At 42.1% G+C, this 57,671-nt stretch carries 60 protein-coding genes and 1 tRNA gene (1 of these 61 running past the window's edge); 20 read left to right on the top strand and 41 right to left on the bottom strand.

The window, feature by feature from the left end; genetic code table 11:
- The 10 genes from FE810_RS05630 to FE810_RS05585 form a co-directional block, all read left to right on the top strand.
- Positions 1-20: the 3' end of a hypothetical protein gene (locus FE810_RS05630; protein ID WP_138319073.1), read on the top strand. 406 nt of this gene lie to the left of the window's left edge; only the last 20 of its 426 coding nucleotides appear in the window; its start codon lies off the left edge, out of view; it ends in the stop codon at positions 18-20.
- Positions 21-252: 232 nt separating this feature from the next.
- On the top strand, positions 253-1,437 hold the full coding sequence (locus tag FE810_RS05625) for a tetratricopeptide repeat protein (RefSeq protein WP_138319072.1): 1,185 nt from the start codon (positions 253-255) through the stop codon (positions 1,435-1,437).
- A 10-nt stretch (positions 1,438-1,447) separates the two neighbouring features.
- Complete coding sequence (locus tag FE810_RS05620; RefSeq protein WP_138319071.1) at positions 1,448-2,380, top strand: M28 family peptidase; 933 nt, start codon at positions 1,448-1,450, stop codon at positions 2,378-2,380.
- Between the two features lie 260 nt (positions 2,381-2,640).
- Positions 2,641-3,207: a phosphoribosyltransferase gene (locus FE810_RS05615; RefSeq protein ID WP_138319070.1), complete on the top strand. Its 567-nt coding sequence runs from the start codon at positions 2,641-2,643 to the stop codon at positions 3,205-3,207.
- Positions 3,208-3,268: 61 nt separating this feature from the next.
- Positions 3,269-3,751 carry a hypothetical protein gene (locus FE810_RS05610; RefSeq protein ID WP_138319069.1) on the top strand — a complete coding sequence of 161 codons (483 nt, stop codon included), beginning with the start codon at positions 3,269-3,271 and terminating at the stop codon, positions 3,749-3,751.
- The gene (locus tag FE810_RS05605) at positions 3,744-4,394 is read left to right on the top strand and encodes a class I SAM-dependent methyltransferase (RefSeq protein WP_138319068.1); all 651 of its coding nucleotides are present in this window, start codon (positions 3,744-3,746) and stop codon (positions 4,392-4,394) included. The genes FE810_RS05610 and FE810_RS05605 overlap by 8 nt, the downstream gene beginning before the upstream one ends.
- A gap of 227 nt (positions 4,395-4,621) precedes the next feature.
- A complete protein-coding gene (locus FE810_RS05600; protein ID WP_171022274.1) occupies positions 4,622-5,188 on the top strand; it encodes a paraquat-inducible protein A in 567 nt (188 codons plus the stop codon).
- Positions 5,181-5,825 carry a paraquat-inducible protein A gene (locus tag FE810_RS05595; RefSeq protein WP_138319066.1) on the top strand — a complete coding sequence of 215 codons (645 nt, stop codon included), beginning with the start codon at positions 5,181-5,183 and terminating at the stop codon, positions 5,823-5,825. The genes FE810_RS05600 and FE810_RS05595 overlap by 8 nt, the downstream gene beginning before the upstream one ends.
- Positions 5,815-8,820 carry a PqiB family protein gene (locus tag FE810_RS05590; RefSeq protein WP_171022273.1) on the top strand — a complete coding sequence of 1,002 codons (3,006 nt, stop codon included), beginning with the start codon at positions 5,815-5,817 and terminating at the stop codon, positions 8,818-8,820. Before FE810_RS05595 ends, FE810_RS05590 begins: the two co-directional genes overlap by 11 nt.
- A 667-nt stretch (positions 8,821-9,487) precedes the next feature.
- On the top strand, positions 9,488-10,774 hold the full coding sequence (locus FE810_RS05585) for a tyrosine-type recombinase/integrase (protein WP_212744476.1): 1,287 nt from the start codon (positions 9,488-9,490) through the stop codon (positions 10,772-10,774).
- A gap of 182 nt (positions 10,775-10,956) precedes the next feature.
- On the opposite strand, the gene FE810_RS05580 is transcribed toward FE810_RS05585, so the two are convergent.
- The 4 genes from FE810_RS05580 to yejK form a co-directional block, all read right to left on the bottom strand.
- Positions 10,957-11,877, bottom strand: coding sequence for a M23 family metallopeptidase (locus FE810_RS05580; protein WP_246036921.1), 921 nt, complete (start codon positions 11,875-11,877; stop codon positions 10,957-10,959).
- Positions 11,870-12,748, bottom strand: coding sequence for a 6-pyruvoyl trahydropterin synthase family protein (locus FE810_RS05575; protein WP_138319296.1), 879 nt, complete (start codon positions 12,746-12,748; stop codon positions 11,870-11,872). The genes FE810_RS05580 and FE810_RS05575 overlap by 8 nt, the downstream gene beginning before the upstream one ends.
- A gap of 51 nt (positions 12,749-12,799) precedes the next feature.
- Entirely contained in the window at positions 12,800-13,831 is a 1,032-nt protein-coding gene (gene pyrC, locus FE810_RS05570; RefSeq protein ID WP_138319064.1) for a dihydroorotase, read from the bottom strand.
- Positions 13,832-13,977: 146 nt separating this feature from the next.
- Positions 13,978-15,015, bottom strand: a complete 1,038-nt coding sequence (gene yejK, locus FE810_RS05565) for a nucleoid-associated protein YejK (protein ID WP_138319063.1) — start codon at positions 15,013-15,015, stop codon at positions 13,978-13,980.
- 76 nt (positions 15,016-15,091) lie between these two features.
- Between yejK and FE810_RS05560 the strand changes: the two genes are divergently transcribed.
- From FE810_RS05560 to FE810_RS05550, 3 genes are all read left to right on the top strand, one after another.
- A complete protein-coding gene (locus FE810_RS05560; RefSeq protein ID WP_138319062.1) occupies positions 15,092-15,313 on the top strand; it encodes a YejL family protein in 222 nt (73 codons plus the stop codon).
- A gap of 21 nt (positions 15,314-15,334) precedes the next feature.
- On the top strand, positions 15,335-17,011 hold the full coding sequence (locus FE810_RS05555) for a DUF3413 domain-containing protein (protein WP_138319061.1): 1,677 nt from the start codon (positions 15,335-15,337) through the stop codon (positions 17,009-17,011).
- 149 nt (positions 17,012-17,160) lie between these two features.
- Positions 17,161-17,237, top strand: a tRNA-Pro gene (locus tag FE810_RS05550).
- A gap of 224 nt (positions 17,238-17,461) precedes the next feature.
- On the opposite strand, the gene FE810_RS05545 is transcribed toward FE810_RS05550, so the two are convergent.
- Positions 17,462-18,394, bottom strand: coding sequence for an alpha/beta hydrolase (locus FE810_RS05545; protein WP_138319060.1), 933 nt, complete (start codon positions 18,392-18,394; stop codon positions 17,462-17,464).
- Complete coding sequence (locus FE810_RS05540) at positions 18,391-19,341, bottom strand: alpha/beta fold hydrolase (RefSeq protein ID WP_171022272.1); 951 nt, start codon at positions 19,339-19,341, stop codon at positions 18,391-18,393. Before FE810_RS05540 ends, FE810_RS05545 begins: the two co-directional genes overlap by 4 nt.
- A 335-nt stretch (positions 19,342-19,676) precedes the next feature.
- Here FE810_RS05540 and FE810_RS05535 point away from each other — a divergent pair, with 335 nt between their 5' ends.
- Both FE810_RS05535 and pepE read left to right on the top strand, forming a co-directional pair.
- The gene (locus FE810_RS05535; protein WP_138319058.1) at positions 19,677-20,084 is read left to right on the top strand and encodes a type II toxin-antitoxin system HicB family antitoxin; all 408 of its coding nucleotides are present in this window, start codon (positions 19,677-19,679) and stop codon (positions 20,082-20,084) included.
- A gap of 8 nt (positions 20,085-20,092) precedes the next feature.
- Entirely contained in the window at positions 20,093-20,794 is a 702-nt protein-coding gene (gene pepE, locus FE810_RS05530; protein ID WP_138319057.1) for a dipeptidase PepE, read from the top strand.
- Positions 20,795-20,908: 114 nt separating this feature from the next.
- On the opposite strand, the gene FE810_RS05525 is transcribed toward pepE, so the two are convergent.
- The 5 genes from FE810_RS05525 to bioB all read right to left on the bottom strand — a co-directional run bounded on the left by FE810_RS05525 (position 20,909) and on the right by bioB (position 25,286).
- A complete protein-coding gene (locus FE810_RS05525) occupies positions 20,909-21,328 on the bottom strand; it encodes a hypothetical protein (RefSeq protein WP_138319056.1) in 420 nt (139 codons plus the stop codon).
- Between the two features lie 147 nt (positions 21,329-21,475).
- The gene (gene bioD / locus FE810_RS05520; protein WP_138319055.1) at positions 21,476-22,183 is read right to left on the bottom strand and encodes a dethiobiotin synthase; all 708 of its coding nucleotides are present in this window, start codon (positions 22,181-22,183) and stop codon (positions 21,476-21,478) included.
- Between the two features lie 6 nt (positions 22,184-22,189).
- Positions 22,190-23,023, bottom strand: a complete 834-nt coding sequence (gene bioC / locus FE810_RS05515) for a malonyl-ACP O-methyltransferase BioC (RefSeq protein ID WP_138319054.1) — start codon at positions 23,021-23,023, stop codon at positions 22,190-22,192.
- Positions 23,017-24,192 carry an aminotransferase class I/II-fold pyridoxal phosphate-dependent enzyme gene (locus FE810_RS05510; RefSeq protein ID WP_138319053.1) on the bottom strand — a complete coding sequence of 392 codons (1,176 nt, stop codon included), beginning with the start codon at positions 24,190-24,192 and terminating at the stop codon, positions 23,017-23,019. The genes bioC and FE810_RS05510 overlap by 7 nt, the downstream gene beginning before the upstream one ends.
- Positions 24,193-24,206: 14 nt before the next feature.
- Positions 24,207-25,286 (bottom strand): biotin synthase BioB, encoded by a 1,080-nt coding sequence (bioB, locus tag FE810_RS05505; protein WP_138319052.1) that lies wholly within the window; start codon positions 25,284-25,286, stop codon positions 24,207-24,209.
- Between the two features lie 126 nt (positions 25,287-25,412).
- Here bioB and bioA point away from each other — a divergent pair, with 126 nt between their 5' ends.
- Positions 25,413-26,708, top strand: coding sequence for an adenosylmethionine--8-amino-7-oxononanoate transaminase (gene bioA / locus FE810_RS05500; protein ID WP_138319051.1), 1,296 nt, complete (start codon positions 25,413-25,415; stop codon positions 26,706-26,708).
- A gap of 289 nt (positions 26,709-26,997) precedes the next feature.
- Positions 26,998-28,398, top strand: a complete 1,401-nt coding sequence (gene asnS / locus FE810_RS05495; protein WP_138319050.1) for an asparagine--tRNA ligase — start codon at positions 26,998-27,000, stop codon at positions 28,396-28,398.
- 99 nt (positions 28,399-28,497) lie between these two features.
- Here the strand turns inward: asnS and FE810_RS05490 are convergent, their stop codons facing one another.
- Complete coding sequence (locus FE810_RS05490; protein WP_138319049.1) at positions 28,498-29,049, bottom strand: NAD(P)H nitroreductase; 552 nt, start codon at positions 29,047-29,049, stop codon at positions 28,498-28,500.
- A gap of 223 nt (positions 29,050-29,272) precedes the next feature.
- Between FE810_RS05490 and FE810_RS05485 the strand changes: the two genes are divergently transcribed.
- Positions 29,273-29,554, top strand: coding sequence for a hypothetical protein (locus FE810_RS05485; RefSeq protein ID WP_138319048.1), 282 nt, complete (start codon positions 29,273-29,275; stop codon positions 29,552-29,554).
- An 83-nt stretch (positions 29,555-29,637) separates the two neighbouring features.
- On the opposite strand, the gene FE810_RS05480 is transcribed toward FE810_RS05485, so the two are convergent.
- Both FE810_RS05480 and FE810_RS05475 read right to left on the bottom strand, forming a co-directional pair.
- Positions 29,638-30,429, bottom strand: a complete 792-nt coding sequence (locus tag FE810_RS05480; RefSeq protein WP_138319047.1) for a PhzF family phenazine biosynthesis protein — start codon at positions 30,427-30,429, stop codon at positions 29,638-29,640.
- A 246-nt stretch (positions 30,430-30,675) separates the two neighbouring features.
- Positions 30,676-31,365: an HvfX family Cu-binding RiPP maturation protein gene (locus FE810_RS05475; RefSeq protein WP_138319046.1), complete on the bottom strand. Its 690-nt coding sequence runs from the start codon at positions 31,363-31,365 to the stop codon at positions 30,676-30,678.
- A gap of 287 nt (positions 31,366-31,652) precedes the next feature.
- Between FE810_RS05475 and sppA the strand changes: the two genes are divergently transcribed.
- A complete protein-coding gene (gene sppA, locus FE810_RS05470; protein ID WP_138319045.1) occupies positions 31,653-33,524 on the top strand; it encodes a signal peptide peptidase SppA in 1,872 nt (623 codons plus the stop codon).
- Between the two features lie 35 nt (positions 33,525-33,559).
- Positions 33,560-34,597: an asparaginase gene (ansA, locus tag FE810_RS05465; protein ID WP_246036919.1), complete on the top strand. Its 1,038-nt coding sequence runs from the start codon at positions 33,560-33,562 to the stop codon at positions 34,595-34,597.
- Here ansA and FE810_RS05460 read toward each other — a convergent pair.
- The 27 genes from FE810_RS05460 to FE810_RS05325 form a co-directional block, all read right to left on the bottom strand.
- Positions 34,594-35,250, bottom strand: coding sequence for a biosynthetic peptidoglycan transglycosylase (locus FE810_RS05460; protein WP_138319044.1), 657 nt, complete (start codon positions 35,248-35,250; stop codon positions 34,594-34,596). The genes ansA and FE810_RS05460 overlap by 4 nt on opposite strands.
- 3 nt (positions 35,251-35,253) lie before the next feature.
- The gene (locus tag FE810_RS05455) at positions 35,254-35,691 is read right to left on the bottom strand and encodes a nuclear transport factor 2 family protein (protein ID WP_138319043.1); all 438 of its coding nucleotides are present in this window, start codon (positions 35,689-35,691) and stop codon (positions 35,254-35,256) included.
- On the bottom strand, positions 35,688-37,106 hold the full coding sequence (locus FE810_RS05450; RefSeq protein ID WP_138319042.1) for an amidohydrolase family protein: 1,419 nt from the start codon (positions 37,104-37,106) through the stop codon (positions 35,688-35,690). Before FE810_RS05450 ends, FE810_RS05455 begins: the two co-directional genes overlap by 4 nt.
- A gap of 498 nt (positions 37,107-37,604) precedes the next feature.
- Entirely contained in the window at positions 37,605-37,940 is a 336-nt protein-coding gene (locus FE810_RS05445) for a zinc ribbon domain-containing protein YjdM (protein ID WP_138319041.1), read from the bottom strand.
- A gap of 365 nt (positions 37,941-38,305) precedes the next feature.
- The gene (locus FE810_RS05440; RefSeq protein WP_138319040.1) at positions 38,306-38,734 is read right to left on the bottom strand and encodes a hypothetical protein; all 429 of its coding nucleotides are present in this window, start codon (positions 38,732-38,734) and stop codon (positions 38,306-38,308) included.
- A 221-nt stretch (positions 38,735-38,955) separates the two neighbouring features.
- On the bottom strand, positions 38,956-40,035 hold the full coding sequence (locus FE810_RS05435; protein ID WP_138319039.1) for a transporter family protein: 1,080 nt from the start codon (positions 40,033-40,035) through the stop codon (positions 38,956-38,958).
- Positions 40,036-40,196: 161 nt separating this feature from the next.
- Positions 40,197-40,601: a hypothetical protein gene (locus tag FE810_RS05430; RefSeq protein WP_138319038.1), complete on the bottom strand. Its 405-nt coding sequence runs from the start codon at positions 40,599-40,601 to the stop codon at positions 40,197-40,199.
- 74 nt (positions 40,602-40,675) lie between these two features.
- A complete protein-coding gene (locus FE810_RS05425) occupies positions 40,676-41,290 on the bottom strand; it encodes a hypothetical protein (protein WP_138319037.1) in 615 nt (204 codons plus the stop codon).
- Between the two features lie 122 nt (positions 41,291-41,412).
- A complete protein-coding gene (locus FE810_RS05420) occupies positions 41,413-43,122 on the bottom strand; it encodes a WG repeat-containing protein (protein WP_138319036.1) in 1,710 nt (569 codons plus the stop codon).
- On the bottom strand, positions 43,122-44,057 hold the full coding sequence (locus tag FE810_RS05415; RefSeq protein ID WP_138319035.1) for a tetratricopeptide repeat protein: 936 nt from the start codon (positions 44,055-44,057) through the stop codon (positions 43,122-43,124). Before FE810_RS05415 ends, FE810_RS05420 begins: the two co-directional genes overlap by 1 nt.
- Before the next feature lie 258 nt (positions 44,058-44,315).
- Positions 44,316-44,975: a hypothetical protein gene (locus FE810_RS05410; protein ID WP_138319034.1), complete on the bottom strand. Its 660-nt coding sequence runs from the start codon at positions 44,973-44,975 to the stop codon at positions 44,316-44,318.
- Between the two features lie 596 nt (positions 44,976-45,571).
- Positions 45,572-45,925: a hypothetical protein gene (locus FE810_RS05405; protein WP_138319033.1), complete on the bottom strand. Its 354-nt coding sequence runs from the start codon at positions 45,923-45,925 to the stop codon at positions 45,572-45,574.
- A 68-nt stretch (positions 45,926-45,993) separates the two neighbouring features.
- The gene (locus tag FE810_RS05400; protein WP_138319032.1) at positions 45,994-47,031 is read right to left on the bottom strand and encodes a serine hydrolase domain-containing protein; all 1,038 of its coding nucleotides are present in this window, start codon (positions 47,029-47,031) and stop codon (positions 45,994-45,996) included.
- 142 nt (positions 47,032-47,173) lie between these two features.
- Entirely contained in the window at positions 47,174-47,653 is a 480-nt protein-coding gene (locus tag FE810_RS05395) for an energy transducer TonB (RefSeq protein WP_138319031.1), read from the bottom strand.
- 115 nt (positions 47,654-47,768) lie between these two features.
- Positions 47,769-48,200, bottom strand: coding sequence for a RidA family protein (locus FE810_RS05390; protein ID WP_171022271.1), 432 nt, complete (start codon positions 48,198-48,200; stop codon positions 47,769-47,771).
- Positions 48,201-48,250: 50 nt separating this feature from the next.
- Complete coding sequence (locus FE810_RS05385; protein WP_138319029.1) at positions 48,251-48,919, bottom strand: DUF4386 family protein; 669 nt, start codon at positions 48,917-48,919, stop codon at positions 48,251-48,253.
- 61 nt (positions 48,920-48,980) lie between these two features.
- Complete coding sequence (locus FE810_RS05380; RefSeq protein ID WP_138319028.1) at positions 48,981-49,580, bottom strand: DUF1287 domain-containing protein; 600 nt, start codon at positions 49,578-49,580, stop codon at positions 48,981-48,983.
- A gap of 147 nt (positions 49,581-49,727) precedes the next feature.
- Positions 49,728-50,036: a hypothetical protein gene (locus FE810_RS05375; RefSeq protein ID WP_212744475.1), complete on the bottom strand. Its 309-nt coding sequence runs from the start codon at positions 50,034-50,036 to the stop codon at positions 49,728-49,730.
- Between the two features lie 120 nt (positions 50,037-50,156).
- Positions 50,157-50,480 (bottom strand): low molecular weight protein tyrosine phosphatase family protein, encoded by a 324-nt coding sequence (locus FE810_RS05370; RefSeq protein ID WP_138319027.1) that lies wholly within the window; start codon positions 50,478-50,480, stop codon positions 50,157-50,159.
- Between the two features lie 528 nt (positions 50,481-51,008).
- Positions 51,009-51,653: a hypothetical protein gene (locus tag FE810_RS05365; RefSeq protein WP_138319026.1), complete on the bottom strand. Its 645-nt coding sequence runs from the start codon at positions 51,651-51,653 to the stop codon at positions 51,009-51,011.
- Positions 51,654-51,764: 111 nt separating this feature from the next.
- A complete protein-coding gene (locus FE810_RS05360) occupies positions 51,765-52,055 on the bottom strand; it encodes a DUF1963 domain-containing protein (RefSeq protein WP_138319025.1) in 291 nt (96 codons plus the stop codon).
- Between the two features lie 189 nt (positions 52,056-52,244).
- Positions 52,245-52,715, bottom strand: coding sequence for a hypothetical protein (locus FE810_RS05355; protein WP_138319024.1), 471 nt, complete (start codon positions 52,713-52,715; stop codon positions 52,245-52,247).
- Between the two features lie 360 nt (positions 52,716-53,075).
- Complete coding sequence (locus FE810_RS05350) at positions 53,076-54,152, bottom strand: MBL fold metallo-hydrolase (RefSeq protein WP_138319023.1); 1,077 nt, start codon at positions 54,150-54,152, stop codon at positions 53,076-53,078.
- Positions 54,153-54,614: 462 nt separating this feature from the next.
- Positions 54,615-55,466, bottom strand: a complete 852-nt coding sequence (locus tag FE810_RS05345; protein WP_138319022.1) for a hypothetical protein — start codon at positions 55,464-55,466, stop codon at positions 54,615-54,617.
- A 243-nt stretch (positions 55,467-55,709) separates the two neighbouring features.
- A complete protein-coding gene (locus FE810_RS05340) occupies positions 55,710-56,177 on the bottom strand; it encodes a hypothetical protein (protein WP_138319021.1) in 468 nt (155 codons plus the stop codon).
- Between the two features lie 432 nt (positions 56,178-56,609).
- Positions 56,610-57,164 (bottom strand): TFIIB-type zinc ribbon-containing protein, encoded by a 555-nt coding sequence (locus FE810_RS05330; protein WP_246036917.1) that lies wholly within the window; start codon positions 57,162-57,164, stop codon positions 56,610-56,612.
- Between the two features lie 81 nt (positions 57,165-57,245).
- Positions 57,246-57,590 (bottom strand): hypothetical protein, encoded by a 345-nt coding sequence (locus FE810_RS05325; RefSeq protein WP_138319019.1) that lies wholly within the window; start codon positions 57,588-57,590, stop codon positions 57,246-57,248.
- Between the last annotated feature and the right edge of the window lie 81 nt (positions 57,591-57,671).

Below are 57,671 nucleotides of genomic sequence, written 5' to 3'. Positions count from 1 at the left end.
CCAATGACTGTTGTGAGTAGTCGTCAATATTAAGTACTGCATTTATGGAGGAACATCGGATAGGTAATGGTTGTTTATTACCGCGAGACTATCCTCCATTTTCCTTAACCTAACACCCCGAAAAGACAATTTGTTTACATGTGAAAGCCGGTAATTACGATTTATCTGTAAGCATTTATGAAGGAAGGCGCTAGATAGAGGTAAATAAAGTAAAAATTGCTTATGCTTAAGTAATGATAGGCAGGAGGCATTATGAGAAAGTGTTTTTATGCATGTATTGTACGTTTCGTTTTATTGAGCTTGGCATTACTGGTGAGTGCCTGCAATACGGTTCCTAAGGTCGAATCGAATAAAATGCCAACGTCTCTTCTCATTCATCAGGACTCATTTCCAGGTCACAAATCCATTAACGTAGAAAGCGAACGAGAAATCTACGCCCTTAATCAAGAAATGCAGGAGTTTGTGCATTACAACTTATTGCGTATCGAAGATCCAAAACAACGTGCTGAAGCACTATTATCCAAGTTATTTAAACGTTCAGCGACAGGCTTGCTCTACAATCAGGGCGCAAACTTAACGGCTCAGCAAACCTTTGAACAACAATCGGCAAATTGCCTGTCTTTAACCATTCTTGCCTATGCACTGGCAAAAGAAGCAAACTTAAAAATCAATTTTCAGGAAGTGATGATCCCTGAGTACTGGGTACGGCAGGGCAGTTTTAATATGTTGAGTCGTCATGTGAACTTAGTCGTTGTTGGAGATGATAGAAGCCGTTTTCAAACCATTTGGGGGCAACAAGCAACAACCATTGACTTTGACCCTTTTATCGTGAAAAAGCATTTTGCCAGAAACGTGATCAGTAAAAAGCGCGTCACTTCAATGTTTTATAACAACCTAGGCGCTACAGCACTAACCCAGGCTGACTTTCCTAGAGCTTATGCCTATTTTAAAGCCGCGCTAAAATCCGACCCTCAATACAGTGCAGTCTGGGGGAATTTAGGGTATTTATATAAAATTCATAAGTATGAAAACCTCGCCCGCGAGAGTTATTTAAGGGCGATTACGATGGATCAGGCTAACTACAATGCCTGGAATAACTTAGGCATTTTGCTGCGCGAAATTGGCAATACCGAAAAGTCAGAAGAAATCAGTGAATTTATCACCAACATAAGATCTACCAACCCATACTATCACGCCGTGCTAGCCGACGAAGCGTATCACAATGGGATGTACAAAAAAGCCATAAGTCACTACATCACAGCCAGTGAAATGCAACCAAAAGAAGATGAGTTTTATTTTGGACTGGCAAAAGCGTATTTGAAACTAGGCGAATATGAACTGAGTGAACGGTATCTCAACAAAGCTAAAAACAACGCTGAATTTCCCGATGTTGAAGAAAAATATGCACAAAAATTGCGCCTGCTAAGTAAGCTTTAGCGAAATCGCAATGTTAAATCGACTGCTAATTGGTTTCCTTTTACTTTTTTCAACGTTCACAGTGCTAGCCTGCACCAATATAGGTTCGGTTGCCTGGAATCATCTCAATCAGCTTGCCTCTGAAGAGATGGCTGGCCGAGGACCAGGTCAGAAAGGTCATAAACTCGCCCAAAATTACATCGAAAAAACCTTCGTTAGCTTAAGCTCATATCGGTTAACACGTCAGGAATTTATTTACCAAAGTCACTTCAATGAAAAAACCGGGGTCAACTGGTATGTCAGTCGCAAAGGATTGCAGCCAAATCTTGGTTTTATTGCAATAACCGCGCATTATGACCATCTTGGCACAAATTCCAATAAAACCTATTATGGGGCCGATGACAATGCATCAGGAACGGCGGCAATTTTAGCTTTAGCTCAATGTTTAGATAAAGTGCAACTACGTCATAGCGTCATCATTATTGCCATCGACAGAGAGGAACATGGCTTATATGGGGCGAAAAGTTTTATTCACGACAATCCTCACCTTATTGAACAATTTCGAGTTAATGTGAACTTAGACATGGTTGGTCATGGAAATAACAACCGTCATTACTGGTTAACTGGAACCCGGCGCTGGCCTGATTTCGCCGCTATTGTTGAACGAACCAATGCCAACGTGATGGTTCCTTTTAAACCCCGTAGAACCTTATTTACGGATAAAAGAAGTGTCTCACGCGGCAAAATTGATTTGCATCGAGCAAGTGACCACTATGAATTTTTCAAAGTTGGGGTGCCGTATTTATTTATTACCGGTGAAAACCACAAAGACTATCATCAGCAAACAGACACCTTGGCCTCGATTAATGCAGATTTTTACCAGTTTGGGATCCGCTCGATCGCGCAATTAATTATGCAGTTAGATCAAAACCTACAACCAAAGAAACAAGTAGCAGCCAATTGATAAGTTTTTATCTAAGCGGATACTTTTGCTTTTAAAATCCGTTATAATTGTCAGTTAACTCGACGTCGCATCGTTTATCGCATCTGGTTTTATTCATTTGATATTCGGTTTATAAGTTTGGGGTAGGTTCTACATTGTTAGAGGTTGTCTTCAAATTATCACGTTTATTACTCAATGACTGGCGGCGGCTCAGAGCCAAACAAATCTAATTTCTTTCATTGACACCTAATTTATTCAGGTTGTTATCCAAGAGGCATAGAATGGATAAAAAATTTATTAGTGCTCAAGAACTTCTCGAAGATTCTTTCCGCGTTGCCGCTCAAGTTTTTGATGACGGTTTCCGTCCGCAGTTTATTGTCGGCATCTGGCGCGGTGGTGCCCCAATTGGGATTGCCGTTCAGGAGTATTTTGATTTCAAGCAAGTCGAAACGGATCATATTGCGGTACGCACATCGTCCTATTACGGCATTAACCAACAATCTAAAGAAATTAAAGTTCATGGTTTGCATTATTTGATTGAAAATGCCAATGCTGATGACGGATTGCTTATTGTTGATGATGTTTTCGATTCGGGTCGCAGTATCGATGCACTGATCAAGCAAATACAAGAGCTGATGAGGCTAAATACGCCAAAAGATATTCGCGTTGCCTGCCCTTGGTACAAACCTCAAAATTCGAAAGTGGATATCAAGCCGGACTATTATGTACATGACTCCGATGAATGGCTTGTTTTCCCCCATGAACTATCCGGGTTGACCCCAGATGAAATCATTAACGGCAAAAAAGATTTATCAAATATCATGGACTTGCTGGTCGACAAAAAATAGAGCGAGCCGCAAAATCGACAATCTCGGTTAAAATAAAGGGAAACTCAGGTTTCCCTTTATTATGCACGATCATCAAATTAGTCATCCAAAAAACCCAAAATGGTATCCCGCGAAAGTCGTCCGTGGTTATCAAATCGCATCGGGGCTTTCTGCGGACAATCCCTATGGCGCCGGCAGTCTTGAGTTGCAACTCCCCATTTTTTGTCAACAGGGCTTACCGTTTCAAAATTGCTATGCCGGTACACTGAATCTGGAGTTAAGTCCTAATATATTGACCTGGGTATCATACTGGCATTGTCTGCACGACATAAAGTGGCACCCACAATTCGCTGCAGAATCCTTTGCGTTTTGTCCCTGCCTACTCAAAATTTCAGATAAAACGGTTAAAGCTTTTGTCTACTATCCACTACCAGCAACGAAAATAGGGCACTTCCAGGTTCCCTCTGTGGTTGAAGTTATCGCTGAGTTTATCCCCGATGTCCATTATCGTGATACCATTCAGGTAAGTTTCCCAGAACAATACATAAAAATTATCAATGAGTAATCGCGAGCATTGGCAACAGGTATTTAGCCATAAACAAGCGCAGCAAATGAGCTGGTCGCAAACCAATACCGATACCGCTTATTTGGCATTTGAACGATTAAATTTAAACAAATCGGCTTATATCGTTGAAGCGGGTTGTGGTATATCAGACTGGTCAAAGCATGCCTTACAGAACGGCTATCAAAACCTGACCCTAATCGATATCTCAAAACAAGCATTACAATGTTTAGAAATAAACCATCGTCAAAGCGGCCTTTTCAGTCACACCTGCAAGTATCAGGAACTAGATTTAAGCGCGCCTGAAAGCCATTGGCAGTCCACCGCTTTAAACACCGTGGATTGCTGGATTGATAGAGCGGTCTTTCACTTTATGACTGAAGCGGGGCAAAGAAAAAATTATATCAACAAGGTAGCGACGAGCTTAAAAAAGCAGGGATACTGGGTGCTGGCAACATTTGCTGAAAATGGTCCGCAACAGTGTTCAAATCTACCGGTACAGCGCTACAGTCATCAACAACTGATTGAGTATCTTGACGCGTCTGAACTTGGTCCCTTTCAGTGTGTTGAGCACTGGCAGCAGGATCATATAACGCCATGGGGAGGACAGCAGAGCTTCAACTGGTGGATCATCCAACGTCGGTGATAAATTAAATACCATTTAAAGGCGAAAATCGTCAATTAACTGGCCTGTAAATTTGAAAATATCCTGTTTCCTTATATGGTTAGGTAATAGGATAAGAATAAATACAACCAGATCAAGGTGCTTCTTATTCGTTAATTTTTGTTTTTCTCTAGCAAATTACAATAATAATGACAGCAGCCACCACAACAAAACCCACAATACTGGCTTGTCGCGAGTGCGACAATCTTATGCCTTACCCTGTCTTAAAAGAAGGTCAGCAAGCCCGTTGTCGGCAGTGTCGTCATATTGTCCTATATCGAAAGCCTAACCCAGTAAACCGTAGCGTTGCTATTGCGATAGCAGGCCTTATTCTGTCGGTACCAGCAATCTTTTTGCCAATTATGTCAATGAAGATGTTTAGCATTAACAGTACAGTGAGTTTGTCATCTGCGGTTTATGCGCTTTGGTTGAATGAACTCTATTTTGTGGCCGTGGTAACGTGCTTTTTTTGTATTTTCGCCCCCATTGGTAAGCTGGTTATTGCGCTTATATTAGGGCTGCAAATCAAAATGGATCAAATCAAGCGCAACAGTTATATGCCGCTCATTAAGTTTTATCAGAAGATAGATAGCTGGGAAATGCTTGAAGTGTTTATGATTGGCATTCTGGTGTCGATATTTAAACTCAGAGCGGATGCGGATTTGTTTTTTGATCTGGGGTTAGTTAGCTACATACTATTTATGCTGAGCATCGTAGCATTGAAGCTTAGTTTTGATAAAGAGTTACTTTGGAACAAGGTGGTGATCAATGATTAACCTTGAATCCGTAGATTTTACGCAAAATGGCAAAGCGAATCACTTCGCAACGTGTGATACGTGCCACTGGGTAAACCCTTTCAACCCAAAAATCGATAATCTGTGTGAACGATGCAACTCGAAATTGCAGCAGCGCAAGCCATTAGCTTTTCAAAAAACGCTGGCATTGACCCTATGCTCGATCATTGCCTTTTTTCCCGCAAACCTATATCCCATCATGACCATTTTGCAATTTGGCAAAGGTCAGGGGGATACGATTCTTTCCGGTACGCTATATATGTTTCAAAATGGCATGATCCCGATTGCTGCCATTGTTTTTATCGCCAGTTTTATTTTTCCGTTAGCGAAAATTATTGGTTTGATTTACCTCTTATACTCAGTGAAATTTCCGTCACGGATATCACGACGACATCGATCACACATGTATCGTTACATTGAAATGTTTGGCCCGTGGTCGATGCTGGATGTCTTCGTCGTCGCGATTCTGGTGTCCTTAGTCGAAATTGGTAACGTTTTAGAAGTCGTCGCCGGTCCTGGCGCAACTGCGTTTGGCATAATGGTTTTGCTCAGTATTTTCGCAGCTGCGAGTTTTGATTCTAAGATGTTATGGGATGAGCGGGGCACGGATGAACGATAATCAAAACAAACGCCGAAACAATCAGGCCATAGTCGAGCCGCGTCCCAAAATTTCCTTTATCTGGATACTGCCGATCCTTGCCGCCATAATCGCCACCTATTTAATTGTTCAGGCCTATTATCAATCTGGCATTGATATCAAAATCTATGTTAAAGATGCGGAAGGTATTGTCGAACAAAAAACAGAGGTACGATTTAAAGGGCTACCCGTCGGTCTGGTAAGGGATTTATCGATTAAAGACGGTTTGGATGTGATTACGGTCAATATCGAAATGGATCGTTCAACCAAGCCATACCTTAATCAAAACTCTCAATTTTGGTTAGTCAAACCAGAAATTAGTCTGTCAGGGGTTTCTGGATTGGAAACGGTCATTACAGGTAACTATTTTGAAATGTTACCCGCATCTGATGGCCAAAGAATACGAGAATTTTATGCTCTGGATTCGCCTCCGGCTATTCCTGTAGACACCCCTGGCTTGCATATTACATTGCATGCCCAAAGCCTTGGCTCGTTAAATCGTGGTAGTGGTATCTATTACAAACAAATACGGGTTGGTGAAGTCTATGACTACCAATTAGTTCAAGAAAATGGTTATGTGGCAATCAAGTTGCTCATCGATGAAAAATACCAACAACTTGTTAAGTTTAATAGTCGATTTTATAACGCCAGTGGTGTCGAGGTTAGCGGCGATTTGTCCGGATTTAAAGTTCGAACCGAATCCTTATCGTCGATTATTAGTGGTGGCATTGCGTTTCATACACCGACAACAAATAAAGAATTTCCCGACGTAGAAAACTATACCAAATTTAATCTTTATGATGATTTTGATGCCGCCCAAGCAGGTATCAAGGTCACCATGAATTTCCCTCAAAATAGTGGGGTTAAAGCTGGTGAAACGAAAGTCATTTTTGAAGGGGTCGAGCTCGGCGTTGTTGAAGACTTTACGTACAACCAGGCACAAGGCGGACTAATCGCGAGTGTCAATTTTGACCCAAGACTTGAGCCTTATTTATTATCAGGGATGCAATTTTGGCTAGTGAAACCCAATATTAGTTTTTCTGGTATTTCTAATATGGACAGATTGCTGAGTGGGCCTTATGTGTCGTTTCGTTTAGGAAGCGGAGAGCCAACCCGTGAATTTAATGTACTTTCTCAACCGCCACCGTTAAGTTACGAAGAGCCGGGTTTACACCTGCAACTGCAGACCAAGAACATTGATTCGTTAACATTCGACACCCCGGTTTTTTACCGAAACATGCCTGTTGGCTCAGTACAAGATCATGAATTAAATGAGGATAAGCAAAGCTTTTCGGTACACATTTTTATTCGCCCGGAATATGAGTATCTGGTGAATAAAAGCAGTCGCTTCTTTAAACTCGGTGGTCTGGATATCCAGGCACGCTTACCGCAGGTGAAGGTACATGCGAGCACGCTAACTAATATGTTTGTTGGAGGGATCGGTTTTGCGACAGACTCCTTTGTCGGAGAGCCGCGTCTGGGTGATGGTTTTGAATTTAACTTAGCCAACACCAAACAAGATTCTCGCCTAAATCAATCGTTAACGTTAAATTTCCCAGGGATCCTTGATGTCTATTCCGATTTTACGGTTTTAAAATACGGTAACCTTGAAATCGGTAAGGTGAAAAAGGTCGAGTTAAACGACGCGGTCAATCAGATGCAGCTAACCGTTGACTATGATGGCAGATTCAAAACTCTATTTCGAGAGCATAGTCAGATCCGGCTAGTGACTGCGGGATTAAGTGCAAAACAACTCGGCGCTGTCGTGTCAGGCAGTTTCCTTGAAGTGATCCCTGGTAATGGTGAATATGCGTCAGACTATGAAATATTGGCCAAAGGAGGGCACTTTAGTGCCGGTTTACCTGGCTTGCAGTTGATTTTGACAAATCAACAGTCCCATGGATTAGTCGCGGGTTCGCCGGTAATTTTTAAAGATCTCACCATTGGCCAGGTAGAGGCTGTGCACTTAAAAGAACAAGGCAAGTATTTTGAATTTGTGATCAGCATTGAGCCTCAATATCATTCCCTGGTATTTACTAATAGTGAATTTTATCTTGCCAGCGGGATTCACATTGAAGCCAGTCTTTCCGGCGTTTCTGTGTCTTCGTCTAAGCTCGAACGTATTGTAAATGGTGGGATCTCACTGGTGAACCCGGTGAAACAAGATAAGGTCCAAACCCAGGAATTTAGTCAATATCCGTTATTAGAATCGGTGCAGCATAGTCAATATCAAGGGCCTTTAATTGCCGTAACATTCAATAACGTGGTTGATATTAAAGCTGGCGCTAAATTGATTCATCAAGGCCATGAAGTCGGGATCGTTACTCAAGTAACACTGGCAGATCAATTGACCCACACCCAACTACAAGTAAAAGTCAGTGAAACATTTAAAAACCTGACTCAACAAGGCGCCCAATATTATTTACTCGAACCTAGCATCGGCTTAACGCAAATAAAAAATGCATCGTCATTGCTGTCAGGGAATCAACTTGGTGTCGTGCCAGGTAATGGCGAGCAAGTAACGAGTTTTATCGGCTTAGACCGAGCACCAACCGTAAAGAAATTAGCGCAAGGGCTGAATTTAACGTTATCGGCGCTGACCTTAGGTTCGGTGGCAACTGAGCAAAATGTTTACTACCGACAAATACCCGTTGGTAAAGTTTTAGGCAGTGAACTGAATCAACAAGGCACCGGTGTCCTGATCTATATCAATATCGAACCTCAATACCAATCGTTAGTTACCAGCGCATCTACGTTTTATAATGTCAGTGGTGTTGAAGTCGACGCGGGTTTGTTTTCAGGGATGACCATTACCACGGAGTCGCTATCAAGTATCCTTAGCGGGGGAATCGCATTTGTAAATTCCTCTAAAGCATCAGGAAATTCAGAAAAACCAGAAAGCGACCGTTTGGCAAAAACCAAGGTAGAGGACGGTTCGGTATTCAAACTGACCCCAGAATTTAGACCCAGCTATTGATCTTTAGCCGTTAAAACTCAAACACATCAAAGTCCATGAAAACAGAGTTGTTGCCAGTAAAGTCCTGCGCTTTAAATCTCAATTTAAACCTCAATTAAAATCTAAGCTCAAAAGCATTTTACTAAAACACAAATTTACTTAGCGGTGTGGGTATTATTTACAGCGCTCTACGTGAATTGTTGGGGATTATCACTGGCAAAACAGAATTTCGTGCACGTAGCGCACGTAAAAAATAGGGTGAATGATGATAGATCCCTTTATTTATACAGCTTGTAGAGAATTCCTGATAAAATTCAATGAATTATGCGGTGCTTGTATACGTAATGCTTTTATACATAGCGCTCGTTTAAAAACCATACGTATGTGTTTTATCGAAGAGACACAAGCCAGATAAGACAAGCGTTAACGTACAGACGGCAAAACTACAACAAACGGTAAAACTACAACAAAGTACATTAACGCGGATTCAGGCACAGTAAACACAGCAGAGTACTTGTATGCGCCAAAGCTACCCTTACCAAATGTCCGATAATGTTAATTAGTGGACATATAGGGTATAACGATTTAACATGGGCTTTACACTCAGTTAACCATGACTTTAATCAATACCTGTGCTTTTGGTTATTGTTAATCAAGAGCTATTGGCTTTCAATTTAAAGAATAATAAATGCTTATGAACACAGATGCTTTTAACGCTGAACCTTTATTTGATTCTCATCGCAATTTTCAACAAATGCATCGTAATCAATTATTCAGTGAAGACAATCAATCAGTAAAACAGTTTGTTGACACCATCAATCAAACCGTTAACGGCGCGCTCGAAGATTACCGCTATACAAAAGAATTCCTGCAATCTAAAGGACGTCGTAACGAAGCGACCTACAATCTATTTCGCTCTGAAACGGAAAAGTTTTTACTATGGGCTTGGCTATATGCGGGTAAATCGATTGTTACGCTAAAACGCCGTGATCTAGAAACCTACATTGATTTCGTTCACAAGCCGCCAGTCAATTGGATCTCCAGTTATGTCTACCGTCGCTTTGAAGATCGCAATGGTTATCGACATGTTAACCCTGACTGGCGACCATTTACGATAAAGATCCCAAAATCGCAACGTCTTGATGATATCGACTTTAACAATAAGAAACGCAACTACCAGTGTTCACAAGATGCCATGAAAGCGACATTTTCAGTACTGAATGTCTTTTATGATTACCTGGTAACTGAAGATTATGCCTTTGGCAATGCCATTGCCTCGGTAAAAAAAGACAGTCCATATCTGATCAAAGATGCCTCTGTCGTCGACGTTAAACGTTTATCCTCATTGCAATGGGATTATATCCTGCAAAGTACGCAAACTCTGGCGGATGGCGATGAAACCTTTGAACGAACCTTATTTATAATTGCCTGCCTGAAAACATTGTATCTACGGGTTTCCGAGCTATCCGAGCGCCCTGTCTGGTCGCCAGTCATGGGACATTTCTGGACAGACAAAGACAAGAACCATTGGTTTAAGGTATTTGGTAAAGGCAATAAACAACGGGATGTTTCTGTACCGGACAGTTTTTTACCGTATCTTGAGCGTTATCGCCAATATCGTGGTTTAAATGGTTACCCTTTATCGTCAGAAACGGACCCTTTACTGAACAAATTGAAAGGTTTTGGTGGCATGACGTCACGTCAATTGCGTCGCATTGTGCAACAGGCTTTTGATCATGCCTATGAGCAAATGACTCAGGAAGGATTTAGCCATGAAGCCCAGACCCTAAAACAAGCGACAACTCACTGGCTCAGACACACTGGCGCCTCAATGGATATCGCTTCAAGGCCACTAAAACATATGGCCGATGAACTAGGACATGCCAGTATGGGCACAACGGACCGGGTATATGTTCAATCCGATCACTTAGAGCGCGCGAAATCCGGTAAAAAACGCAGTATTGAAAGCAGCTAATGATTAGACTGGAAATAGAGAAGGATTGGTAAAAGATAAAATTACGTTAATTAAGTGTGTTGAGAAAACAGAAAAGGCTGATTAGAAAATGGCAGAAATGCGCCCTTTCTAATCAGCCTTTTTTAACGATTTAACGATACCGATAGTTATGTTTTTTACTCTATGCCTATAAATGAATGCGTTTATTGAAACGTATGCATATTCGGAAGCTTGAGTACTAAAGCCGGATCTAGCCTGACGTTAAACCAGTTAATTCGCCAGTCCAGATGAGGACCGGTTGAACGCCCTGTTGAGCCAATTTTTGCTACATTCTGACCTTGTAAAACCTTATCGCCTTCGGTCACTAAAGAGCCGGATAAATGCAAAAACGTAGAGGTTACACCGTGGCCATGGTCAATCACTAATGTACCGCCAGAATAAAACATATCTGGTACCCATAACGTTACGATACCTGCCGCCGGTGCTTGCACCAAAGTACCCGTTTTACCCGCGTAATCCAGGCCGTAATGGGGATTTCCAGGTTTGCCGTTATACACCCGTTGACTGCCGTAAACACCGGTGATCCTGCCTTTACTTGGCGCAATGAAACCATGGGCAAAATCAATGCTGTCAGAGGCAATATTGCGCACTTCACCAATCTGTTTGCTGTCTTTTCGGGCCCTTGCGACATCGTTAGGATCTGGCTCCATGATTTTTTTGGCAATCCCATTCACCCGTTGAATCTTGTATTCGCGCTTGGCGGGTTCTAGTGTTTTTATTTGTTGCTTATCGCCGTTAACGAGTTTTAGCTGATAGCTATGTTCATCATCTCGACTAAAGCCAAACGTGAACAAGCCATGACGAGACACTTTTAATGCCCGATCATCTAAATAGACCTGGTTGCCAGGTAGCGTTTTACCTACCATCAGGCTGCCTTGCATGACTTCACCTTGCAGATCGATCAAGAGATTGTCATTGGCATGACTTAACTGGGACGTGCCAATCAACAATAACAGGCTCGGCAGATAACAGCGTTTTAGGGGGTTGGTGATCAATACCTGAATATATTTTTTCATACCGTACCGCAAACCAATGCCATCAGCGTGAGTTCGGGTTCTATACATTGCCAATGGCTCCTTTGCCTACGCCTTCATACGCCACAACTTTATAACGGTTATCTGGGTTATTTGCTTGCAATTGTCTGGCAATATAATCCGCGAGAAGTTCCACGGTTGAGTCACAATCGACAATTTCAAGATTATCCTTGATGGCGATATCAAAACGTCCCTGTGGCGCATAGTAAGAAAAGCATTGGTGCTCAGCAGTTAAATCTTGTTGTCCACGTTGGGATAATTCGACTTGTTGCTGGTCAATAGCATCGCTATTCGTTGCCAGATAGATATCTTGCCAACGGCGGCACCATTTTTTTTCCAGGCTTAACGAACGAATATCATTTTCATACAAGGTGATTTTCGAACGATGGCCGTGGGCAATTCGTTGACAGTTGCCATCATGCTTTTTCAGTCCATGGGTGTAGTGATAGTAAAAACCATCAATCACTTCTGGGCGTAACGTCAACTCAATGGCTTTTACATTTTCCGGTAATTGCGCCTTTATCACCTTAGTTAAGTAACGCGTAACTGATTCTTCAGTGATTTTTTCTGCTGGGATCTGCGCAAATGCGCATTCTGGTGATTGTAAGTGAATGCTGCTTATGTGCTCTGGATAAAAGTCTACGTAAACATGTTTATCTCTGCCTGAGTCTTCAATGAAGAGGTGTTGATCGTTACCTGGCAACAATAACTTATGATCCACCGCATCATCGATGATGGCTTTGATTTGTTTTTTAACAATCCCAAAATCCAACACCATGCTTTCCGCATTTAAATCGCCAGACAGAATAACATCCACTATCCAGCTTTCACCGACAACTCCCCTATCCTTGCACAGATACGAAAAATCAATGACGGTTAAGTCATTGACAAACAATTGCATGGTTTTCAAACTCATGATTAATCCTTGGTTTCGCTTAGGCACATGTCACGATTACGCTTTTACTTGCCATTGAATGTCTTCTCCGGCACGGATCGGGACAACGGTATCGTCACCAAATGGCATGGTCGCCGGGACAGACCAGGACTCTTTAACTAAGGTTATGGAGTCATTATTGCGAGGTAATTGATAAAAGTCCGGACCGTGAAAACTTGCAAAGCCTTCCAATTTATCCAAGGCATTTTCCTGTTCAAATACTTCCGCGTACAATTCAATGGCGGCATGAGCCGTATACGAACCGGCACAACCACAGGCATTTTCTTTTGCTTCTTTGGTATGCGGTGCAGAATCCGTCCCTAAAAAGAACTTCGTACTGCCGCTGGTTGCCGCTTCAATCAATGCCTGTTGATGGATATTGCGTTTAAGCACAGGTAAGCAAAAGTAATGAGGGCGAATGCCACCCACCAACATATGGTTACGGTTAAAGAGTAAGTGGTGCGCAGTAATCGTCGCGGCGACATTTGAGCCCGCTTGATTGACAAAGTCCACGGCATCTTTGGTGGTAATATGCTCTAACACGATGCGCAACGTCGGAAATTTGGCGACAACCGGCTTTAAAATGCGCTCAATGTATTCTTTTTCTCGGTCAAAAATATCGATATGGCTGTCGGTAACCTCGCCGTGAAGTAAAAGAGGTAAATCTTCTTCTTGCATGGTTTCCAGTACCGAATAAATGTTTTTAATGTCGGTCACACCGGAGGCAGAATTAGTCGTCGCACCGGCAGGATACAGTTTTGCGGCAAAGACTTTACCAGATGCTTTCGCGGCGCGAATATCGTCAGACGTGGTGCTGTCTGTAAGATACAACACCATTAATGGTTCAAACGTTTTTGACGAATTGACTTGTTGAATACGTTCGTAATATTCAATCGCCTGATCCGTATTCATTACTGGAGGAACGAGATTCGGCATAATAATGGCGCGCCCAAAATAGCGGCCAATATCTCTAACCGTATCCTCTAAAACATTGCCATCGCGAAGGTGTACATGCCAGTCATCAGGTCGAGTAATCGTAAGAGTCGTCATTAATAATTCCGTATTGCTTTAAATATGCCAATCAAAGTTTTGCGTGTGTCATGAAATGCCAATTGTAAATTCACGTTTCGCGTCGACAAACATTGGTTAACTATAGTTGAGAAAAATACCGCGGCGCAGCAGCCAATGTCTGAGTTCTATTGTTCTTCGCTGGATAACAGCTTTAACAATTGCTCTTTAAGATTTGGCGGTACGCGATGAATCGTCAGTGATTCATTGGCAGGATTATACACTACATCCTGACCAAAGTGACTACGTTCAAAGCTAATACTGATACCAGCTCCATAGCCCGAGTATTTAGTCGCTTTGTTAATGGTTGCCTGATCATGAGGGAAAGACTCTTCCAGCGGGTAGTCGTTATCCTGGCAAAATTGATAAAACGCATCACCATTATCTTCATTGGGTAGTGATTGTGATAATTCCTGCAGTTTTACATCCTGGCCGAGAGTCTGTTGTTCTTTACAATAACTGAGCATCTCTTTACGAGTCTGTTGCTTTTCTTCAGCGTCCAATTGCTGCACGTTGACAAACTCTTCCACGGCACTGATCAGTACCTGGCTTTGACGTTTCGGGTCAATACCTTCTTCGCAACCTAAAAAGTCGAGAAAGAAATCTGCAACTTTGCGACCAGCGCGACCTTTAATAAATGAGATGTAGCGCAATTTTTCAGCATTGTCGGCATAATCGAATAAATCGATACGAACCGCTAACTGAAGTTTTGAACTATCGATATGCTGATCGGATGAAATATTGAGCTCGCCATCTACATAAAAATGTTCGGTAACCGGCAGCATCGCCACTAACAGATAACGGCCGGAAAGCATTTCATAATGACAGGTTAGCAAATAGCCCGTTTCCGCCATATCGTATTTTTCCAGCTCGGCTGCAAGGCCAGAACTGACCCGATCGCAAAAATCATTAAAATCTAACTGCTCATTTAAGTAATCATCAAAGCTGTGATGAAACGGCTTTAGCTCCGAAGGTTCCTGATTTTCTTTAAAACCGCCATAAGCTTTCGAGCCTTTGGCGTTATAAATCGTATGCAGATCTTCAATGAAGGCGTTGATTTTTGGAGTGATTGCAACCGGTGCATCACCTGTGGTGATCGTTACCTGAGGATCATTCTCAGGTTTTGCGACAAAGCGCAAATCAATTTTATTAATAATTAAACTCATGGTCCACGTCAGTTTTATCTTGTAGAAGCTTTTGATAAACTAAAATTAATTTCAAATTCATCAATTTTGTAAAATAATGCCTATTGTATCTAAGTATTCGAATGAACGTGTAGAAAAAATTGTCCAAAGTTTGTTGGACACACTTGTTGAACAGGAAGTTTCGACGGATCTGGCGCTTATGTGTCTGGGTAATAGCCTGTCGACGATTATTAATAATCAAGTTCCCGCAGACAAGCGAAAAGCGATAACGGACAACTTCTGTCAGGCTCTAACACAGTCTGTTTCTGACCAAAAATAATAATAAATAGAAGCTACTAATATGGTTAGCACCGAAAGTACAACTTACAGTAAACGATTATTGCAGCTCATTAGTTGGGGCCACTGGTTCACATTCTTTAATGTGATTGCCGCGATTGCGATATCCATTACCTATCTGATCGTGGAAGGTTCGCCGGATGGAATTGTGGCAACAATCTATATGTTGACCACCTGGATTAGTCACATGGCTTTTCTTACCTTTTTAGGGTTCGTCCTGCTGGTATTTCCACTCACCTTGTTGTTTCCTCGAATACGCTTTATTCGCGGTGCGGCGTCGATAATATTTACTCTGGTGCTTACCCTGCTGGTCATCGACAGCATTAGCTACAGTCAGTTAGGCTATCATCTGAATCTCGACAGTAGTGGTAAAATCTTAAGCTTATTAAAAGATCAGTTTCGAGACTATCAGATCCCGTTTTACTGGATTGTCGGTGTTTCTTTATTGGCGATATTAGCATTTGAACTGGTGATCAGTAATTACTCCTGGAAGCATCTGAAACAATTACAACAAAAAACCATTGGACGCTACTTTACTCTGGTTTGGGTAACGGCTTTTTTTATCAGCCACTTAACCCACATCTGGGCGGACGCGCGGTTAGAATACAGTGTCTTGCGCCAAGATAATATGTTGCCATTGTCCTATCCTACGACCGCGAAAACCTTGCTAACCAAATATTCACTGGTAAACGAAGAAGGCTATATTAATCAACGTAATCAACCGATGGCGTTTAGTGTTGATGTCCCAGAATATCCAACGTTGGATAACCAATGTCGCGATCTGCCAGCTGTTGATCGTTCGGTATTTATGCTATTGAATGATACCCCGCTAACGAGCAAGCTTTCCAAACGTCTGTTAAGGCGTTCTGCGGAAGGCGGTACTATGGTGACCAACCAAGTGGATGCATCAACCACCAATGATGCTTGGTTTAATTTGTTATACAGTCTGCCAAGTGTTTACAAAACGGGCATTGTTGATCAACAAAAATCGCCTGTACTGTTTCAAGTGTTAGCGGCAAATCAATTAAATACATCCTTGGCAATCATTGGCGAAGACGTGAAAACATTGCCAATCTGGCTAAGTGATTTATTTACCCAGACCCACTACTTTGCCGATATTTCGTCATTTGTGACCGCCAAAAAGCTCAACAACCTGCCTATTGGTTTCTATGTGTTTTATTTCGCTGAAGCTGGGGATTATCAATTTTCGTTATTTAGTGACGCTTTACTGCTAGCGCAGGAACAAAAAAGCGAGCAGGATATTATTCTGGTCAGTTCATTGGGTAATAAGTCCAATGCGTCTCGTTTTACCTCAAAACCAGGAGTTGTTATGTGGCCGCAACGTTCGAGTGATGCAATTACTGAACTGGCGTCGCATATGGACATTCAGCCAACGTTGATGAAGCGCTGGTTAAATTGTGATCTTGATAGAAAGTCTTATTCTAACGGCCGAGATTTATTTGATTTGCCGGCTGATCGGGTGTTGGCAAACACACTCGAAGACGGAATCGTTATTTTTCAAAAAGATAAAACGGTATTTGTCGATGACAAGGGCAACTTTGAATCCTTCTCAAACCAGTTAGACACGGTACTTTCAGAATCCGATGATTTTCCTCGTTTGATTGAAGGCGTTAAATTTATCAATCAATTTAGCGAAACTAACAAATCGAACCCACCGTAATAAACGTGATTGTGACTTTACTTCGCGTTTATTATGCATTTAATTGGGGTTAACAAATCCTATACGGATAATAAATAAGCGTTTGCACACAATGATGCATTTATTGTTTGCATTCATAAGGAATATCATTAACATAGCAAACCATGATTCGGGGTGTAGCGCAGTCTGGTAGCGCGTGCGTCTGGGGGACGTGAGGTCGCAGGTTCAAGTCCTGCCATCCCGACCATATTTAGATTAAAGGCTCGCAATTGCGGGCCTTTGTCGTATCTGGGCCTTTGTCGTACAGTACATTTTACTGGCAGGTGATAATTTCAATGGTTCTGAATTAGCACCGATATCAAGCCGATATCGTATACGGCTTCGTTCTTATAACCATTGCTTTGACGTGTGTTTCAACAAACTGCGATTGTTATTATCCATTCCGTGTTATTTTGCACGATTGCAAACCTTCTATTGACCCAGTAAAAAGGTTAATGGCACATTTAATCGCTTTCGCCAGGCATTTTCAGAATGCGCATCGCCGGGATACACATGGGTTTGCCAATTTTTTTGGGTATAGCCATTTTTCACCATAATTTTATCGACTTCTTTTTGTAAATCCGGGTACATCGCATCCAGCGTTTGATCACCATGATCAAAGTAGATTTTATGACTATTTGGTGATGGCAAGTGACCATCGAGGTATTGGTAGAATGCTAACGGGATTGGATTGTTTGTCATGGTGAAAATACCGGGCCAATGGGTAGACAAACAGGCTGCGCCACCAAAGACCGATGGGTATTCCATCATTGCATAAGCAGAAATCAAACCGCCCATGCTTGAGCCCATGACAAAGGTGTTGTCTTTGTCGGTGTGAACACTGTACGTTTTGTCGATGTATGGTTTTAATTCATACACCAAAAATTTAAGGTATTGATCGGAGATTACCTGGTTTGAAAAAACGCTGTTACCGTTCTGTCGAGCGGCTTTATAAATTCTTTGTTTATCGTTTTCGGTAAGACTTTCAAATGGCTTTTGAGGAAAGTATTCGCTGTGACGTAGGTCTTTAATATTATCAATGCCGACAACAATAAAAGGTCGTATTTTTTTTTCTTTGATCAGCGCAGTTGCCGTTTCGTCTACGCCCCACTCCTGTTTGTTCCATGTGGTATTGCTGTCAAACAGCATCTGCCCATCATGCATGTATAACACCGCATACTTGGTGTCTTGGCTATACCCTTCGGGCTTCCACACCTGAACCCTGCGGCTCTTTACATAGTTCGAGCTAAATGCCTCGACGGTATCGAGCGAACCACTGGCGACCCTATCCCCGGCATTGCTAACAGCGGGCAAGAAAATTGCTGTCGCGAGTAAAACGACTGAATAGAAAGAAAGTTTGTTCATAGACTTGAACGGGTCTCGTTTTGATTATCAGAAGACAACAAAAATTCAGCAATAAGCGGGTTTACTTCGTTGGCCCGTTCAAAATGCAGTGCGTGTCCGGCATTACTAATTGTAATACTTTTATTGGTTTTACCTAGCGCATCAGAGACCAAACTTTGATTCTTAATGTCAAAAACTTTATCTTCCGCGCCCCATAACAACATACTTTCAATACTAAATTGATCAATGGCCCTAAAATCCGCCATGGGATCTGTCTGTAAAAAATCTCTTGCGGTGGCTAACAACGCAAAGCGAAAACCTTCATATTGCATCTGGCTTTTATATTTTTCATTCCAAAGAGGATAATTATCTGGCTCTACAAAATCCTCTGACTGTGAATCGGCCATCGATGGCACCACAAAACCATAAGCAATGTAGTCGCCTAGCAAAGGATATTTCAAAGGACCTATGTCGATGGGTTGATGAAATGGCGCCAACAATACCACCTTACTGACTTTATGAGGAAATTCGGATGTGTAGCCACCGACGATGGCTGCGCCCATCGATAAACCAACCAAGCTTACCTTATCATTGATATTTAATTCGATGAGCAATTCATTGAGTTGACGAATAAATAAGCCTCGGTCATAGCGGCTATGATCTCGTGAAGAGTAACCTCGCCCATAAAGGTCAAACGTTAACACTCGAAACCCGCTTGCAACCAAATAGGGAACCGTATTATCCCAAGTATAGGATGGCACGCTAAATCCATGTATGAGTATCACTAGCGGATCTTGTTCTTTCCCAAACAGTTGATAATGGGTGAAACCACTTTGCGTTTGGGCAATTTTACCACCGGAAGAAATTTCAGCAGGTTTAAGCACCAGTCGTTCTTCATTCAACCAAAATGGCAGGGTCAATAACCCCATAAAAATTACTACCAAAGTTATCCACAAAAATCGTTTCATGATCATTCTTCATTCCGTGTTTTAAATTTAATTTATCAAATCCGCAATAAATAGCAAATCTCGTCAGCGAGATCCCTTGCCATGCCCTGTTCGCGCTTGCTTTGCGCACCTAGGTGTTTGGGTTGTACGTATTGGAGTTATTCAGTGATAATTAGGATCCTTTCCGATCCTTCGTTTAAGTTCCCGCCTAAAAATAAGCGGTTATACACATAGTACGCACTCACTTGGGGTTGTCGGAGTTATTGTGTCGGTACCTATGGAGTTATAAGAGTTATATTGAATCAAAGGGCGAGAGTTGTTAGAGTTATCAATATTTTGCAATAAAAGGCAACATTATGCGTTATCCCATTGTTTTGCTGTATTTGAATCAAGAACAAAAGTACCTTATTCAAGTACCGGATATCCCAGGCTGTCAATGCTATGCTTCATCGATGGATAAGGGGCTTGACGACATACTCTTTGCGATTGAAGATCATCTGACATTGATGGCGGAATACGGACAGTCGATCCCTACCCCACAATCGTTTGAAACCCATGTCGGAAAACATGACTTTCGAGGCGGTATCTGGGCAATTGTCGATATCGACATAACCCCATTTCTGGGCAAGAGTCACAAGATTAATGTTACCTTGCCAGAACTACTGATTAAAAAAATTGATAGTCAGGTAGCAACGAACCCCGAATATAAAACTCGATCGGGCTTCCTCGCAAAAGCTGCCATTAATGAATTACAGAAAACTTAAGGTTTACTATGTGCGCAAAACTACTGCTTTTAAGCAGTTCAAGAGTTGGTTCATCGGATTATCTGCAACACGCCTTGGATTGGATTAAAGATCACCTTCAACAGCACGATGAACTTTTATTTATTCCTTATGCCGGTGTTTCGGTTAGCTATGATCAATACACACAAATGGTACGAACGGCGCTAAAACCGTTAGGAATAAAAGTGATTGGCATCCATCAAACCGAAAACTCCAGGCAGGCAGTCATGGATGCAAAAGCAATCGCTGTGGGTGGTGGTAATACATTTCACCTGCTACATCAGCTATATGAAAACGATTTAATTGCGGCCATTCAGCAAAGGGTAAAACTGGGAACGCCTTATATTGGCTGGAGTGCAGGATCGAACGTGGCAGGGCTAAGTATTCGTACAACAAATGATATGCCAATTATTGAACCGCCAAGTTTTGATGCTTTGCAATTATTACCGGTGCAAATCAACCCCCATTACACCGATTACATCGCACCTGGACACAATGGTGAAACCCGTGAACAGCGATTACAGGAGTTTATGGTCGTTGACCCGAACACATCGATTTTAGGGATTGTTGAAGGAACGGCGTTAAAATTAGAACAAAGTAAACTGACTCTTTTGGGGAACGAAAACGGTTGGCATTTTAAAGGTGGTAATAAACTAGAGTTAGTTGCTGGCGCCGCGATTGCCGATGTTTAAGGCCCGTTGCCAGCAAACCAGAATTGACCAACAAAACAAAGCAAAACACAACAAAAAACGACACGATTTACTGCGTCTTCAATCCAGCCTGGAGAGTAAAACCGATTTCAATGGTTACATATCTTCGGTGATTTTAACGATCTTTAACTTGTCACCCTGTTGCTCGATATCATACACGCCCCAGGTCTTTACTCGTGTCGCTCGTGAATAAGTCACTATGCTAAATCGGCCGGATGACGGTGACGTGACAACATGGTCATAGCTCCTGACATCCAGATACTTTAAATTCTCTTTATAGGATTTCGCTGGGTACTTCTTCTTTAATCTCGCCATGTATTCGGATTTATTAAACACCATCGACACGCCTTGGGCATTTGAACCCAGATTAATTTCAACGATCAAATCGTCTGCTAAAAAAGGATAAAGATAATCGGGAGACTGGTATGAAAGTTCTTGTAGGTGATAACTAAAGGCTTTGAGTGAGGTTTCCGTTATGGTCTCTGCACGACCATACGATGAACAAAGGCAGGCCATAATCCAAACATGAAAAATGAATATCCATTTCACTTTATTTTGTCGAATGAAAGCCAAAATTTGATGTCGTCCTTGTTAGGGGGATAAGGATTCTAAAGTAGCCATTCATTGGCTACTAAAACCATCCTAATAAAATCCGATACGATGTCAATTATCTTTTTCAAACAGAGCGGACAAAATCACAGATTGCTTGAGGTTTTTTTCGCTGTCGCCAAAGCCAAGCTCGCCCAAAAAAGGCGCGTCGATTGCCGACGTTAAAAATTCCACATTGTCCTGATGATTACGCATTTTTTCAGGCTGTGCCTGATTCGCAATCCAGCCAATAACGTCAATGCCATCTTGAATCATCGCTTGGTAAGTAAGTATCGCATGATTTAAACAACCGAGTTTCATACCAACAACGAAAATCACCGGTATTGATTCGTTTTTAACAAAATCCGATAAGAATTCTTGATTGTTTAAAGGTAAACGCCAACCACCCGCCCCTTCAATTAAACAAATATCGGCGGGGACCTTTTGTGCATCAACAAATGCACTGGTAATACGAGGTACCGTTAAACAGTCGCCCTGCTGCGCCGCGGCAATATGCGGAGCAATCGGTGGTTCGAAAGCAATCGGGTTAATTTGCGACAATGTTTGTCCCGCATTTGCTGCCGCTTTCAAACATAATGCATCCTCGTTTTGCAGTTCACCATTATGCCATTCACAACCTGCAGAAATGGGTTTTAACGCCGAAACGGTTTTACCCGTTTGTACCAGCAACTTAATCAATTTTTCACTGACATAGGTTTTCCCGGCGTCAGTATCGGTCGCCGTAACAAAGACAGTTTGGTTTTTTGGTTGGATATTGGTCATAAAGAATTAACTTGTGGGTTTAGTTAAACAGGCAGTATACAGTTGATATGTGGCATGTATTTGCTCGGATGCCGGATTGGTTTGGGTTTTACCGGCTTCAATTGCCCGATAATGTGTTGTCATACGTTTCCACTTTTCTTTACCCACCAACCCTTTCTGGCGTTTATCTTTGACCAGACTCGCACCAAGATGCTTGAGCTCTCTGGCTAAATGTCTAACGCTCGGATAAGGCAATTCTACCGCTTCTTTATGCGCGAATCGCGAATCAAAACCGACCTGTTGCCACGCCGACTCAACTTGCTCACGGCTCAGATAGTCGATGACATGCTTATCATCATCGACGTTTGCCCAGGCATTCTTAAGTTCCGCGAGGGTACCATCGACCAGAGTCGAAAAAATCAGGTGGCCGCCGGGTTTTAACACCCGATAGACTTCACTCAGTGCAACACTTAACGGTTGTGTCCACTGTAAAACCAGGTTTGAAAAAATAATGTCGTTCGATGCGGATGACATTGGCAGAGCATGAGCATCGCCTTTTACCCATTGAATGGCGTTATCACCATAGTCTCGCTGTTTCGCAAACGCGATCATGTCACTGGATAAATCCAATGCCGTAATCGCAGTAAAGCGCTGTTGCGCCAATTTTTCAGTAAAATACCCAGTGCCACAACCAAGATCTAAAATACTTAAACCGGCATCATTCACCTGATGCGGTAACTGCCCTAAATATTGACACAACAAGGCACCAGAAAAACGCTGTAATCGAGCATTTTTATCGTAGCTTAGACAGGATTGGCCAAAGGTGTTCGCGATTTTTTCACGGTTTTTTAGGGTTAACATGGTAACCACTCCTTTTCCATTACTTGATTAATACAAGTCGCTAACCCACTAATATCCTTAGGGTTATGGTTCGCACTCAAGGTAACGCGTAACCTTGACTTGCCGGGTTCGACCGTTGGAGGCCGTATCGCTGAAACAATATAGCCCTGTGACCTTAAGGTTTCTGCCACAGCTAAGGTGTTCTCTTCACTGCCCGTGAATATGCCGATCACCGGCGAGTTCGAATCGGTGGTTTTAATATCCGCGGATAATTGTTCAAGAAACATTTGACGTAATTCCTGAAGCTTTTCTCGTCGCCAGTTTTGTTGTTGGCAAATATCGATACTTCTTGATGTTGCCGCGGCATTTGCCGCAGACATTGCGGTGCTGAAAATATATTCACCGCAATAATTTGTTAAGTATTCGATTAATTGCTGCGAACCCGCTATTGCGGCACCGCTTGTTGCCAGTGCTTTGCCAAACGTCACCATTTGCGTCACGTCTGCAGGAACATTAGTAAAAACCTGGCCGGCGCTACCTTGACCTTGTTCACCGATAACGCCGATACCATGGGCATCATCGATATATAGGGCGGCATCATGTTGCTTACAAAGCGCATAGCAAGCTGAAACGTCGGCTCTGTCGCCATCCATACTATAAACGCCCTCAACGGCAACCAGTTTGTTGTCCGCTGTGGTTCTTTGTAAACGTTGGTTCAAATCCAAATAATCATTGTGGTGGAAGCGTTGACAATGCTTGGCAAAGTGAAACATCTGATTTAGCATCGAGGCGTGACTGAGGCGATCGAATAATATAGTCAATTGTCCACTTTTAAGAAGCGCCTGAAACAATCCTGAGTTGGCACTGAAGCCGCTTGAAAATAACAAACAGCGCTCGGCCCCAAGCCATTCACTTAATTGGCGCTCCAGATATTGATGAGCTTGGCTATAGCCGGTGATCAGAGGCGATGAACTACTACTCGAGCCATATTGTTGCAACCCTTGCTGATACGCCTCTATGATTTGCGGATGACCATTCAAGCCAAGATAATCATTACTGGCAAAATTGACCAATGCATGCCGATCCGAATCGACCTTACCAGATGTTTGGTCACTGTGCAGTTTTACCTGACGATAGTGACCTTTATCCCGCTTACGTTGGACTTGCTTGGATAAAAAATCAAATTTCATTGAACGCTTGCTTGTTATGCTTGAGTCGCATCGTAAAACAAATCGGCATTTTCTTGATTAACGATTGCTGTTTGTAACGATTGCTGTTGCTGATACTGTTCTTCTTCTGTTTGGGCGCGACCACGTTCGGTATTGATACCAAGCTTGGCAAACAATTGCATATCGGCATCGGCTTCTGGGTTTGCCGTTGTTAGCAGCTTACAACCGTAGAAGATTGAATTGGCGCCAGCCATAAAGCACAGAGCCTGCATTTGTTCATTCATTGCTTCTCGACCGGCGGATAAACGCACGTGAGATTTTGGCATCATGATCCGGGCAACAGCGATACAACGAACAAACTCAAATGGGTCTAAATCGTCCACATCTCCTAACGGCGTCCCTTCAATTTTCACCAGCATATTAATCGGCACACTGTCTGGCTGCTTGGGCAAGTTAGCCAGTTGCATTAACAGTCCAGCTCGGTCACTTGCCTGTTCTCCAAGACCGACAATGCCGCCACTACAGACTTTCATACCCGCATCGCGAACATTGGTTAAGGTATCTAAACGATCCTGAAAAGTACGGGTGGTAATGATCTGGTTATAATGTTCTTTTGAGGTATCAAGATTGTGGTTGTAATAATCCAGACCGGCTTCTTTTAAGGTTTCAGCTTGATCGGAATTTAACATGCCCAGAGTCATACAGGTTTCTAACCCCAGATCTCGAACACCTTGCACCATTTTAACAATATGCGGCATATCTCGATCTTTAGGGTTTCTCCAACCCGCACCCATACAAAAACGCGTTGAGCCCTGCGATTTGGCAATTTGTGCCGCTTCCAAAACCTTTTCAACTTCCATCAGCTTTTCTTTTTCAATGTCCGTTGAATAACGCGCACTTTGCGAACAATATTTACAATCTTCCGGGCAGGCACCGGTTTTTATAGACAGTAACGTACTGACCTGAACTTCGTTGGGATTGAAATGTTGACGGTGAACGGTTTGTGCTTTGAATAACAAGTCATTAAAAGGCAGATTGAAAAGACCGTTTACTTCGTCTATCGTCCAGTTATTGCGAATGACCGCTACAGAGGTCTGGTTTGCTTGTACTTCCATGAAATTCTCGATTTGCTGATTTTGCCTGGATAGCTCTCATTGCGTGAATTGCAATGTCCAATGAATATCGGTAGTCTAGCCACCGCCCTTTACCTGTCAACATTTAAAAATCCCATTGGTTTACGAATGAACAAAAAATATACAAGTGATATCGAGTTTGATCAGCAACATATCTGGCACCCTTATACTTCCATGACTCAACCTTTGCCAGCCTATAAAGTGGTCAAAGCCAATGGCGTGAGAATAACGCTCGAAAGTGGCGAACAACTTATCGATGGCATGGCTTCCTGGTGGTCGGTCGTTCATGGTTATAACCATCAAGCCATTAATCGGGCGATGCATCAACAAATTGATCAGGTTTCCCATGTCATGTTTGGTGGACTTACCCATCAACCCGCGATTGATTTGTGCCGAAAATTGGTGGCTATGACCCCTGCAAACCTCGACAAAGTATTTCTCGCCGACAGTGGCTCTGTGGCGGTTGAAGTTGCCATAAAAATGGCAATCCAATACTGGCACAGCAAAGGTAAAGCGCAAAAAAATACATTGATGACCGTTAAGGGTGGCTACCACGGCGACACGTTCGCGGCGATGTCGGTGTGCGATCCCGTTAACGGTATGCATCAGCTGTTTCAGGGTTTTATGGCAAAAAGCGTATTTGCACCGCAGCCTAAAAGTCAATTTCACCAATGTTGGGATCACGCAGAAACCGAAGAGTTAGAGCAACTATTTGCGCAGCATCATCAACATTTAGCCGCCTTTATTATCGAACCGATTGTCCAGGGTGCTGGTGGTATGCGCTTTTATCATCCGGAATATTTAAAACAGTGTCGGTTATTGTGTGACAAATACGATGTGCTGCTTATTGCCGATGAAATTGCCACTGGATTTGGTCGAACCGGCAAGTTATTTGCGTTTGAGCATGCCGAGATTAGCCCCGATATTCTGTGTTTAGGTAAAGCCCTTACCGGTGGTTATCTGACGCTAGCAGCGACACTTTGCACCAAAGCCATTGCTGACACAATAAGTTCCGGAGACGCTGGAGTGTTTATGCATGGACCGACGTTTATGGGTAACCCTCTTGCGTGTAGCGCCGCGAATGCAAGCTTATCACTTTTGGCGGAAAATCAATGGCAAACACAAATCATTGACATTGAAACCTGTTTACAGGATCTAAAATCTATCGCCAACCACGACAACGTCGCAGATGTTCGCGTGTTAGGCGCTATCGGCGTCGTGGAAACCAAACAGTCGGTCAATACCGCTGCAATTCAGGCCCATTTTGTCAAAATGGGGGTTTGGATCCGGCCCTTTGGAAAGCTGATTTATATCATGCCGCCCTATGTCATTAGTAAAAACGACTTACAGCAACTAATCGATGCGGTGAAACAGGTTGTCCAGTACCCGGACATTTGGAATTAACCGCGTCATTGCTTTGAAATTATTGGTGATAAATCATCAGGGCGAGCCATAAGACCCCTAAAGCTTCACAAATTTAGCCCTTTTGTTAAAAATTACCGGAATTTATCAAAGTTTTACTTGAGTCTAAATTTCTCACAGGTAACATAGCCAATCCAAGGTCGTTAAGGCGTTTAAAGCTGATGTCAGCAAATATTGTGCTCGGCAGTTATACTAGGTTTGCAAAACCTGAAGCTATGGCGCAAGCGTCCTAAAGATAAAAACGTATTTTGTGTTAATTAAGAGGTTAATAATGTCAGTTCCTGCGATTACTGATGTACTAACGGGTAAACACCCAGTTGGTGAACCAATCACTGTTCAGGGTTGGATCAGAACTCGTCGAGATTCCAAAGCCGGAATCTCTTTTCTCGCTATTCATGATGGATCCTGTTTTGATCCAATTCAGGCTGTCGTGCCTAATGACCTTGAAAATTATCAGAATGATGTATTAAAACTTACCACGGGTAGTTCGGTTAAAGTCACGGGCACGCTCGTTGAATCCCAAGGCAAAGGTCAGTCTTTTGAAATTCAGGCAACCAGGGTCGAAGTACTTGGTTTGGTTGATGATCCGGATACCTATCCGATGGCAGCAAAACGCCATAGTATTGAATTCCTGCGTGAACAGGCTCATCTGCGCCCGCGCACCAATATTGGTGGTGCTGTCACTCGTGTTCGTAATACCCTTGCCCAAGCGGTACATCGCTTCATGCATGAAAAAGGCTATTATTGGATCAGCACGCCATTAATCACCGGCAGTGACTGTGAAGGTGCTGGTGAGATGTTCCGTGTCAGTACGCTTGATATGGAAAACCTACCGCGCGATGACAAAGGTGCTATCGATTATGGACAGGACTTCTTCGGTAAAGAAACCTTTTTAACCGTTTCAGGTCAGCTAAATGTAGAAACTTACTGTTGTGCGTTATCTAAGGTGTATACCTTCGGTCCTACGTTCCGCGCCGAAAATTCCAATACGTCACGCCATTTGGCTGAGTTTTGGATGGTTGAACCGGAAATTGCCTTCGCCGATTTGGGCGATGCTGCGACATTAGCCGAAGAAATGTTGCGCTACGTATTTAAAGCCGTGTTAGAAGAGCGAGCCGATGATATGGCGTTTTTCCAACAACGTGTTGATAAAACCGTGATTGAACGTCTTGAATCTGTTGTAAAAAGTGAATTCGTACGGATGGATTACACCGACGCGATTACTATCTTGCAAAACTGCGGTAAGAAATTTGAAAATCCAGTGTCTTGGGGGGTTGATTTAAACTCAGAGCACGAACGTTATCTTGCCGAAGAGCATGTTGGCGGCCCAGTTGTTCTGCAAAATTATCCAAAAGATATTAAGTCGTTTTACATGCGTTTAAATGACGATGGTAAGACGGTTGCGGCGATGGATATTCTGGCACCTGGCATTGGCGAAATCATTGGCGGTAGCCAACGTGAAGAACGTCTTGATGTACTAGATAACCGTTTAGCTGAAATGGGATTAGATAAAGAAGACTACAGTTGGTATCGCGATCTACGTCGTTACGGTACCGTGCCACACTCTGGTTTTGGATTGGGTTTTGAACGTTTAGTTGCGTACGCAACCGGTATCGCAAACGTTCGCGACGTGATCCCGTTCCCAAGAACACCAAATAGTGCATCCTTCTAAACCGGATTGCGAATAAAGCTATTTTGGCTGACATCAAAAAGGCGCCTTTTATGGCGCCTTTTTCGATCGTGTGTTGCTTACCTGGACGTTGGGTAAGAACTATTCCCAAATCGTCACTCTTTGCTCAAAGTCTTTGCGACGCTTTTCTGGTATTTCTCTGGCGCTGCTGCCTACATACAGAAAGCCGGCGATTTGGTCGCATTCCTTAACTCCTAACGCTTCTTTAACTTCAGGGTACGTGGCGAAATCACCGGTGCGCCACATTCCTTGATAGCCTTGGGCAACACAGGCCATTTGCATAGCATGTAATGCACAACCTGCAGTAATTAGCTGTTCGTGATGAGGAACTTTAGGGTGTTGCTGATAACGGGTCGACACAACAATTATCATTGGCGCGCGAAAAGCCATTTTGGCCGCTTTTTCTATCTTTACCGTGTCTTGTGTGGTGGCGCGCGTAGCTTGCACGAAAGACTCGGTTAATCGGTGCAATCCATCACCGCGGATCACTTTAATATCAAAAGGTGCAAGAGCGCCATGATCGGGAACCGCCATGGCGGCATCGAGTATATTTTCAAGCACCAAGCCGCTGGGCGCCGGCTCGGTAAGATTTGGATTTGAGAAACGTTTTAGAAGCAGTTCCAGAGCAGTCATTTTCGTTGTTGATAGTGTGATTAGAAACTTGAACGCTAAGATAGCACATATCAACGTGGCATGCAGACCTAAACAAAATACCGTATCTTGCAACCGCTCCAATTTATATGGTCTATGCTTACACTATAGGTTAGATTTCGCATTGTTTTATCAGCGCCTGTATTTGCTCTCAAATGCCCGCCGTTAACCACAGGACGTGTCAATTATTAAACAGGTATGAGTTATGATGAGATCCCTCTGTATTGGAATCAGTCTATTTATTTCTTATTGTTCGGTCTGCTTTGCAGTTTCCGAGCATGACTTAACACCATCGAAATTGGTGATGTTGCCAAATGGCCAGATCAAAGCTTTGGTGACCTCGGACATCGAGTCGTCAAAGAAAGTCGAAAAAAGTCTGCAGCAAGGTGAAACCATTAAGCCGAGCTTCTCAAAGCCGGAAATGGACAAAATGATGAGTAAGCTCGAAGGCGATGTCATTAAATTGTTGGAACAATCAAGGCTTTAACGCAGGCGTAAGGCTTTCCATTACAACCCATCAAGCCGATTACCCCTCTAAAATAATAGATATATTGAGAGTCATTGAAATAATTAAACCTCTATCGTCCCGCGCAGGTACAGTTTTGCATAACCGCTGACAATCACTTTTTCCGCCACTACCTGACATTGTAAACTTCCGGTCCGACTCGATAACTGTAGCGCTGACAAGTGTGTTTTATTGAACTCATTCGACCAAAACGGTGCTAATGCCGCATGAATTGAGCCGGTTACCGGATCCTCATCACCACCATTAGCGGGCCAAAAGTATCGTGATACAAAATCGACATTTTCCCCGGGTGCGGTCACCGACACATCAAACGGAGCAAGTTGTTTTAATCTGGCACTGTCATATTGTAAGGTGCGAATATCCTGCTCGCTCGGGTAAACGGCGATATACGCCTGGCGATTTCGCAATACCCGTTGTGGTTTAATCGAAAGCCCGGACATTAGTGCTTCAGGAATGGTTTGCACCGGCTTAGCTAATTGTTCGGGAAACTCCATTTGAATCAATTGATTTGTGGTTTGAGTTATCGAGAACTCCCCTACCGCTTTTGCGAAAAACGTGATCGCAGCATCCATTTTTTCAAAATTAAACAGCACAAACGCCGAGGCCAAACTGGCATGGCCACAAAAGTCGATCTCGCTTAGTGGCGAAAACCAGCGAATATCATAGCGGTTGGCTGCGGATCTTTTGATAAATGCGGTTTCAGAGAGATTATTTTGAGCGGCGATGTTTTGCATCACATCGTCGCTAAGCCATTCCTTTAGCGGAATTACGGCCGCTGGATTACCAGCAAAATCCGAGTCGGTGAATGCATTGACGATATAGATTGGAAGGTTCATAAACCGTGGATTCGAGTACGCAATGTTAAACGATTATAACCACAATCCATGGCGTTACACTAGCGTTTAAAGCACTCACGATCCGCGGTCAGGTTATCAGTGCTTTGTTTGATCAGTGCTTTGCTTTCGAGTATAGCAATCATAATAAATGGGTGATCACCGGTTCAGTGATCACTCATGAGGCGAAACCTGTAAGTCGTAACCTTTGAAGCTAAATCCAAGACGCGAAGCCAGAGAGCATGATTATCAATTACTCGTTGATTCAACGACCGGTTCGGGTTTGTAAAGCCAATGGTCGAGACTAAACCATCGTCCCGGGCCGATAAAAAACAAGGCCAACAGCATCAAAAAATACGTAGCCGAAAATTCAATACCATTGTTGAGTATGGCAATATTGCCTTTACCATAAAGCCATTGAGTATTGCCGTTTTCTTCCAAAATAGACTTCATTCGTCCTAACCGAACCGCCGCCTCTTCGCTATTTTTTAAACTGTCTTCGGCTTCTTCAAAGCCAAACCAGTCTAAAACCTGCGCTGCACTCGTATCTGGATTGGTAGGCGTAATGGCAAACCAGCCATTTTCCAAATGAACGGATGTTGCCGCGACAAACATGGTTACCATCAAAGGTATGGAAATTAATCGAACAGCCAACCCGATGATCAACAACCACCCTCCAAAAAATTCAGTCCAGGCCGCTAGATTCGCAAGTACTTCCGGAAATGGCAGGCCCAACCCCCATTCCGTGTTGCCAAACCAGGCGATGACATTAGGATCCGCCGTAAATTGTTCGCCAATCGAAAGTTCCGTATTACTTAGCTGTAGTTTGTTATACCCGGCAATGATAAATACCGGCGCCAGAAACAATCGAAGTAATATGGCGGGTATAAAATCGAGTTTCAGGACAAAATTGACAAAAGCTTCATATAATTTAATCATGAGATCCTCATAGGCCAGCGTTAATCATTGAGTAATAACAACATTTTAGTTCATAAAAGCTTTCCCCATGGACTAAATTGTAATAAGTGCATGGCGTAACACGCAAAGCGCGGCATTAACTTAGGGTTCCCATGGTTTTTGATAGGTTTCGCCGTTTGTCAGCACAGGTCTCTCAAAATTGGCAAAGGGAATTGTAACCAATCATAAATAGGTTGATTTGGTTGCAGAATTTTAATTCAATGCATTGTATTATTAACCAATAATCAATCTACAAGACGTGAGGATATATGTCTGATAAACCCGGTATTTTTAAAAGGATATTTTCCAAGTTATGGAAAATCATTAACACATCCCGGATCATTTTTCTGAATCTGGTGTTTTTTCTGTTTGTCATCATTTTCTTTTCAGCATTGTTTGATGACTCTGATAAGGTGGAAGTCCCTGAAACCGCAGCCTTATTGCTCAATCTCAAAGGCGATTTAGTTGAGCAAAAACGCTATGTCGATCCGATGGATAAGCTACTCTCAGAATCTTTAGGCCAGGAAGAAGAACGACCTGAAATTTTGGTCTCAGATGTGATCAATGTCCTTGAAACTGCAAAAAATGACGACAGGATCCAAACCTTAGTTATTTATCCGCAAAATCTGATGAGCGCGGGTCTTCATCATTTACAATTGATTGGCCAGGCCATTACCGACTTTAAAGAATCCGGTAAAGAAGTTGTATCGTTTGGCGACTACTATAGCCAGGGACAGTATTATCTGGCGGCAAGTGCCGATAAAGTTTGGATGAATCCAAACGGCATGATGTTGTTGGAAGGTTTTGGACGTTATCGAGTCTACTTTAAAGAAGCGCTGGATAAATTGAAGATTACCCAGCATGTATTCAAAGTCGGCACCTACAAATCGGCGGTCGAGCCTTATATTCGTGACGATATGTCAGATGCCGCAAAAGAAGCGAACAAAGCCTGGTTAGATCAACTTTGGTCGAATTATAAACGAGACATTGCCAATTTCCGTGATTTAGATGCCAATGAGTTCGACGAGAAAGCAGGACAACTTCTGGAAAAACTGGAACAATCCGAAGGCAGTTTTGCCGAGTATGCATTACGTGCCGGTTTTGTCGATGAGTTACGTACACGCGAAGAAATTCGCAAAGATATGATCGAGCGCGTCGGTAAGAGTGAAAATCACGCTTCTTTCCGCCAGATTAATTTTAAAGATTATCTCAAGGCCACCAAGAATCCGTTCCCTGTAGAAAACCCGGCCAGCGATAAAGTGGCCGTTGTTGTCGCCAAAGGCACCATCTTAAATGGTCATCAAAAGCCAGGAACGATTGGCGGCGACAGCACCGCGAAGTTGCTGCGTAAAGCCCGTTTAAACAAACAGGTTAAGGCCGTTGTATTACGCGTAGACAGCCCCGGTGGTAGCGCATTTGCGTCAGAATTAATTCGTCAGGAAGTTGAATTACTTAAGGCCGCAGGCAAACCCGTTGTTGCGTCAATGGCGAATTATGCTGCATCCGGTGGCTATTGGATTTCCGCGTCTGCCAATGAAATCTGGGCTTCAGAAAACACCATTACCGGTTCAATCGGTATTTTTGGCATGTTTATGACATTCGAAAAATCATTGGCTGAGATCGGCGTTCATACCGATGGTATCGGTACTACAGATTTCGCCGGACTGAGCCCTACCCAAAAATTGAATCCACAAATCGGTGCGATCATTCAAACCAGTATTGATCGTGGATATCAAGACTTCCTGACCTTGGTTGCGGAAAATCGTGACATGACAACCGAAGAAGTAGACAAAATTGCTCAGGGTCGGGTGTGGACCGGCGCGAAGGCAAAAGAGTTAGGCTTAGTCGATGAGTTAGGTAATTTAGACGACGCGGTTGCCGCAGCGGCGAAACTGGCCAGTTTAAAGCAATACGACACCAAGCTTATCGAAAGGGAGTTATCGCCTAAAGATTTGTTTTTACAAAATCTTCTGGACAATGCACAGGCCTTCTTACCGGAAGCTTCTGCAGACCAGTCTTTTGAAGGTAACCAGGCGCTGCAAAATGTAATAAATCAATTGATGATCGAGTTTGAACGAGTAAATCAGCTCAATGATCCCAAAGGTATTTATTCTTTTTGTTTGACTTGCGAAATTAATTAATTATCTTATGCCCCGGTTAACCGGGGCTTTTTTTTATGACACAAACAATGCAATCAGCAAATCATCGTAAACGCATCTACATTGCCTATACCGGCGGTACCATAGGTATGAAGGCAAGCGATAGTGGTTATATTCCGGTGAAAAAACACCTGACCGAATCGATCGCGAAAATGCCAGAATTTTTCCGCAGTGAGATGCCTGAATTTACCATCAATGAATATCATCCTCTAATTGACTCCTCCGATATGACGCCAAGTGATTGGCAACGGATCGCAGATGACATCCAGAACAACTATGCCGATTATGATGGTTTTGTGGTGTTACATGGCACCGATACCATGGCATATACCAGCTCTGCGTTATCTTTTATGCTTGAAGATTTAACAAAACCGGTGATCGTAACCGGTTCGCAAATCCCATTGACCGAGTTGCGTTCCGATGGTCAGGAAAACCTGCTAAATGCACTGTTTATTGCCGCCAACTATCCGATAAATGAAGTTGGTTTATTTTTCTCGAATAAGTTGTATCGAGGTAATCGCAGTATTAAAGCCTATGCGGATGGGTTTGATGCATTTGATTCGCCCAATATGCCGCCATTGTTGGAAGCGGGTATCAATATTAAGGTTATCGCTGGTACCGTACATGAAAGCCAGTCGCAGACATTGACCGTCAGTAACATCACCGAGCAACCCGTCGGCGTCGTCCATCTGTATCCGGGGATCTCGGCAAAATTGGTGGAAAACGTATTGCAACAGCCTGTAAAAGCGTTGATTTTATTGAGTTATGGTGTCGGTAATGCGCCACAAAACCCCGCGTTATTAGCGCAATTTGAACAAGCTCGGAAAAATGGCATTTTGATCGTCAACTGTAGCCAATGTATAAAAGGTCGAGTCAACATGGGCGGCTATGCCACGGGTAATGCACTAAGTAAATGTGGGGTCATGTCAGGTGCAGATATGACCCTGGAAGCGGCATTAACCAAGCTTCACTATTTGCTCAGCAAAGGGCTAAGTCTCGAAGAACTCCGCAAGCGGATGACCAGCAGTTTACGAGGCGAATTGACTGAGGGTTAGATTGCTTGCTGGTAATAGATATCGGATACCTCCTGCGGTACATATTCTCCCGATAATAGCTTTTGTATGCGTTTCACCCTCTCTTCATTCAATTCTGGTTTGGTTTTTATATTGAAACCGTTCGGTGCAACCACCATCGCTACTAAAGCCAGATATTGTTCGTCGCTAAGCTGTGCAAATGTGGTATTGAAATAGACATTTGCCGCTTGTTCAAAACCATAAATGGCTTTGCCATTAACGTGACCTAGGTAGGCAGTATTGAGGAATAAATTGAGTTGCTCTTCTTTGCTAAAAAACTTATCTAAAACGAACACCGCGATTAAAGACTGTTCGATTTTTGCAAAACCTGGGATAAATTTTTCAAAATACAGCTTTTTACAAAGCGCCTGACTGATCGTCGTTAAACCCGCGCCGGGGGTGTTCAAATCCACACCGTTATGGTCAAAAAAACTTGGATCTTCCACACTCAACAGCATGTTGATCCTTTCAGCAGGTACATCATCGAACTTAATCGTTATCACCTGCTCGTTTAACCAATGTTTTTTAACATCCTGGGTGTTCATATAGGCTTTTAAGACCATAGCCCCTTCATAGGCAGATAACATCAGAACCAAAAATATTGTCATTATAAACAGTTGTTTAATTATCTTCATAAGTTAGCTTTTCGTTGCTGGTTTGCGGACGGGTGTAATAGAGCGGGCCTGAAGTTTCCAACTGCCCTGCTCTTTGATAAACACGCTTAAATAGCGAAACTGCTGCGGAAGTGGATGACCCATAATCGTACCAACCGGGTTGATTGTTCCTGTCAAAATGGCTGTGTCATCATTTATAATAATGCGATCATTGTGAAAGCTGACTTGCGTAACCTTTAAGTTATCTGCCGTTTGCAATACATGTTCTTTGGTTTCTAACAAGCCAATGCCGGCAACCAAAAAATAGTCCTGACGGGTTGCTTCGTCTAACGGTGCTACATTGCCATCTAGCATATACGCCCGCGTTATCTCTTCGTGAAGTTGTATCAGGCTCTTTGAATCATCACTCGCCACAGCCATAGATGACGTAAGTAACCCGATTAAAACTATCCAAACTTTCATTGTTTGACTCTCTCTTGATTCTTTTGTTTGATTTCCTTTAAAGTCCCTTCAATCACCCGTTCGCTTAACCAGTTTCCCCGGGTCATTACGCCAGCGATCGAACGAGTATACGTAATGTCGTTCAATGGATTTTTTTTCAACAGGATCATGTCGGCGGATCTGCCAACGGCAATTTCTCCAAATTCCTGCTCTTTATTGAAGTATTTGGCTGGACCAAGTGTTGCCGCGTAAAGCACTTGCATGGGTGTCATACCAGCTTGCTTCATTAAGTGCATTTCTTCATGTAATGAATCACCGGGTACATTAAAAACCTGAGGGGCATCAGAACCAATTAAAACGATCCCATGATGCTCAACAAACGCTTGAATAAATGTTCTTCGTATTTTTAACAGTTTTTGTATATTGGCGGTGGAATACCAGTCGCTTTGTTGCATAGATGTGCGCGTCTCTTGCCACTGGGCAACCACATTTTCTGGCATTAATTTAATCACGTCTTTTTGCGCGGAAACCGCTGCATTTTGCCAGGACAAAAAACCATACATTAGGGTTTCTGTTGGTACCATAGCAACAGAGGTCTGTGCTAACTCTGCTGCTAAAGGCTCAATCTGTTTCTCATCAATTCCTGCCACCAAGGCGGCGCCGAAAAAACCTGTATCACCTGAAAACTGATAACCTGAGCGCTGTGCCAACTCTTCCATAACGCCATCGAGGTGATCAACGCTTGCCTGACCAGCGTTAATCGAGGCTATGACTCCGACACTGGCACTAACGTGTCCGGCAAAGGGAAACTGTTGCTTTGTTGCTGTACTTGCCATTGCCTGAAACGCTTGTGTACTGAGCCCTGGATGAATCTTAATAAAGTCATACCCCTGCTCTTTTTGGGTCTCGACCATGGATATTGCTTGCGCTTTCGATGTGACGGTATTGCCATTAAAAGATGGGCCAGATGTGATTAGTCGCGGACCATCAATTTGATTGTTGGCAAGTTGTTCTCGCAACTCTAAATGCGATGGATGGCCAAGCATGCCGCGGATTGTCGTGATCCCATAGGCGTTATACAAAAAGAACAGATCCTGCACGTCTGCAGCCGATATTTCATGCGGAGGCACATGGGCGTGCATTTCGGTAAAACCGGGGATCAAATATTGACCCGTACCATCAATCTCTACGGCATCCCGCTGCGAGATATTGTCTTGAATCGCTTTTATTTTGCCATCCGTAACGAGTACATTTGTGGGGGCTAAAAATTTACCTTGCGAAAAAGACAGGATCTGGACGTTTTTGATCAGATAACTTTGATAAGCGAACACTGGTTGCGAGTAACACATCAAAACAAAGGCAAAGGACCCGATAAATAAGCACGTAAATAACCTGGTAAATAGCCACATGCGTTTATTGATGAGTATTTGGATCATTACTTTTCCTAGATGTAACACAGTGCAATTAATACAGAATATGCCATGTCTATCGGTTTCGCACAGAAAAATGCACGATTACAATACGTTGTCACCGTTTTTTACACACAGCGATTGTTAATTCGATGGCGATTAAACAAGTAAAGGCTTTAAACGAAACAGACAAAAAAGCATACGATTTATTTTTTTGGTGGTGTCGGTACGAGGATTTTATTTATGGCGAGCGGCATCGTGAATAGCATGGCAAACTGCGTGATGAAAAGCATCGCCAGGCAATCGAAGTAATGACTGATATCGCAGTTTAGTCGTTACGCCTGGCTCTAGTGTTAGCTGTTTTACTAGCTCTTATGTTAACTCTTATGTTAGCTCTTACGTTCAATTCTTGGGGGCATTTCTCGGTTTCAGAGCGCGCGTTCTCTGACTTTAGAGCTTAGAATTTAGAGCTTGGAATTTTGAGTTCAAAAACCTAAACCAACTGCTTGCCGACTATGGGCAAGATCAGGCTTTTTTGACAAATTTGGCCGTGACCATCATTTCGCCGGCGCCATCGACTTTACAATCAAGTTCATGGTCTTTTTTATCAAGTACGCGTCTAACCAGTGCTTTGGTACCAATTTTGATCACTTGTGAGCTGCCTTTGATTTTGAGATCTTTAATGACGGTTACTTTATCGCCATCCGCGAGCAATGCACCATTCGCATCTTTTACTTTGATGGCTTCTTCATCGGCAACTTCCGCCGGGTTCCATTCATGCGCGCATTCCGGACAAACGAGTTGGCTTTGGTCTTGATAAACATATACTGAGCTGCATTTTGGACAAGGAGGAAGTGACATAATTTACTACTTTTATGAACTGTCAAAGTGTATATGGTAATCAAAAAGGCATTTTTTGGCGAGTAGAATCCTGTTTATTTATCTTAATCCGTTAAGATCTATGGAACATCTTATTGCCACTGTATCTGTCAGCGACTACGTCACCCCTATTTCGTTCATATTCGTCACAGGTAACGTGAAGTATTGCCAACACTCCGGCGCCTGCTCATCGTGATATCAATAGCAAAGGCTGACGTAGTCAGTCTGTTTACCCGAGTAGACCAATTTAGAGCGGCATGTTGCGAATGCAAAACAACGGATACCGAGCAACAGATACCAAGCTTTCACACAACGTTTAAACTCGGTGAAAAAATAGCGAAATAGCGTTAATTAACCGCTTTATCAATCTTTTGGATCAATGCCACAAATACCAACGGCCAGAAGATAATCAAACCTAAATACACGAAAGTACTTAGGCTGACCGAATTGGCATTTAACGGTTCAAAAAACGTCATAACACCACTCGGATCCCACAGGTTTGATTGGCGATTTCCGACAAAATGTACGGCCAATACAACACTCAAAACGGAGACTAACACTATTTGTGATCGGGCATATAAATATGCGCACACAAAAGGCACTATTGCCGCGATCAACACACCAGAATACAGTTTCCAGGGGATTTCCTGATTGTCCATTTGCCCGGCAATCCAGTGCTCAAGCTGTTTCACAACCGGTAATTCAAACGCCATAATTAAATTTGCATAACAATAGCCAATGCACAAACTTAATATCAAAATACGAAATAACTTCATCAACTTTCTTCTTATATTGTTGTTTTTTATCAACTGATCGCAGTAATTAAAACTACCAGTTTTAAAAGACCCGTGTCAAAGTACGAATCTTATCCAGTCTAGAATTTAAAAATGATAGCGATTTTATTAACAGGGCTTTTTAACTTAAAAAACCGGCTAACCCCATATTGTCCGGGGTAACCGGTTAATCAATTAAAAAACACAAGAGGTTAAGCGCACCACTAAAACATATATTGATAACCTAGAGTGAGCATGGAATCCATCGCCATTTGTACGCCATTAACATCTTCATAAAGGGGCAATTCCCATTCCAGTGCAGCCCTATGACCATGGCTGATCACTGTGTTAATCCCCAATCCCAGGTCAATACGCTCAAAACCATAATTATTCGGGTTCGCAGTAGTTACAGGTGCCATGATCAATGCATCAAACCCATCGATATCTTGTTGATGACGATACGTTAGCCGCAAAGACGCGCTAAGTTTTTTCGATAAACGATATCCATACCAGGTTGAAAGCTGCGCTGAATCTCCCCAGCGATAGTCTTCATCATTGTCATTGATGACACTGGTGTACAGCCCTTGTGCGCCCCAGCTCATATTATCGACTTTGCCGGCATACGTTAACCCGGCTTGTAACTGATGGCTGCCGGTTCCTAATTGCATTCCATAAGGTAACCGCATCGGCATGCGCATATTCATCGGCGTCAGAACGTCATCACTAGCTTCAATGTCTCCGATCGGAACAAGCCAATTTACATTTACGTGCAAATGATGAGTATCACCACTAAAAAGCCGATATAAGCCGCCAATACTGCTATCCGTCAAACCCGAACTTTGGGTCGTAAAGCTGCCTAGTTGGGTATCCCCCATCCCACCGGAAAACGTCGTCAAGTCCATCGACTTGTCGAGATAATTTAACATAGCCATTAGGGTCAAATCATCGCTTGGCGAATACATCAAACCGATCATATGCATTTGACTGGTCATTTTTTCCGGAACAACCCGAACAGTAGGCGGTGACATTGGTGGGTTAGCATACGGATTGGCTATCTGAGTGGCAACGTCTTCGGCGCTTATTTCTTGATCGCCCCTTAGCATCCCAGACATGTCCATATGCATAAACCGATATGACATCATCCACTCACCTTGATTATGCATATGAGCGCCCATCACGCCAATTGGCGCTCTGTTTTGGGGTGCCATCATCTCGGCCATATTCGCATAGGCACTATGACAAGCGCTACTGCAAGCCATTAGAACCGCCGAGGCACACAGGCCAACTCTGTTATTTTTTTTCATCATACATCCTTATTTAGTGCTTAATTCAAACAATTACCAGAAGATGCAAGTTCCGCAGCAGATCAGATTGTTGGCTGTGACAGCCCACAACACAATTGATCACGTTAGCATGGATTTTACACAGGATTACCTGCGTATGAACTTGCAGCTTTTTTGTAGAGTTAAGCCAAAGGTGGTGCTCTGGAGTGGTATGGTGCCGAGTTGAGAAGATAAAACCGGTGTTGTTTGTGGATCGCTAAACTGGGGTTCGACGCCGTTACGTTCCGATTGAAAGCATTGGCGACCTGATAGTCTTCTATATCCGCAGCAGCAAAAATTAGACACGTTGAACAATCGTTTGGTTGGGGTAATTCACTATCATCGATATCAACGAAAACCAGTTCACCTAATTGATAATAGCGATCCAAATCAATGTACTTGACGCCCTGCCCGGTGCATATCATCACCACAGTACTGCCATTGGCAGTAACCAAGGGTTGTTGATTAGACGCAAACGCACCATTCACGCTACTGAATAGGTGAATAATGAAGAGTGCTATTGCGATGGGGTACCGTAACAGTTTCATAAAAACATCTTTGAAGATCAGAGTTTTACCTTAAAACAAAGTAATACAAAAATCATCATTTTTATCTGTCTAGATTACTGATACTGAGGTAATTGGCAGTTTCCTGGTAACGAACGACTTAACTCTTTCAGGCTAAACGTTATCGGCTCTGCGGTGACAGATTGACCGTTAATTTCAACCATCGGGAGCTTTAGCGTAAATTGATCAACATTATTGGCAAATTGGTGTTTAATCTCGATACGGTAACCAACATCAACGTCACGAATTTCCTGAAAGTATTTTATTGGGATGGTACGACCAGGTAACAGTCCTTCGATGGATTGTCGTTCGATATGGTCCGTTCCCATAAATCGATAAACCTGATCCGCAATAAATGTTTTGTTAATTTGCGCGGCATCACTGACGACAAACGATTTATCCACGAATCTGAGGGTATTTTCCTGGGGGACAAAATAAGAGATCTGAGCGGTGAACTTTCCGGGCTCAACCTGTGAAAAATACGCGGTAGCTTCCACATACACATTTTGATGCAATGTGAAGCGAATATGATCGTCTGGCCCCTTGCCATTGCAACTATTGGTGAAGTTTTCAGCTATCCCTTGTTGAGGCTGGTAATAATCGAAAGAACTTTTGCTGCATGAAACAAGCAGCAATGCACTAATGCCTAGTAATGTTTGCGATGATTTCAAAATAGTGACCTTTGGCGTGTTTATCCAACTGACATATTCGTTATTTTCAGTATAGACATGTGACTTTGTACTATTAAGTCTAGGCAAAAGCCCTCAAATGTCATGGGGCTTTTTTAGTGAAATTACTTGAGTAATGCATGCATCGGTGGCGGAATATGGCCGACATGCGTGGTTTGTTTGAGTAAAACACCTTCACTATTGATCAACAACCAAGGGGATGTGCTTTGTTCGCTATCGCTATCACCAACCAGGATGTGACCATTTTCGACAAAACCTGCCTTGGCAAACTTGGCAGGCACGATCCATTGACCAGCTTTGTCAATAACCCCATAGTTACCCTGATACTTTACGCGCGTCACTTTAGACGAAAAGCTTTGGATCTCTTCAAATATCGGCGCAACAATCACATTAAATTTCGGATCCATTGCACCATACAGCCCGTTACTGCTTTTAAAGACAATTCGTTCATGATGAAAACCGCCTCGAAAACCCACGACATCGGGTAAAGGTTTGAGTCGGTTAAATGCACTGGTAACAACCTGCCATTGTTCATCAATCAACTGCACGGCGGCCAAGCCTTGTTTGGAAAAACCTGACGTTTGCAAAAACATCGCTCGGCTCGCTGGGTTGCCATTTTTTAATGACACAAACTGCAGCAGAGGTTTAGGACAATATGGCGTCGAAGTATGCACAAATTCATCCGTTGCAAGCGTCTCATCGATTGGATGAAAGACTGGAGTCGGGCTTAGTTCAATTGCACAATGTTCGGTTTTAACGAAGCCATAATCCGGGGCGACGCCATGGCACTTATCGATTATTTGGAACATAGAGGTTCCACTGAACCAACTTCCCATTACCTCAGAAAGAGCATCGGTACTGGCACAGGTGCGGTTTGTGTCGCCAATCTGAATTTGATTTTCGCCGCTGAATAAATTCGTCGTAAAGCGCTGCTCTATCTTACGCGTTCCTTCATTTAGTCGTTTTTGTTCATACAACCCCTGCATAAACCGATCAAATTGCAATTCGTTAAACCCTTGGCTTTCGGTATACGCCAAACCTTGAACATTCGCTAAGTCAAGTTCGGCATCCGCAGTGCTTAACAGCTTTTGTTGCGCTTGTTCGCCAAGCCAAATTTTAAACGCGGAAAGGTCGATATCAACATCAACAATTCGGGGTTGGTGCTGCGCAATTTTTGCAGTCGTGTCTTTTCGCAACGTACCAACAAAATCATACACCACATCTTTTGCCAGGGTTTGATTAACATATTGATTATCAATACTGTTAATGATGAGTTTTTGCCAGTCGATAATCGAAGGAATATTGTGGCTGACCGTGGCATGCAGTGACGATGACGATGGTGAAAATTGACCAAGTTCACAAGCCAAATCAAAATTATTCTGTTTGTCCAACGCAAACTGGGCTTTCAATTGGCGCAAGCTAATCTTTTCCAGCACTGAGGCAGGAATATCCTGATTGCGCTGCTTGACATTCACATCAGCAAGGAGAGCATCATGTTCAGGAATGGCAATTTCAATCAGGTTCCAGGTACCGGAACAAAGGTAATAAGGATCATTTTTTACAATCCCCATACTCAAATTACTGTTTAATTCCAGTGTAACCTGGTAGCCCGAATCATCATCAATGCCCTGCCAGCGTGACGTCGCATATCGAATTTCCTTGGGCTTGATGCTTTTTTGCTCTCCCGCGACAACAATATCCGCAGCCATCAATAACATTGCTGTTAACATAATACCCTGCAGCGCGCGATAAACACCTGCTGTGCTAACAGCGTAGGCATTGCAATTCGTTATTTTGGCAAATAATCTTTTCATTAAAGCATTGCCCTCGCCTGATGTTTGTATTGTTCTGAACTGGCGGTAGCGAGGTATTTTTGAGCGTAGGCTTTGGCCTTCTCACTATCACCCGCCATTAAATACATTGACGCGATATGATAATAGTAACTATCGGGTAGTTGCTCACCACTGCGCTGGATTTTCAGCATATATGCTATCGCACAGTCAAAATCACCAACCGGAAGACATTGTGCAATGGCATCAAGCCATTGTTGGATATTGATATCCGGCTTGTGCCAATACTGAGGCGAGAGTTCGAGTAAATTAAAGATATATTGTTCAAATACAACTTTATGGCTGTACTGATGGTGATCATTTGCAAAATCCACTTTTAAAATGGCTTTTTCTGGTTCAAATGGCGATTGCAACAGTGCAGGCTTTAAGTCGACATAGACTTTATGATCTTTTATTCGCCAACTCACAGGAATTGTAACGATATTTTGTTTCTGTTTTACCTGTAATGTCGCTGACAAATCACCAAAACGATTATCATAAGGATGAACTTCTGTTTTGGTTTCCCCGGTAAAGCCAATAAACGTTTCTTTTCCAGGTTCCACTAACCAGTCTATCGATGAAGTGCTGCAATCGGTATTGCGAAAAGTACACTGGGATTGCGCGATGACTAAATCTAAGGTCATTGGTTTATCCGTGCCACGGTGCTCGATGATTTGTTGCAGTAATTTCTGCTTAAGTGCCACTTCCTGATGGAGATCGATAATCCAGATATTATTCACCAACCGACCATTACGAAAGTCTATGCCAGTAACATCTTGTGGTTGGGCTTCTGACACAGATTGCCAAATAACTCTTTCTTTTGTTTCGGTTTTAAAATATTGCGGTGCATCTGTGGTCGAACAGGCGAACAACAGTTGAGCAACAATAAATATGCAAATGAAATGGAGAGTTTTGCCCATGCCTGTTTATGACTTCACAATGATGACTAATTGGACTGAATAGCGTACCACAGCGAACGTTTAGCGCCAGCGATATCTGTATAAATGGACGGGATTTAACCTGGTTTCAACCTTGCGATAACGTTAAATTTACAAGTAACTGAGTTAATGATTTCCATTAACACTTATTTCATCATTTTCATACGCATCAAATTAGCGCCGCTCTTAGATCTTGTGTTCATTGATTGACGATCGGCAAAAAGGACACTTTCTAACATATTACGCAGAGCAACGGGCAAAATTAAAAAATACGCTTTCCCATGCTAACTCCTGTTCAAAAGTCGGTAGGCCTAATGATGGCGACGCTAAGTGGGTCTGACGGCTACTCAGTGGATTTTGATAGTTAAGCATATATTCGGGCTGATATACCGGTTGCCCAATCGATCGCATTAATGAACACAATTGCTGGCGCTCATCTTCATTTTGAAATTTTACAATTAACGCCTGATGAAGCCCATCCAGCTGCATTGCATTGAGTTTATTCATCGCTTCTATTCGTGAACGCGCCGCCGCGTGATGCCTGACTTTGCCGCTGACTCGCATCGAGTCAAACTTGCCGTAAGACATGGCAACAAACATAAGCTCAGCAGCTCTATCGTATTCCTGTAATTGCGAGCAGCGAACCACACGACGATAAATCTGATTGGGATCATCTTTATTGCTAAGAGTTTCAATACCAGGACATCGTGTTTGCTCAGGAGATGGCTCCTGCGAATGGCTTATTTGTGATTGTGTTGGTGTTTGTGTTGGTGTTTGTGTTTGTGTTGGTGTTGGTGCGTTAACTTGCGTTTGCGGAATATTGACGGGTTCGCTTGCCTGCTGCGCAAAGGCTGCAAACTGAAACCCTAAAATTAAGACTACTAAGCTTGATTTACCCATTAAAACATCCTGTTATGGTTAGTTTTTAGCAGTTAACCAATTCTCCAAATTGGTGAATTGTTATACAGTAACTATAAATGAAATCACCTAAGTTGCAATAGCAACATCCGTTCATTCACTCCCCTAAGGTGTTGATAATTCGATAAAGGTGGAGAGATGACTCGGGTATTTGTAATGATAGCATCGAAGGCGCAGTCGTCTAAAAATCCCGTCTCAAAACATCGTCCGTTCGAAAAAACGCGATTAAAAGTATTAACAGACACCCTCGCCGCCTTTTAAAACAACCGACAGCGCTTAACTTCGCAACGCATCCGACTACCTAAAGCGCCATATAACCGCAGGATAATAGAAAAATATGATGGGGATACTTTTAGGGACGAAAACAGCAAACGGTTATTTGTCCTTATTAATTCGCTTACTCTATTTCTATTTCTATTTCACCCATTTGGGCGGTAAATAAATAGTAAATTCATTTATTGGTACCCATTTACGTATAAAGACCGCATAAAGGGCTAAAAAATAGTTGCCTAAACTTTAGTTATGAATGAGTGCAAGCCAAATGTATTGCGTCCGTTCTCAACTGCCTTGCAATTTACCTAATTGCATGTGACAAGCTTGCCTTTTTGCACTGTTATAACAACACGTTTATTTATTTCGTTACTAGTAACGTATCCACAACTACCTCGATATGCAACTGAATTAGCGCTGAAAAATTCGTAGGTGTATACACCATCGTGTTGTTGCGACAGTGAATAATGAAGGGTATTGCTTTCCCCGCTAGATATTGAACCAAAATCTAATTGGCTACTTGGCAATGTAACTTTCGCTTGAGCTATTTCTGCACCCGAATTATTCACTATTTTTACACTCGGCAAAATATAGAAACTGGCACAATACAGTGCAGTGAGTATAGCGACAACTGAAAAAGCAATTTTAAACAGAAGTTTCATCCGGCTCCTTTTGGCATATAACACCTCAAGAAGAGCCACATGTTGGTGCGCCCTTCTTTACCAATTTTTTATGACTTTTTGTCATTTTTGAGTATATCGACAATACGGTTAATGATGATTTCCGATAGATTCCAATCATACCCGTTAAAATCCGTGGTATTGATAAATTGCACAACTACGGTATCTATGTCTTTGTGGTATTCCGCAAGACTTTGGTAGCCCGGAACAAGCCCACCATGTTCATATACGTAAATAGAGGAGTATATTGCCTGTTCACCTGCATCAAATACTGAACCGTCGTTTAATGCCCGCAAGAATGTGCCGACATCCTCTGCTGTTGCCAACATGCCGTATTCATGGGTCTTGAAATCCTCTTCAACACCAACATAATAGCCACTCATTACGTCGTCTAAATCTACTTCGCTCAGCGAACTAAACGTATTGTTCAGCCCTAGAGGGATCAATATTTCCTCTTTAATATATTGATGATGCGAATAACCCACGACCTTTTCTATAACCTGGCGAAGCAACAAATAATTTGTATTTGAATATTCATAGCCTTTATCTGGCTCAAAGCTTGCGGGTAAATCAAGGGCAAATTCTAAGGCTCTTTTACTGTTTTCCTGTTCGTTTTGCCAAAAAATGGGATTATTAGTAAAGTTTGGAATACCACTGCGATGTTGTACCATTAGTTTCAACGTGATCTTTTCAATATTTTCAATTCTGCCCACAAGCTCCGGAAAGTAGTCTGCAACCTTATCATCTAAAGACAAACGGTTGTCATTGGCTAATTTCGCCATAGAAACGGCAACATACAACTTGCTAATACTCGCAATCTTAAATAATGCTTCTGGATCGGCAGGTATTTTATTTTTTCGATCTTTCCAACCACCGGCATAAAATTCCGGTGGTTGCCCGGCTTGATCAATATAAACAATCATGCCATCGAACCCATGACTTATTGCTTCATCAACTTGTTCCTGAACTGTACTTGGCAGGGGTAATATCCATGCTTTCACCAATATCCACGGCACGTAAAAAAGAGAAATTGCTGTCCCTGCAAATAATACGATTCTGAATATGAATTTTAGTTTTCTGTTTTTCATATATTTATTAATTCAAGGCTTTGAATTTGATTTCCTAACTTATAACGCCTTACGAAGCGCGAAAAAATGGTGGCTAAAATTAGCGAGGAACGAGCAAAAGCCTACTGTTATTTGCCCGTATGAACAGCTTGTTATAAATACATTACCCGCTTGCCTTCACAAGCATGCCTGTGGAATAAATGATATCTTCGCTTGGACATGAATATGTTGGAATAGTAGATGAACAAGGCTGATTTGGCTTATCAAAACAGAAATCAAATCGAGTTTGTGTTTTGACTGGTTGAGTAAGGATGCTTTTAGGTAACTCTGACCATTTCCAGCTTTTAATTGCTTGTTTAGCAGCTTTTGAAAAATGTTTATTTGTTGAAACTACGACAACAATGTCCTTAACTTCATTTTGTGGGGTTATTACATATTCAATTGTTGCACAGCCTTCAATAAATTTTTGCACTGCTTTTATTGGGTATCTAGCAGGAAATCTATTGAGTTGATCCCACTTTGAGGATTTAATTTCATTGTGAGTTAACGATAGATTTGGATACTCTTTTATTGTCTCATCGTTGGTTGAGGCACAACCATGCAAACAAATAGCAATGATTAAGATACTAAAATTATTTTTCATAACCGAAACTTCCTTGTATTTATGGTGCCCAAATAATTGGCAAATTTATTTTTCTAAAGGTTGAGGAACGAAAACAGCAAACTGTTTTTTGTCCTTATTTATTAGCTTGTTATGTTTACGGTAACACAACAACAAGTTCAACTTCTAAAAAGTGTGATTCGCTCCATAGCCTTTTTACTTCAACCCAGCTGGAAGACGGGTATTTACCGTCAAAATAAGCCTTACGTATTGGGATTGCCGACTTTAACTTTTCAATGTCTGTAGTGAAGATAACTTCTTTTACGATAGCATCGGTTCCAACATTATAATCAGACAGTATCTTCTTGATGTTAGTGTATATATCGTCCACTTGGTTTTCAAAGCTGGCTTTTTCGCTCGTAATACCAGAGATATACAGAGTGTTACCATTTTTTACTACTTGTGTATAACCAGTATCATTCTCCCAAGGAAAATAATTTTTTCGTTCAATAGACGGGTTCGTTGTGACACACCCACAAAGCAAGATACCACAAAATAATAGCAATGATTTTTCTCTGAAATTAATCAATTGAACTCCAATAATGAAAAGTAAATATAATGCCTCATTTAGTCGACGCGTTAGCGGTCGGCTGAAATAGACTGGCTAACATTGCTTTGGCCGAGCATGAATATACCAAGCCAGACAAACCAAATAATCTGAGTAATCCCAAAAATTTCGGTGAAGACTTTATCTGGATATATTGTTGCAATACCAGAAACTCCTACAACGACACCAAGGTAATTCAGTCCTCGCGGGAATGCTTGGGCTTTTAACGCAGCTATACTGATTAACAGTACCCAAAGTCCACCAACCAGTTCGTTCCCGCCTCCAAGGCTTTCGATTAGCACTGAAATAATTCTCCACATATCAAAAGCTTTCTCGGAGGATAAATCCATTAGGTTAATTGCATGTGAAAGCCCAATAGTTGCCAGCATACCGCTTGCAATAACCAGAACAACCCAAACAACGCCAAAGATAGAACCCACTTTAACAATTGGATCATTTATTGGTTTTAGTTTCACATATAAGCCAACCACAAGAACCGCTAGAAAAATGCCAAACACTGCATACATCAGAAAATAAATCATAGAAAACACAAACTGGTTTTCTGCCAAATATGCCATTTTTTCGGATGCTGTACCTTCGGAGGGATATTCCCAAAAAGCGCCAAAATACACAAAGGCAACGATATAAATTAAAGCCTCAAAAATAGCTGAAACACCTGCAACTTTTTGTAGATTATTCATCAAAACTATCCTGCTCTATATGTAATACTAACGCCTTAAGTAGCTACAGCGTCTCGCTTCCTTAAAAATTGCCATATTTATTTGGCACATATCGGTAGTGCCCGGTAATTTGATATGAAAATAGCATATCATCCAGACTTGGCCCTGAACCAATATTGTGAACAATAAGTGGATTTCCAGTGATCTTCGATATTTTATCTGTAACGATACCAATATGAGGAAGGTTTCCTGGGAGCATCCAAGTGACAATATCACCAGGAGCATAATCTTTAGAGTCATTGGTGATGGGAAGCACAGAGCCGTTACGAGTTAAGAATGCTTGTAAATTGGGGACGCGGCGATGATCTATGTTTTTGTCAGTGCGACTTAAACCCCAGATGCGTTTTGAAGGGTAGGCAGAGAAGTTTTTGGACATATCTTCATGCACTAAAACCTGTAGGTCTGTTCCCAATGAGCGATAAGATCGAATGACGACATCGGTGCAAACGCCAATATTCTGAGGGACATCCCCGTTGGGGTATGCAATAGAAAAGTACGACCCATCATAAGTTATGTCTTGCTTGGTACGATCAATTGCCGCGGAAACAAGATCATTGGCAAAATCACCGGCATAGGTGTTTTGAGATACGAGAAAAAATACTGTGGCTAAGAATCTATTCATAGGACTCGACAAAAATATAATGCCGCGTTAAGTAATAAACCACGCGACCAGTTAACCTAAACTAATGTACCGTAATCACAAAACCCAACCTGAACCGAAAATTCCAAGCGTTGGAAATCTGTCTTAAGCGCTTTGCTAGGCGAACTTCTAAGGACAAGCTCCAGAGATTTCATCGGATTTACAAGGAAAGCAACTTAATACCTCGCTGCCTTCATAGGTAAAGCAGACTTCCCCTACTTCATCATTAACAATAAAGGATCGATTAAGCTCCGAGGAAAAGTAGTGCGTAAATTCCATACCCTGATCCTTGAACTTGTGTTCAGTTGCACTATTTTCGATTACTTCGAATAACGTATCCAATGTTCGGATAGAGTCATAGAATTCACTATCGTTCGATGCAAATGCCGATGGAGGTATCATTGCGATAAATATAACCTTCACAAGAAATTTATACATTTCTGCTCCATTCGCCTAGCGCCTCTATAAGAGATTAAAAATCAATTGGTTATACTTTAGCGAGGAACTGGCGTTAAACCAATGATTTTATGTCCCTTCTTTTAACAATTTGTTATGTGTTTACTTTACATATGCAGGAACTTTTGATTTCAATAAATCAATCAATTCCTGATCCATGTATTCGTAGTCATCTGGTATTCCCAAAGAGATCACAGACTGCCCGTTAATTGCGCTGCCAAATTTTTTAGACAATTTCTTTTTATGAGCATTTTCCATAACAAAGATATAATCAGCCCATTCGATGTCTTCAAGAGAAACATGAACTTCAGCATCCCTACTGATACCAGCCGAAGAGACTTCCCACCCATCTATATTGCAAAATACTGCTTCTGCCGTTGGGCTTCGAAGCTTGTTCTTACTGCATAGAAACAAAATATTTGGCACAAACTCTCCAGGAGATTAAACACATAATGCCCTGTTAAGGGGCAAATTGAAATTGGCTAAAAAGTGTAGCGACGCGGAACCAGTCACTGTTATTTCTCTCGTTTGAACAGCTTGTTAGCTTTCTTTTATGAACTCAACAACAAATGTAACACCGGAAGGTATTAACTGAAAACTAGACGAAATAATCTTGTAATCAACATACTCATCATGCAGAGCGATAAATTTTTTAGCCTCTACATCTAAATCTTTTTTTGCATATTCTGTCCCCGCGAAACCACCAGTATATATTTTTAAGGTATATTGATCTGACGCGTGATTTATTTGAATAGGGGTAAAAGTGTTACCGTAGCTCGATGATGTACAACCTTATGTTGTGACTGATAAAGCAGTAATACAAATTAATGTAACTAAATTCATTCGCGATTTCATAATCTATCCTTGATGCTTATTGTTAAAGAAAGCTAGCGCCCTTTTAAGGGGCAAAATACAGTTGGCTAAAATAAGCGATGCAGGAGCAAAAGCCAACTTTTATTGATCCTGATTTAATGACTTGTTCGCAGTACTTTTAACTTTACTCACAGTTAGGAGCGCACTTATAAATATAATTGCCACTATATCAATTGAGATCCACTGCGTTGGCAGGTTGCCTGTATATTGATTAAATGAAAAGCCAGGCGAAAATGAAGCTGATGCACCAAATAAAAATTGAGTATTCCAGCTTATATAAACATATGCACTACCAAGCCCTGAGTATGTTGCCGAAATAGATCCAAGACCAATACTAAGTACTTGAAGAGACTGGTTTAGTATTGAAAGCCAATAGTATTTGTGATTTTCTTTTATCGCGGTCATCCCTGCGATTGCATTAAGCGCTATAAATGGTATAGCAACGACGGTACTTAGAAATGAAAATGAGCCATCGAAAATAGAACCGACATAATAAAGTAAAATCGCCACTGCAGCAGTTAGTTGGAAGTAGCCGATAATTTTCACTCTATTCTTAGCAATTGAAAAGGCCTCTTCTTTAGACTTTTCAATTGCTTCTGAAATTTCATCCTTTCTATTTTCAAGTTCTAGTTGCAATGAATTGTAGTTTGGCGAATCTGGTGAAATCTTCTCTTTTACATCCAATAGATCGTTCAACGTGTATTTAGAATAATCGATAGTACTCATTTGCATCCTTGTACTGCTAATGTCCTGTTAAGGGGCTGATAATGTTTGGCTAAACTTGTGCAGCGAAGCGGAACTAAGAAAACTGTTAGCCGTTCCGTCTTAATGCGCCTGTTATATGCCGTATACTGGCTTTAGATACCAATAATAAATAATACCGAAAGGGATAAACTCAGCAATAAAAAATAAAAGTCTTCCTACTTGGGGTAGCCAATCTATTTCTTTTTCTGAATTGATTTCTTTTAAGTCTAATTGTCCGATAAAGCCAAGAGGTTTGTCATTTTTCCGCGGCCATTCAAACTGACCTCCGACTAGAGGCTTCCCGCCAAGAAAACTCGATGTACTTTTATTAGATGTCACTAAACGTAAACATTTTTCACCTAAAGCCAAAACTTTTTCATTCATTCTCTCGACAACTCCATTTGATGGTTAACGCCTCGTTAAGAGGTAAATAATTGTTGGCGAAAATAAGCGAGGAACGCGCAAAAGCCAACGGTTTTAAGTAAACACTTGAATATTACGTTTGGAGTCGATGGGCACCGCAGCTGCGCCCAATAGAGACTGTTTGCTGCCGCAATGTATTGAACTAATTTGTTATGTTCTTTTGACCTGTAACCAGCAGCCTAATAATACAGCAAATGGATAATTCAAGAAGCGTGCAATGGTATACCAAAGTGGCTGTGCGTTATATTGATCGGGTATTATCCAAAACATAATTAAACTTAGCGAACTACAAATTAAAATCAAATAGATGCAGTACCTGTATTCTTTAAAGTTGGTTTTTTTAGCGACATATTGGCCCGACCATAAAGAAAATAATGCTCCTTCAATAATGAAAGCGAGATACATAACTGAACTTGGTAGATATACTTCTGTTTCTGCGTCCGGATGTAAACCTACAGTGCCAATATATATGCCATAAATTATGCCAATCAGCATAGCAACTATCATGGAACCCACGAAACTAACCAGCACTGCTATGCTAATAGCTTTGACAGGGCTACTTCTTGATGTATCTCTTATATCCAGATTTGCTGAGGGCGTAGAGTAAAATTCCTGACTCAATTTAGTTATCCTTTTTAAGTTGCTGAAACATAACACTGCCATAACGAAGTCCTGGCATCACCGTTGATGCCCTTGTTATATGCACAACTATCGACTTTCGTTATCTCAATTTTACGCGACATCTAGTTTTTTAAGCTGGACGTTTACGCTGATTGGGAATGCATACGCGGGTGACTTTACTGATTCTCCTGCGCCATTCCCTGACGTTTCAACCGCTCCTGATTTCTTCGAAAAATCGCAGGATGTGAATATAACACCGAGCTCTGTGGAAATATTTAGAGCTCATCAGCGCCATGTTATACGTGATGATTTTCTCGCGCACAGCTCTCTACTTTATTGCTTTTCAATTAAATGAGCCGACTATCGGTCATTCAAATTTTCCTGATAAATATCTTCAGAACCGATGGGCAATGTAAACGTCAGGCCATCATACCCAATTGTCACACCCGTTGGTCGAACCTCCTTTACGTCTCGCATAAACGTCCATTCAGCAACTTTGTTATCTGGCGCTGGAACGAGGTGATAGAGAACCAATTCTTTGACTTTAGCTTCATTTGCTACTTCAGCCGCCTCGACTGGAGAAGTGTGATAGTCCTGTATATCGAACATAATCTTCTCTAACTGTTTATTACCGATTTTACCTGATTCGATTTCCATTTGTTTCACGATATGCCGAGATAAACCTTCATGAAACAACACATCAGCGTCTCTTGAGAATTTAATTGTTTTCTCAATTTTCGTCGTATCCCCACTTACTACAACTGAGCGCCCTTTGTAATCAAAACGATACCCAACGGCGGGATGTATCGGTGCATGATTGACAGAAAACATCGTTATCTTCAGCGCCCCGTCATCCAACACTGTTGCTGAATCACCCTCTAAACGAATTTCTTTAGCTACCATCCTTCCTATCGCAGGATTTAAATAGTCTTCACCATGGTGTGCCGTACGATAAGCGCTGTCCAGCGCATAAGCTTGGGCAAAGCCTTCGACCACTTGCTTCACGCCTATGGGGCCGTATACGTCAAGTGGTGCATCACGCCCCTGCGCCCAAGTCATCATATTGAACTCACCCAAATCACCCATATGATCCGAATGAAAATGGGTTAGTAAAACCGCCCCTACACGTTTAGCTGGAATCCGCCAAATCCCAAGATTATTAGTACTACGGTTACCTGTATCGACTATATAGAACTTACCACCGGCAATAACCATGACGCAAGTTGCTGCTCGATCCTTGGTGGGCATAGGTGCGGCGCTGCCACATAGTGTTATTCGCAACGCATCCTCAGCAAAAAGATCATCAGGGACGTTAGACATGCTTTGGGTAATTTCTCTCTGTATTAATTGTTCTTGTACCGCTGGCATTTGTACAAGAAAAGCAACTAACACGGCCAAAATGCTTAGAATGCTGAGTGTTTTAACAAAAAGCTTCATTTCCTAAATTCCTAATCACCATGACAATTATCATAAGTTCAAATTGACCTGATTATTGCTCAGTCAGTGTCCGTATAAAGCATAGCTATGAAACAAAAATTGTTGGCTAATTTAAGCGACGAAAGAACAAAAGCCGACTGTTTTTTGCCCTTTTATACGACTTGCTACGTAACACATTTAAATTGATTACGCTTAAAAAACAATATTAAGCCAAATAAAATTGCCGAATGCTGCTCCAAATGGAAATGACATAACAAATGCAAGCGGTTCAGCAACCTCCTTTGACATCACATCATTTCGTAAACTTAGTTCGACAGCTTTGATTTTAAAATTTATAGGGTAAAACCACGTTTTTCAAGGCTGGGTTTATAGGCATTTTAGCCTCCTCAAAGTAATGAAGAGGTGTCCACTAAAACGGGGGAGGAGCAGTATCCTTTTGCATGACTTGTTAGCTGCGGCCAATTACCAGCCTAGCGGGATATCTATCAAAGGCACATGTGCGTCATTTCGATCATCGTCATTGACAAGCATGAGTGTCTTCCCTGGCTCATACCACGCCAAGCCTTCCCAGTTTTTATTAACAGGAACCTTCAAAGATTTCAACTGGGGAGCTAGCTCAAACGGCTGCCCTATGGGTTCACCACTGAGATCAAATCGCTGAAGCACTGCCGGACCATAGCGGTTACTGTCGTCACTACTTGGCATTCGAACGCTACTCAGTAGCACTATAAATCCATCCCTGTGCCACACAAGATCGGGGGCACGAAAGCGAAAAGCATGGGGTTCTTGGCCTTTGGGCTCTTTTTGATCGACCCACTTGGATAGCGAATCGGTGTTAAGTACAACTTCCTTTGATGGTTTGGGTACCACACCATTTACAAGAGTATGTAAGATCACAACCGGGCGCAGTGCTCGGGTTGGCGGTGCAATTTCGGCGGGTAGGAATCGCGCTATCGGATAGCCCCCTTCCCAAAGAACGGCGATATCATAACTACCCCGCTCACCAGGCGTTGGGCGCGATGCAAGGCCTTCAAGTCCCGCTTGTGCGTATTCCCCGAATCGGCTTGGATACGAAATGATCGTACCCTTATCAGACACAAGCGACCGTAATCGCTCCGAAAGCACAATAACTTCCCCGTCAGCGAGCACATCGATACTTTCAAAGTCCACATGCAGTTTTGCCTCAATGATCTGCTTGCTGTGCAGTCGGCCCGCTTCACTAAAAACAATATGTCGACTTCTAAGATCGGTTATGTCGTATTCGTAGTAATTACCCAAGTCACCGTCGGCGACAATTAAAAGTTTATTGCCCAAACGCACAATTCCCGAAGCTTCTTTGATAAGAGGTTCGGCATTTGCACCCTGTACGATGAGCGTCAGCAGTAGAAATGTAAGCATTCGATTCAATGGCAAGATGACTTCCTTTTGTATAGGGTGATTACGATATAGCAGCTAACGCCTACATAAGCGACGTAAAATACTTGGCCAATATTTGTGAGGAACGAACATCTAGCCAACCTTAAGACGTCATTTTCCTTTATCATCTTGTTGTGTGTTTCATTCGCCAAGCCATTTAAATTTGGCATCTTTGATTATTTTATTGAATTCAGCCTGAGTGATTTTGCCGTTAGCTAAATCATCTTCTGCTGGCCAAACAACCTTCTGATATTCGTATTCTATAGCGGCAAGAATATAACCGAGCTTTCTTTCGGTGATGTTTCCCTTATGGAAGTGATGCATCGCTAATTTTTTATTCCACGACTTGCCTTCTGGAGGTTTTGGTAACCTAAAATCAAGGGTAAGAAGCCTTTCATCTGATATTGTGAAACCTTTAGCTATTGAATCTTTAGCACATTCATAGAGCATATAATCAATAGAGTCTTGAAGGCCATAAAAATGCCAATCAAAACCCGCATTACAACCTCCTACAATCTTTCCCTCTTTGTCAGTAATATTAACCGCTCTTTCAGCGCAACCTGAAAGGAAAAATAAGACTATGATTATCTTTAATAAATTTCGATACATCAATGAACTCTTCTAAGCACATAACGCCCGCATAACGGGCTAATAAAGCACGAACTAAGCCAAGCTATATAGTCCATGCGTTGATGCGCGTGTTATGTGTAAAACACACCCAAATTTAAGCAAAATACTTTGATATTAAACCAATACCGAGAATTAGAATAACTAATACAACCCAATGTCTTTTTGAACCATCTAAATTTTCACCGCACACAGGACAAGATGATGATTTCATTGGAGTTCCAGTAACGTTTGTCGCTTTAACCAATGGTGAGGTAATTTCTGATTTACACTTTTTGCACTTCATAAATATCCATTTTAATTATGACAATACTCGATGTTTAATTTACACATAACGCCCTGCTAAGGGGCTATATGCGAGGTACGAGCACAGCCAGCTGTTTGTGTCCGTTTAAGCAACTTTTTATCCGTAATTTACAGGTAGTGTCTTGGTGTAAACAAGCGATTCATTACCTTTGTGAAGGTTTCCAAATTGCCTATCGTATTTTGATGCTCCATTCGTTGTTTTATTACATCAGGATCCTTATCAACTTCTTGAATTAATTTTTCACACATAGCAATTCTTTCCCTTTCCGAAGAGAAATTTTCACGAAGTAATTCTAATTCACCAGAGTCTAACCAAATACCTGCACAATTAGGACACTCATCAATTTCTAATACTTGTTTCGGACTATAAAATCTCCTCATCATCACCACGTTTTCACATTTAGGGCAATTAATTCGGTTATCAGCATCTAAAATTACAGACTCAAATTGTGTAAGATGCTCAACAAGGACTTCTCCTCTTATTTCGTGTTTCTCATCGAATTTATCTAATTCAAGATTATCAAAAAACACTCCCCCACATTCCTCGGAAATATCTACTGCGATCTTTCCAACTTTAACGGTCTTAAGTGGACTTCCTGTTCGTGGGCACTTCATTAAATCTAAACTCCAAACTTGTGATTGAGTATTACGTATATCGCCCATTTAAGGGGCTGATAATAGTTTGCTAAAATGTGTAGCGAAGCGAAACCGAGCAAACGGTAGCAATCCCGCTTTAAATTCTTGTTAGGTGCTAGAACTTACATCAACGCCTTTTTCGTTGATTTGAGCATATATTTTAGTCCCTGAAGTAAAATACATTGGCTCTGTAATAATGACTTCTCCATTACTTAAAGTAACTTTGAAAGTCATAGCAGCTTCAGCATTAATCTCGAAAATAACGATGTCACCACTATTTAATAACCCAAGATCTTTTGACTCATTTCGCCAATAAGAAACAACATGAACTGGGCTAGGAGATCTATTTTCTACTCTAAATTTTGGCGCTGCAGAATTAAGTAAAAAAACTACAGATAGACTTATAAAAGCTATAACTATTAATAAGATTGATATGGCCTGTTTCTTAGTCACGCTTATGCACCTAACGCCCTGTTATTTGTCCCGCTTGAACAGCTTGTTATATGCAAATTATCTTAACAACTTTAACACTTC

Origin of the sequence: Thalassotalea litorea (genome assembly GCF_005843925.1) — a bacterium.
Taxonomy (GTDB): Bacteria; Pseudomonadota; Gammaproteobacteria; order Enterobacterales; family Alteromonadaceae; genus Thalassotalea_A; species Thalassotalea_A litorea_A.
The sequence above is the reverse complement of the archived record's forward strand: the minus strand, read 5'-3'. Positions and strand labels throughout refer to the sequence as shown.

Bases quoted from the DNA above. Each gene is read 5' to 3' on its own strand.
- FE810_RS05625 (WP_138319072.1), top strand. From the start codon at position 253: ATGAGAAAGTGTTTTTATGCATGTATTGTACGTTTCGTTTTATTGAGC.
- FE810_RS05620 (WP_138319071.1), top strand. From the start codon at position 1,448: ATGTTAAATCGACTGCTAATTGGTTTCCTTTTACTTTTTTCAACGTTC.
- FE810_RS05615 (WP_138319070.1), top strand. From the start codon at position 2,641: ATGGATAAAAAATTTATTAGTGCTCAAGAACTTCTCGAAGATTCTTTC.
- FE810_RS05610 (WP_138319069.1), top strand. From the start codon at position 3,269: ATGCACGATCATCAAATTAGTCATCCAAAAAACCCAAAATGGTATCCC.
- FE810_RS05605 (WP_138319068.1), top strand. From the start codon at position 3,744: ATGAGTAATCGCGAGCATTGGCAACAGGTATTTAGCCATAAACAAGCG.
- FE810_RS05600 (WP_171022274.1), top strand. From the start codon at position 4,622: ATGCCTTACCCTGTCTTAAAAGAAGGTCAGCAAGCCCGTTGTCGGCAG.
- FE810_RS05595 (WP_138319066.1), top strand. From the start codon at position 5,181: ATGATTAACCTTGAATCCGTAGATTTTACGCAAAATGGCAAAGCGAAT.
- FE810_RS05590 (WP_171022273.1), top strand. From the start codon at position 5,815: ATGAACGATAATCAAAACAAACGCCGAAACAATCAGGCCATAGTCGAG.
- FE810_RS05585 (WP_212744476.1), top strand. From the start codon at position 9,488: ATGCTTATGAACACAGATGCTTTTAACGCTGAACCTTTATTTGATTCT.
- FE810_RS05580 (WP_246036921.1), bottom strand. From the start codon at position 11,877: ATGTATAGAACCCGAACTCACGCTGATGGCATTGGTTTGCGGTACGGT.
- FE810_RS05575 (WP_138319296.1), bottom strand. From the start codon at position 12,748: ATGCAATTGTTTGTCAATGACTTAACCGTCATTGATTTTTCGTATCTG.
- pyrC (WP_138319064.1), bottom strand. From the start codon at position 13,831: ATGACGACTCTTACGATTACTCGACCTGATGACTGGCATGTACACCTT.
- yejK (WP_138319063.1), bottom strand. From the start codon at position 15,015: ATGAGTTTAATTATTAATAAAATTGATTTGCGCTTTGTCGCAAAACCT.
- FE810_RS05560 (WP_138319062.1), top strand. From the start codon at position 15,092: ATGCCTATTGTATCTAAGTATTCGAATGAACGTGTAGAAAAAATTGTC.
- FE810_RS05555 (WP_138319061.1), top strand. From the start codon at position 15,335: ATGGTTAGCACCGAAAGTACAACTTACAGTAAACGATTATTGCAGCTC.
- FE810_RS05545 (WP_138319060.1), bottom strand. From the start codon at position 18,394: ATGAACAAACTTTCTTTCTATTCAGTCGTTTTACTCGCGACAGCAATT.
- FE810_RS05540 (WP_171022272.1), bottom strand. From the start codon at position 19,341: ATGAAACGATTTTTGTGGATAACTTTGGTAGTAATTTTTATGGGGTTA.
- FE810_RS05535 (WP_138319058.1), top strand. From the start codon at position 19,677: ATGCGTTATCCCATTGTTTTGCTGTATTTGAATCAAGAACAAAAGTAC.
- pepE (WP_138319057.1), top strand. From the start codon at position 20,093: ATGTGCGCAAAACTACTGCTTTTAAGCAGTTCAAGAGTTGGTTCATCG.
- FE810_RS05525 (WP_138319056.1), bottom strand. From the start codon at position 21,328: ATGGCCTGCCTTTGTTCATCGTATGGTCGTGCAGAGACCATAACGGAA.
- bioD (WP_138319055.1), bottom strand. From the start codon at position 22,183: ATGACCAATATCCAACCAAAAAACCAAACTGTCTTTGTTACGGCGACC.
- bioC (WP_138319054.1), bottom strand. From the start codon at position 23,023: ATGTTAACCCTAAAAAACCGTGAAAAAATCGCGAACACCTTTGGCCAA.
- FE810_RS05510 (WP_138319053.1), bottom strand. From the start codon at position 24,192: ATGAAATTTGATTTTTTATCCAAGCAAGTCCAACGTAAGCGGGATAAA.
- bioB (WP_138319052.1), bottom strand. From the start codon at position 25,286: ATGGAAGTACAAGCAAACCAGACCTCTGTAGCGGTCATTCGCAATAAC.
- bioA (WP_138319051.1), top strand. From the start codon at position 25,413: ATGAACAAAAAATATACAAGTGATATCGAGTTTGATCAGCAACATATC.
- asnS (WP_138319050.1), top strand. From the start codon at position 26,998: ATGTCAGTTCCTGCGATTACTGATGTACTAACGGGTAAACACCCAGTT.
- FE810_RS05490 (WP_138319049.1), bottom strand. From the start codon at position 29,049: ATGACTGCTCTGGAACTGCTTCTAAAACGTTTCTCAAATCCAAATCTT.
- FE810_RS05485 (WP_138319048.1), top strand. From the start codon at position 29,273: ATGATGAGATCCCTCTGTATTGGAATCAGTCTATTTATTTCTTATTGT.
- FE810_RS05480 (WP_138319047.1), bottom strand. From the start codon at position 30,429: ATGAACCTTCCAATCTATATCGTCAATGCATTCACCGACTCGGATTTT.
- FE810_RS05475 (WP_138319046.1), bottom strand. From the start codon at position 31,365: ATGATTAAATTATATGAAGCTTTTGTCAATTTTGTCCTGAAACTCGAT.
- sppA (WP_138319045.1), top strand. From the start codon at position 31,653: ATGTCTGATAAACCCGGTATTTTTAAAAGGATATTTTCCAAGTTATGG.
- ansA (WP_246036919.1), top strand. From the start codon at position 33,560: ATGACACAAACAATGCAATCAGCAAATCATCGTAAACGCATCTACATT.
- FE810_RS05460 (WP_138319044.1), bottom strand. From the start codon at position 35,250: ATGAAGATAATTAAACAACTGTTTATAATGACAATATTTTTGGTTCTG.
- FE810_RS05455 (WP_138319043.1), bottom strand. From the start codon at position 35,691: ATGAAAGTTTGGATAGTTTTAATCGGGTTACTTACGTCATCTATGGCT.
- FE810_RS05450 (WP_138319042.1), bottom strand. From the start codon at position 37,106: ATGATCCAAATACTCATCAATAAACGCATGTGGCTATTTACCAGGTTA.
- FE810_RS05445 (WP_138319041.1), bottom strand. From the start codon at position 37,940: ATGTCACTTCCTCCTTGTCCAAAATGCAGCTCAGTATATGTTTATCAA.
- FE810_RS05440 (WP_138319040.1), bottom strand. From the start codon at position 38,734: ATGAAGTTATTTCGTATTTTGATATTAAGTTTGTGCATTGGCTATTGT.
- FE810_RS05435 (WP_138319039.1), bottom strand. From the start codon at position 40,035: ATGAAAAAAAATAACAGAGTTGGCCTGTGTGCCTCGGCGGTTCTAATG.
- FE810_RS05430 (WP_138319038.1), bottom strand. From the start codon at position 40,601: ATGAAACTGTTACGGTACCCCATCGCAATAGCACTCTTCATTATTCAC.
- FE810_RS05420 (WP_138319036.1), bottom strand. From the start codon at position 43,122: ATGAAAAGATTATTTGCCAAAATAACGAATTGCAATGCCTACGCTGTT.
- FE810_RS05415 (WP_138319035.1), bottom strand. From the start codon at position 44,057: ATGGGCAAAACTCTCCATTTCATTTGCATATTTATTGTTGCTCAACTG.
- FE810_RS05410 (WP_138319034.1), bottom strand. From the start codon at position 44,975: ATGGGTAAATCAAGCTTAGTAGTCTTAATTTTAGGGTTTCAGTTTGCA.
- FE810_RS05405 (WP_138319033.1), bottom strand. From the start codon at position 45,925: ATGAAACTTCTGTTTAAAATTGCTTTTTCAGTTGTCGCTATACTCACT.
- FE810_RS05400 (WP_138319032.1), bottom strand. From the start codon at position 47,031: ATGAAAAACAGAAAACTAAAATTCATATTCAGAATCGTATTATTTGCA.
- FE810_RS05395 (WP_138319031.1), bottom strand. From the start codon at position 47,653: ATGAAAAATAATTTTAGTATCTTAATCATTGCTATTTGTTTGCATGGT.
- FE810_RS05385 (WP_138319029.1), bottom strand. From the start codon at position 48,919: ATGAATAATCTACAAAAAGTTGCAGGTGTTTCAGCTATTTTTGAGGCT.
- FE810_RS05380 (WP_138319028.1), bottom strand. From the start codon at position 49,580: ATGAATAGATTCTTAGCCACAGTATTTTTTCTCGTATCTCAAAACACC.
- FE810_RS05375 (WP_212744475.1), bottom strand. From the start codon at position 50,036: ATGTATAAATTTCTTGTGAAGGTTATATTTATCGCAATGATACCTCCA.
- FE810_RS05365 (WP_138319026.1), bottom strand. From the start codon at position 51,653: ATGAGTACTATCGATTATTCTAAATACACGTTGAACGATCTATTGGAT.
- FE810_RS05360 (WP_138319025.1), bottom strand. From the start codon at position 52,055: ATGAATGAAAAAGTTTTGGCTTTAGGTGAAAAATGTTTACGTTTAGTG.
- FE810_RS05350 (WP_138319023.1), bottom strand. From the start codon at position 54,152: ATGAAGCTTTTTGTTAAAACACTCAGCATTCTAAGCATTTTGGCCGTG.
- FE810_RS05340 (WP_138319021.1), bottom strand. From the start codon at position 56,177: ATGTATCGAAATTTATTAAAGATAATCATAGTCTTATTTTTCCTTTCA.
- FE810_RS05330 (WP_246036917.1), bottom strand. From the start codon at position 57,164: ATGGGCGATATACGTAATACTCAATCACAAGTTTGGAGTTTAGATTTA.